This is a genomic window from Levilactobacillus cerevisiae (assembly GCF_003946245.1).
Taxonomy (GTDB): Bacteria; Bacillota; Bacilli; order Lactobacillales; family Lactobacillaceae; genus Levilactobacillus; species Levilactobacillus cerevisiae.
Genome location: NZ_RHNN01000024.1, coordinates 1 through 57671 on the forward strand (window position 1 = coordinate 1; position 57671 = coordinate 57671).

Annotated in this window: 49 protein-coding genes and 1 other RNA gene; 12 read left to right on the plus strand and 38 right to left on the minus strand. The window is 51.6% G+C overall.

Translation table 11 applies throughout. From position 1 onward, the window contains the following. Window positions 1-135: 135 nt before the first annotated feature. From EKM99_RS11300 to EKM99_RS11335, 8 genes are all read right to left on the minus strand, one after another. Entirely contained in the window at window positions 136-2709 is a 2574-nt protein-coding gene (locus tag EKM99_RS11300) for a carbamoyl phosphate synthase preATP-grasp domain-containing protein (protein ID WP_125583530.1), read from the minus strand. A 2-nt stretch (window positions 2710-2711) separates the two neighbouring features. Beyond that, window positions 2712-3791 carry a carbamoyl phosphate synthase small subunit gene (locus tag EKM99_RS11305; protein ID WP_125583531.1) on the minus strand — a complete coding sequence of 360 codons (1080 nt, stop codon included), beginning with the start codon at window positions 3789-3791 and terminating at the stop codon, window positions 2712-2714. A 24-nt stretch (window positions 3792-3815) separates the two neighbouring features. Further along, window positions 3816-4349: a bifunctional pyr operon transcriptional regulator/uracil phosphoribosyltransferase PyrR gene (pyrR, locus tag EKM99_RS11310; RefSeq protein ID WP_125583532.1), complete on the minus strand. Its 534-nt coding sequence runs from the start codon at window positions 4347-4349 to the stop codon at window positions 3816-3818. A 134-nt stretch (window positions 4350-4483) separates the two neighbouring features. Beyond that, on the minus strand, window positions 4484-5407 hold the full coding sequence (locus tag EKM99_RS11315) for an RluA family pseudouridine synthase (RefSeq protein ID WP_125583533.1): 924 nt from the start codon (window positions 5405-5407) through the stop codon (window positions 4484-4486). After that, window positions 5408-5872: a signal peptidase II gene (gene lspA, locus EKM99_RS11320; protein WP_125583534.1), complete on the minus strand. Its 465-nt coding sequence runs from the start codon at window positions 5870-5872 to the stop codon at window positions 5408-5410. It lies immediately after the preceding gene. Between the two features lie 859 nt (window positions 5873-6731). Next, a complete protein-coding gene (locus EKM99_RS11325; protein WP_125583535.1) occupies window positions 6732-8309 on the minus strand; it encodes an ATP-binding cassette domain-containing protein in 1578 nt (525 codons plus the stop codon). Between the two features lie 236 nt (window positions 8310-8545). Next, complete coding sequence (locus EKM99_RS11330; protein WP_125583536.1) at window positions 8546-10201, minus strand: formate--tetrahydrofolate ligase; 1656 nt, start codon at window positions 10199-10201, stop codon at window positions 8546-8548. Continuing rightward, entirely contained in the window at window positions 10198-10617 is a 420-nt protein-coding gene (locus EKM99_RS11335; RefSeq protein WP_125583537.1) for an EbsA family protein, read from the minus strand. The genes EKM99_RS11330 and EKM99_RS11335 overlap by 4 nt, the downstream gene beginning before the upstream one ends. Before the next feature lie 38 nt (window positions 10618-10655). Between EKM99_RS11335 and EKM99_RS11340 the strand changes: the two genes are divergently transcribed. After that, entirely contained in the window at window positions 10656-11060 is a 405-nt protein-coding gene (locus tag EKM99_RS11340; RefSeq protein ID WP_125583538.1) for a ribonuclease HI family protein, read from the plus strand. Here the strand turns inward: EKM99_RS11340 and EKM99_RS11345 are convergent. The 4 genes from EKM99_RS11345 to EKM99_RS11360 all read right to left on the minus strand — a co-directional run bounded on the left by EKM99_RS11345 (window position 11036) and on the right by EKM99_RS11360 (window position 15672). Then, window positions 11036-12160 (minus strand): NAD(P)/FAD-dependent oxidoreductase, encoded by a 1125-nt coding sequence (locus tag EKM99_RS11345; RefSeq protein WP_125583539.1) that lies wholly within the window; start codon window positions 12158-12160, stop codon window positions 11036-11038. The genes EKM99_RS11340 and EKM99_RS11345 overlap by 25 nt on opposite strands. Window positions 12161-12739: 579 nt before the next feature. After that, window positions 12740-13342: a nitroreductase family protein gene (locus EKM99_RS11350; RefSeq protein ID WP_125583540.1), complete on the minus strand. Its 603-nt coding sequence runs from the start codon at window positions 13340-13342 to the stop codon at window positions 12740-12742. 105 nt (window positions 13343-13447) lie between these two features. Then, complete coding sequence (locus tag EKM99_RS11355; protein ID WP_125583541.1) at window positions 13448-14953, minus strand: carboxypeptidase M32; 1506 nt, start codon at window positions 14951-14953, stop codon at window positions 13448-13450. Between the two features lie 194 nt (window positions 14954-15147). Then, window positions 15148-15672, minus strand: a complete 525-nt coding sequence (locus tag EKM99_RS11360; protein WP_125583542.1) for a TetR/AcrR family transcriptional regulator — start codon at window positions 15670-15672, stop codon at window positions 15148-15150. A 228-nt stretch (window positions 15673-15900) separates the two neighbouring features. Between EKM99_RS11360 and EKM99_RS11365 the strand changes: the two genes are divergently transcribed. Then, window positions 15901-16560 carry a CPBP family intramembrane glutamic endopeptidase gene (locus EKM99_RS11365; RefSeq protein WP_225419849.1) on the plus strand — a complete coding sequence of 220 codons (660 nt, stop codon included), beginning with the start codon at window positions 15901-15903 and terminating at the stop codon, window positions 16558-16560. Window positions 16561-16619: 59 nt separating this feature from the next. Here EKM99_RS11365 and EKM99_RS11370 read toward each other — a convergent pair whose 3' ends face one another. From EKM99_RS11370 to EKM99_RS11410, 9 genes are all read right to left on the minus strand, one after another. Further along, window positions 16620-16964 carry a hypothetical protein gene (locus EKM99_RS11370; protein ID WP_125583544.1) on the minus strand — a complete coding sequence of 115 codons (345 nt, stop codon included), beginning with the start codon at window positions 16962-16964 and terminating at the stop codon, window positions 16620-16622. A gap of 111 nt (window positions 16965-17075) precedes the next feature. Then, window positions 17076-17549: an 8-oxo-dGTP diphosphatase gene (locus EKM99_RS11375; protein ID WP_125583545.1), complete on the minus strand. Its 474-nt coding sequence runs from the start codon at window positions 17547-17549 to the stop codon at window positions 17076-17078. Between the two features lie 401 nt (window positions 17550-17950). Continuing rightward, on the minus strand, window positions 17951-18145 hold the full coding sequence (locus tag EKM99_RS11380) for a hypothetical protein (protein ID WP_125583546.1): 195 nt from the start codon (window positions 18143-18145) through the stop codon (window positions 17951-17953). A gap of 248 nt (window positions 18146-18393) precedes the next feature. After that, window positions 18394-19737, minus strand: a complete 1344-nt coding sequence (locus EKM99_RS11385; RefSeq protein WP_125583547.1) for an ammonium transporter — start codon at window positions 19735-19737, stop codon at window positions 18394-18396. Between the two features lie 362 nt (window positions 19738-20099). After that, complete coding sequence (locus EKM99_RS11390; RefSeq protein ID WP_125583548.1) at window positions 20100-20489, minus strand: HIT family protein; 390 nt, start codon at window positions 20487-20489, stop codon at window positions 20100-20102. A gap of 3 nt (window positions 20490-20492) precedes the next feature. After that, a complete protein-coding gene (locus tag EKM99_RS11395; RefSeq protein ID WP_125583549.1) occupies window positions 20493-21635 on the minus strand; it encodes a THUMP domain-containing class I SAM-dependent RNA methyltransferase in 1143 nt (380 codons plus the stop codon). Between the two features lie 121 nt (window positions 21636-21756). Further along, an RNA gene (gene rnpB, locus EKM99_RS11400) (RNase P RNA component class B) lies at window positions 21757-22136 on the minus strand. Window positions 22137-22155: 19 nt separating this feature from the next. Further along, complete coding sequence (gene gpsB, locus EKM99_RS11405; protein ID WP_125583550.1) at window positions 22156-22509, minus strand: cell division regulator GpsB; 354 nt, start codon at window positions 22507-22509, stop codon at window positions 22156-22158. A gap of 55 nt (window positions 22510-22564) precedes the next feature. Beyond that, a complete protein-coding gene (locus EKM99_RS11410; protein ID WP_125583551.1) occupies window positions 22565-23134 on the minus strand; it encodes a DUF1273 domain-containing protein in 570 nt (189 codons plus the stop codon). A gap of 216 nt (window positions 23135-23350) precedes the next feature. Between EKM99_RS11410 and recU the strand changes: the two genes are divergently transcribed. Further along, the gene (gene recU / locus EKM99_RS11415; RefSeq protein WP_125583552.1) at window positions 23351-23953 is read left to right on the plus strand and encodes a Holliday junction resolvase RecU; all 603 of its coding nucleotides are present in this window, start codon (window positions 23351-23353) and stop codon (window positions 23951-23953) included. Window positions 23954-23998: 45 nt separating this feature from the next. Further along, window positions 23999-26311 carry a transglycosylase domain-containing protein gene (locus EKM99_RS11420; protein ID WP_125583553.1) on the plus strand — a complete coding sequence of 771 codons (2313 nt, stop codon included), beginning with the start codon at window positions 23999-24001 and terminating at the stop codon, window positions 26309-26311. A gap of 464 nt (window positions 26312-26775) precedes the next feature. Here EKM99_RS11420 and EKM99_RS11425 read toward each other — a convergent pair whose 3' ends face one another. The 5 genes from EKM99_RS11425 to EKM99_RS11445 form a co-directional block, all read right to left on the minus strand. Then, window positions 26776-27594, minus strand: coding sequence for a YdcF family protein (locus EKM99_RS11425; RefSeq protein ID WP_125583554.1), 819 nt, complete (start codon window positions 27592-27594; stop codon window positions 26776-26778). Window positions 27595-27606: 12 nt separating this feature from the next. Then, window positions 27607-28311: a DnaD domain-containing protein gene (locus EKM99_RS11430; protein ID WP_125583555.1), complete on the minus strand. Its 705-nt coding sequence runs from the start codon at window positions 28309-28311 to the stop codon at window positions 27607-27609. 191 nt (window positions 28312-28502) lie between these two features. Further along, window positions 28503-29687, minus strand: a complete 1185-nt coding sequence (locus EKM99_RS11435; protein ID WP_125583556.1) for a pyridoxal phosphate-dependent aminotransferase — start codon at window positions 29685-29687, stop codon at window positions 28503-28505. A gap of 20 nt (window positions 29688-29707) precedes the next feature. Beyond that, window positions 29708-30211 carry a cell wall elongation regulator TseB-like domain-containing protein gene (locus tag EKM99_RS11440; protein WP_125583557.1) on the minus strand — a complete coding sequence of 168 codons (504 nt, stop codon included), beginning with the start codon at window positions 30209-30211 and terminating at the stop codon, window positions 29708-29710. Between the two features lie 49 nt (window positions 30212-30260). Then, window positions 30261-33101, minus strand: a complete 2841-nt coding sequence (locus tag EKM99_RS11445) for a helicase C-terminal domain-containing protein (protein ID WP_125583558.1) — start codon at window positions 33099-33101, stop codon at window positions 30261-30263. Window positions 33102-33406: 305 nt separating this feature from the next. Between EKM99_RS11445 and mvk the strand changes: the two genes are divergently transcribed. The 4 genes from mvk to fni all read left to right on the plus strand — a co-directional run bounded on the left by mvk (window position 33407) and on the right by fni (window position 37520). Beyond that, window positions 33407-34354: a mevalonate kinase gene (mvk, locus tag EKM99_RS11450; RefSeq protein WP_125583576.1), complete on the plus strand. Its 948-nt coding sequence runs from the start codon at window positions 33407-33409 to the stop codon at window positions 34352-34354. Next, entirely contained in the window at window positions 34351-35322 is a 972-nt protein-coding gene (gene mvaD, locus EKM99_RS11455; protein ID WP_125583559.1) for a diphosphomevalonate decarboxylase, read from the plus strand. The genes mvk and mvaD overlap by 4 nt, the downstream gene beginning before the upstream one ends. A gap of 73 nt (window positions 35323-35395) precedes the next feature. Next, window positions 35396-36469: a phosphomevalonate kinase gene (locus tag EKM99_RS11460; RefSeq protein ID WP_125583560.1), complete on the plus strand. Its 1074-nt coding sequence runs from the start codon at window positions 35396-35398 to the stop codon at window positions 36467-36469. Between the two features lie 13 nt (window positions 36470-36482). After that, window positions 36483-37520 carry a type 2 isopentenyl-diphosphate Delta-isomerase gene (gene fni / locus EKM99_RS11465; protein WP_125583561.1) on the plus strand — a complete coding sequence of 346 codons (1038 nt, stop codon included), beginning with the start codon at window positions 36483-36485 and terminating at the stop codon, window positions 37518-37520. A gap of 113 nt (window positions 37521-37633) precedes the next feature. Here fni and EKM99_RS11470 read toward each other — a convergent pair whose 3' ends face one another. Continuing rightward, entirely contained in the window at window positions 37634-38998 is a 1365-nt protein-coding gene (locus tag EKM99_RS11470) for an RsmF rRNA methyltransferase first C-terminal domain-containing protein (protein ID WP_125583562.1), read from the minus strand. Between the two features lie 220 nt (window positions 38999-39218). Here EKM99_RS11470 and EKM99_RS11475 point away from each other — a divergent pair, with 220 nt between their 5' ends. Then, the gene (locus EKM99_RS11475; protein ID WP_125583563.1) at window positions 39219-40031 is read left to right on the plus strand and encodes a Cof-type HAD-IIB family hydrolase; all 813 of its coding nucleotides are present in this window, start codon (window positions 39219-39221) and stop codon (window positions 40029-40031) included. Between the two features lie 591 nt (window positions 40032-40622). Here EKM99_RS11475 and EKM99_RS11480 read toward each other — a convergent pair. The 4 genes from EKM99_RS11480 to EKM99_RS11495 all read right to left on the minus strand — a co-directional run bounded on the left by EKM99_RS11480 (window position 40623) and on the right by EKM99_RS11495 (window position 44789). Then, window positions 40623-41774, minus strand: a complete 1152-nt coding sequence (locus tag EKM99_RS11480) for an ArgE/DapE family deacylase (RefSeq protein WP_125583564.1) — start codon at window positions 41772-41774, stop codon at window positions 40623-40625. Window positions 41775-41884: 110 nt separating this feature from the next. After that, a complete protein-coding gene (glpK, locus tag EKM99_RS11485; protein ID WP_125583565.1) occupies window positions 41885-43387 on the minus strand; it encodes a glycerol kinase GlpK in 1503 nt (500 codons plus the stop codon). A gap of 176 nt (window positions 43388-43563) precedes the next feature. Next, complete coding sequence (locus EKM99_RS11490) at window positions 43564-43752, minus strand: 2-hydroxymuconate tautomerase (protein ID WP_011667624.1); 189 nt, start codon at window positions 43750-43752, stop codon at window positions 43564-43566. Between the two features lie 140 nt (window positions 43753-43892). Next, the gene (locus EKM99_RS11495) at window positions 43893-44789 is read right to left on the minus strand and encodes a YitT family protein (protein WP_125583566.1); all 897 of its coding nucleotides are present in this window, start codon (window positions 44787-44789) and stop codon (window positions 43893-43895) included. Window positions 44790-45047: 258 nt separating this feature from the next. Here EKM99_RS11495 and EKM99_RS11500 point away from each other — a divergent pair, with 258 nt between their 5' ends. From EKM99_RS11500 to EKM99_RS11510, 3 genes are all read left to right on the plus strand, one after another. Beyond that, the gene (locus EKM99_RS11500; RefSeq protein ID WP_125583567.1) at window positions 45048-46463 is read left to right on the plus strand and encodes a C69 family dipeptidase; all 1416 of its coding nucleotides are present in this window, start codon (window positions 45048-45050) and stop codon (window positions 46461-46463) included. A 57-nt stretch (window positions 46464-46520) separates the two neighbouring features. Further along, a complete protein-coding gene (yjeM, locus tag EKM99_RS11505; RefSeq protein WP_125583568.1) occupies window positions 46521-48032 on the plus strand; it encodes a glutamate/gamma-aminobutyrate family transporter YjeM in 1512 nt (503 codons plus the stop codon). Window positions 48033-48184: 152 nt separating this feature from the next. Beyond that, a complete protein-coding gene (locus tag EKM99_RS11510) occupies window positions 48185-49135 on the plus strand; it encodes an alpha/beta hydrolase (RefSeq protein ID WP_125583569.1) in 951 nt (316 codons plus the stop codon). Between the two features lie 218 nt (window positions 49136-49353). Here the strand turns inward: EKM99_RS11510 and EKM99_RS11515 are convergent, their stop codons facing one another. From EKM99_RS11515 to cas3, 7 genes are all read right to left on the minus strand, one after another. Beyond that, on the minus strand, window positions 49354-49563 hold the full coding sequence (locus EKM99_RS11515; RefSeq protein ID WP_125583570.1) for a hypothetical protein: 210 nt from the start codon (window positions 49561-49563) through the stop codon (window positions 49354-49356). A gap of 165 nt (window positions 49564-49728) precedes the next feature. Next, window positions 49729-50400, minus strand: coding sequence for a type I-E CRISPR-associated protein Cas6/Cse3/CasE (cas6e, locus tag EKM99_RS11520; RefSeq protein ID WP_125583571.1), 672 nt, complete (start codon window positions 50398-50400; stop codon window positions 49729-49731). A 2-nt stretch (window positions 50401-50402) separates the two neighbouring features. After that, entirely contained in the window at window positions 50403-51113 is a 711-nt protein-coding gene (gene cas5e, locus EKM99_RS11525; RefSeq protein WP_125583572.1) for a type I-E CRISPR-associated protein Cas5/CasD, read from the minus strand. After that, the gene (cas7e, locus tag EKM99_RS11530) at window positions 51094-52167 is read right to left on the minus strand and encodes a type I-E CRISPR-associated protein Cas7/Cse4/CasC (protein ID WP_125583573.1); all 1074 of its coding nucleotides are present in this window, start codon (window positions 52165-52167) and stop codon (window positions 51094-51096) included. The genes cas5e and cas7e overlap by 20 nt, the downstream gene beginning before the upstream one ends. After that, a complete protein-coding gene (gene casB / locus EKM99_RS11535; RefSeq protein ID WP_125583574.1) occupies window positions 52167-52778 on the minus strand; it encodes a type I-E CRISPR-associated protein Cse2/CasB in 612 nt (203 codons plus the stop codon). The genes cas7e and casB overlap by 1 nt, the downstream gene beginning before the upstream one ends. A 9-nt stretch (window positions 52779-52787) precedes the next feature. Beyond that, entirely contained in the window at window positions 52788-54500 is a 1713-nt protein-coding gene (locus tag EKM99_RS11540; protein ID WP_225419850.1) for a type I-E CRISPR-associated protein Cse1/CasA, read from the minus strand. Beyond that, complete coding sequence (cas3, locus tag EKM99_RS11545) at window positions 54487-57261, minus strand: CRISPR-associated helicase Cas3' (protein ID WP_125583575.1); 2775 nt, start codon at window positions 57259-57261, stop codon at window positions 54487-54489. Before cas3 ends, EKM99_RS11540 begins: the two co-directional genes overlap by 14 nt. Window positions 57262-57671 lie beyond the last annotated feature (410 nt).

Here is a 57671-nt window from a genome sequence, read left to right on the forward strand (position 1 = left end):
ATACCGGAATCATGCCGTTCAGAAGATTGCATAGCAATTTTAATTATTTGACTGTCTACTTGACAAGGAGCCCCGCCCATACCCAATCACAGGTATGACGCCTTTTTGCTAGCTACAACTAGTCAAATCACACAACTAAATGGTTCGATTGATAATTTGATCCAATTCGGACGTGTCACTCAGGTTGGTTAGCGTTAAGGCCTCACTCGACCCAAACGCAATCGTCGCGCCCACTTCCTGATCGGTCGTTCCCGGCCGATTTAACACGTGGAGTTGCCGGAACGGAAAGGCTGCGTTCATGAGAGCGACCCGTTTACTATTGAGGTCGATCTTTATTTTGGCCAGTTCCGTGTCGTCCAGTGTCCCGATGTGTTGCCGGGTTAACATCCGCACCCAGTTCACGCCGGTCACTTTACTTAAGAACGCCATCTCCGTTAACCGGGTTGGCCGGACACCTACGACCGTCAATTGAGATGAGTCGGTCCCCTTGGGGGCAAACAAAACCTGCACCATCCCCGTCACTTGCCGGGCACTCACCGACTCTTTAGCCTGTTCCACCAAGTTCAACCGTTTGGCCTTAGGCAGTTCCGCTGGCATCCGAAAGGCCGTGACCTGTGCCAGCGACTTGTTCATCCCCGGCGCAATCATGTCCATCACGCCAATGGCGACTTTCTGCTGGTGGTGAACAAACAGGCTCACACCAATGGTAGCCTGTTTCGGCGCAGGTTCAGCCGTTTCTTGGTCGGGTGGCAGCACGTGGAGGTTCACCGACAACTTGCTCAGCTCACGGGTCAGGTAATGCCGGTTGCCAGGCACAATCACAATGTCCGGGTGCTCCACCTGAATCACGTTCAACACGTCCCCGAGCTGAATGGGATCGACGTACTGCTTGTCAGAAAATTCTGGCGCCACGCCCACCGCGTTGGGATTGGTGTTCATGATAATGGTGTGGTAGCCAGCCCGCTTGAGTTGTTTCAACATTTCCGTGGTAAAGTATTCTGCCGCAGAGTTGGGGCCCAGCTGGTTGCCGCCCCGTCCCAGAACCAAAGCTGTTCGGTCGCCCAAGGGCTCACTTTCATTTTCATACTCAAACGTGCTGTAGTAGGCGCTCAAGTTCTCCGCAAACTCCCCGGCGGTCGGCTCGATCATCTTGTAGGTTGGCGTAATCTTTGCCTGGGCAGATAGGTGGCGAATCGTAGCCGTATCCGTGTCCCAGATGCGGGCAATCATCCCATCCCCAAAGCCAAAGTACCGCGCACGCTGCAAGGTATCCACGTCCAATGGGTGTTCTTGGATTTGTTTTTCAATGGTTAAGAGGTGCCGTAGCTTTACAAAGTAATAGTTGTCAATTTTAGTTAATTCGCTGAGCTCATCCGGGTCATACCCGCGCCGTAGCGCTTCAATCAGGACTAAAATCCGGTTGGCCAGCGGATGAATCAGTTGGCGAATCATTTCACCATCTGTCAGATTGCTGACGGAGGGCAGGACGTCCCGCGGCGAAAATTGTGAGCTCCGCACGGCCTTCAACATGGCTTCCTCAACCGAGCGGCCCACCCCCACGGTCGATCCCACGGCCTTCATCACCGTATCCAAGTGTTGATCGGCATCAGGGACCTCTTGGAAGGGCCAAATCGGAATGCGCACGCTCACGTGATCAATGGTCGGTTCCATAATCGCCGTTTGCTTGACGTACTGGCTTGGTAACTTGATATCAACCAGGCGTTGTCCCAACAGCAGCGCGCCATTTACCAGCGCGATGGGATAGCCCGTCGTCCGGGCGGCCAAGGCTACTCCCCGAGAGAAGTACGGCGCAATCTTCGTCACGTAGAAATGTTGGTTGGCGGGATTGAGGGCAAAGTGAAGATGTAAGACCCCGACAATGTTCAGTTCCGTTGCAATGCGAAAGGTTGCGTCCCGCAAGTCTTGATACTCACGGTCATTCAACGTTTGTGGTGGCGTCACCAGGATAGAATCACCGGAGTGAATCCCAATCGGGTCCACGTTTTCTAAGCCGGCAATCAACACCTCGGTGTCCGCCACATCACGGACGGCCACCATTTCGATTTCCTTGTACCCAATGACACTTCGCTCCAGGGTACACTGGTCAAAGCGCGACTGTTGGAACCCTTGCGTCAAGGCATTAAACATGTCATCGATGTTTTCACAGACGGTCCGGTTGGTATCTAACCGCGGTGCCACTGGTTTCACAATCAGGGGGAAACCAATGCTCTCCACCAATCCCCGCGCCTCATCAAGGGAACCGACGACTTGGGCCTCAATCACGGGCTCGTGAATTTCCTTCAACGTCGCGTTCAACGCCGCCGGATTGTTGATCTGGCGCAGAGTCGTGGCTGGCATCCCCAGAATTCGGACATCAAAGTTGGCAATATCGCCATTTTCCACGAGTTCCTGGGTAATCCGAATGCCCAACAAGCCGCCCAGCGTCGGTAAGATGGCGTCCGGCCGGTCCTTTTCAATAATGTGGCGGACGTTGGCCGTGGTGACGGCTTGAACGTACATGTTGGTGGGTTGAATCTCTTCTAGTGCCACCGAAAAGGGGTTATTGTCGATAACCAGTGTCCGGACACCCTGCTTTTTAAAACTAGTAATGACTTGGACCGTGGCACTGTCCAGCTCGGTTTCATGACCGATCTCGGTGGGCCCGCCGCCAATAATCAAAACTTTTTGAATGTCATTCAAGTTTGGCAAGCTTATCCCTCCCGCCGTGCTGTCATTGCTTCCATAAATTCATCAAATAAATCCCGACTCTCATGGGGGCCCGGTGCGCCGTCCGCAAAGAATTGCACGGAAAAAGCCGGGAAGTCCCGGTGCCGCAATCCTTGAACGGTACCGTTGATCAGATCCACGTAGGTGGTGATCAATCGGTCGCGGTCAATGGATTTGGCGACCACCGCGTATCCCTGCCCCTGGGTCGCATAAATAATGTCGTTGGTAATGATCCGTCGAATGGGATGGGCACTGCCGTGATATTCCACCGGTAGCATCGTCAACTCCGCGCCATTTGCCAGGGCGAAGAGCTCGTGGCCCAGTCCAATCGCAAATAACGGGATCTCAGCCTGAACCGCGCGGATCATGTCCAGGACACCCGCCCCTAAATCAAGCGGTGACCCGGGTCCGGTAGACAGTAACACGCCATCGGGATCCAGGTTCAAGACATCTTGGGCACTCGCCGTCCAGGGCAAGACCGTGACGTTACACCGGCGCTCGGACAGTTGGCGCAGAATCCCATGCTTAAGCCCGAAGTCAATCACCACGACGTTCTTCCCGGTGTCCGGGTTCGGATACGGCTTGGGCGTGGCCACCTGGTCAACTTGCCGGTTGGTCAGCACCGTAGCATTCAATTGGTCAAACGCATGAGCGTCCGCCACATCCACGATACTGCCCTTCATGGGTCCGTCCTCTTGCCGCAGCTTACGAATCAAGTGCCGCGTATCGATACCACTGATACCCGGGATGTTGTGCTGCTGGAGAAATTCATCCAGGGACAGCCGGGATAACCGGTTAGTCGAGATGTTGGTCACGTCTCTGACTACCATCCCCTTGGCCGTCGGTAAAATAGACTCGTAGCTGTCATGGTTGATGCCCACGTTGCCAATGGATGGTTGGGCGAAGATAATAATTTGGTTGTGATAGATTTGATCGGTAATCGTTTCTTGATAGCCTAACAGATTCAAGTTGGAAATGACTTCTCCACTCGTGGTAGCACCGGCACCGAAGCCTTCACCGGCGTAAGCCGAGCCGTCTTCTAAAATCAAATAGCGTTTTGCCATGAAAAATCGGCCCCCTTACCAGTTCTAAGCTTGTTGAATCTCCACGGCGTCGCGGTCGTCGATTTCACTGACAGAAACGCTGATCCGTTCACGTTGCGAACTCGGAATGTTTTTGCCCACAAAATCCGCCCGAATGGGGAGTTCCCGGTGACCCCGGTCGACTAAGACGGCCAGGTTGATACTCTTGGGCCGACCTAAATCCATGACAGCACTCATCGCTGCTCGAATGGTGCGTCCCGTATACAAGACATCGTCGACTAAAATAACCTTCTTGCCGGCGACTGAGAAATCGATATTGCTCGCGGTCACTTTTGGTTCTCCCTGAGCGTCGTGGTCAATATCATCGCGATACGGCGTAACGTCCAAGTCACCCACTGGGACCGTGACATTTTCCAGCTGTTGCAAGCGACTAGCAATCCGTCGCGCGAGGTAGACGCCCCGCGTCTTGATGCCTAAAATGACGAGATCATCGACCCCTTTATTGCGTTCGATAATTTCGTAAGTAATCCGGGTCAGGGCCCGTTGCATTGCCATTGCGTCCACAACTACCTTTGCCATCTGTATTTCCTCCTTAAAAGTTCACGGCGTTAGCGTAAGTGCAGGAAACGGGCGCGTTTCTTCGGCAAAATGGTGAAGAAACCCGCCCGCCTGATTCGGCAAACCCGTTTATCTTAGTGCTAAGCATAAAAAAACTAAATTGCTTTGTCAACCGGTAACCCTGCCTGCAGGCGCAAGTGGCGCACGGCTTTGGCAAAATTTTCCGGAACTGGTGCAGTAAAGTCTAATTCTTCCCCGGTCGTTGGCTGCTTAAAGCCCAGCTCACGGGCGTGTAAGAACTGACCGGCGCCCTTTAACGTGCGCTTCGGACCGTATAGCGGGTCGCCCGCCACCGGGTGATTAATGTAGGCCATGTGCACCCGAATTTGATGGGTCCGACCGGTCTCCAAGCGACAAGCCACGAGGGTGTAGTTACCGTAGCGTTCCAACACCCGGAAATGGGTGATTGCTGGCCGGCCATCCGCCACCACTGCCTGTTTCTTACGGTCCTTCGGGGAACGGCCCAGTGGTGCGTTGATGGTGCCGTCCTCTTCCTTAAAGTTACCGTGGACGATCGCCACGTATTCACGCAGATTGGTCTTGGCTTGAAGCTGTGCCGACAGGCTCTGATGGGCATGGTCGTTCTTGGCCACCATCAAGAGTCCGGAGGTATCCTTGTCGATCCGGTGCACGATGCCTGGCCGCAGCGTCCCGTTGATGCTGGACAGCGGACTGTGGTACAACAAGGCATTCACCAACGTGTGGTTGGGGTGCCCTGGTGCCGGATGGACGACCATCCCCTGGGGCTTGTTGACTACAATCACATCGTCGTCCTCATACACCACGTCTAAGGGGATGTTTTCCGGTTCCAAATCCAGCGGTTCAGGATCTGGCAGCGCAATGTTCACCGTTGCCCCTTCCTTAGGCTTATCCTTGGGCTTTGCCGGTTGACCGTCAACCGTAATTTGGCCCGCTTCGATAGCATTTTTAGCCTGGGAACGGGAAATGGTTGCCACGTTATCCGCCACTAATTTATCCAGCCGTTCTGAAGCTGTCACTTGAAATTCTGTCGTTTGCATTTACCGTGCCTCCCGGCGATCGGCTAAGAACACGCCAATCGCAATTAAAATCACGCCCACCGTCAAACAACTATCCGCGAAGTTGAAGATGGGAAAATTAATAAAATCAAGTTGGAACATGTCGACCACGTAACCTTGTGACAGGCGATCGATAAAATTGCCGATGGTCCCCGCCATCATTAAGGCCAAGCCGAGTTCTTCCACCCAGTGTTCCCTTTGATTGCGGTACTGCCAGAAAAAGTAGCCCATGATGCCCAACGCCACGATGGCGATGACCGTGAAGAACCACATCTGGCCCTGTAAAATGCTCCAGGCCGCCCCGTCGTTACGCAAGTGCGTCAGGGACAGGAAGCCGGGAATCAGTTGGTGCTCGCCACCAAGGGCGATGTTGACCACCACCGCGTGCTTGATCAACTGGTCAATGACGACCAGTAGCACGATTAAGATTGTATCTGCAATCAGCATAAAGTCCGGAACACCTTTCCTATAAGTCGTTACCGAAAAGTATACCAGAAAATGGGGGTTCGCGGCCATTTCCCGGTTAGAAAATTACGAGATTATCGGCAACATTGCTGGTAACTACCGGCTTACCGTTCGCCAAATTTAGGTCGGAACGCTGTGGGCAGGACGCCGGAAGCCTAAGGAGCGGTCTTCCAGCTCGCTTTGAACCGCCAGAACCGCGTTTCAAAGTCGCCATTTTCCAAGCAAACCCACTTGGAAAATCCCACGGCTGAACCTAAATTTGGCTCACTCACGCCTACGTTGATCAAGTCAATGACTAACCGTTAAGTGCAGTCACTACCGTGGTTGACACTAACATGATGGTTTCATGTATTCTTAGCTGCACAAAATCAAAGATAACTGTGAGAACGGTACCGTAATTCTTTCTCTGCCGTAAACTCACGAGAAAATAAAAAATCGGCTCACAATGACACGCCGATTTCTTTGAAACAAAAACTGATAGCTTCAATTTTCCCGCTTAAACTACCGCTCTGCACGGTGGCGATAAGTGACACTCCCACCACGGTCCAGAGGCCAGCAGCCAGTCGTCAAAGGCATCCACAAAAATGATCTACGCCAACGTGATAGTGAACCACAACCTTAGCCGGAGGAGGCTGGAGATGGAGGCAGCTGTGACAACGGCGTTAGCTGAGTGAATTTTCTCAGCTTACACCGTGGGACGTGTTTGGAGCCTGATGACCTTTATCAGGCTTCAAACCGAGCCGGAGGACCGCTTCTCAGGCCGCAGGCGGTCCCCATAGATGCCGGAATCTCCAGCAGCCGCAGGCGATTGGCTAGCGCCCATATTATCAATGGCAGGCAATCACGCTTGTTGTGCAACGAGCTGGCCGTTTTGTAGCGTGTAGACGCGATCGAACAGCGGCAAGACTTCCGGTGGAATGTGGTGGTCGACCTCCACGATGGTCTTGGGTAACCGTAAAATCGTTTGGTGAATCGCAATCGACGTTTGTTCGTCCAAGGAAGCCGTGCCTTCATCAATTAGAATGAGCTCCCGATCAAACAGAATTGCCCGCGCAATTTCTAAACGCTTCACCTGACCACCCGATAAATTTTCGCCTTCATCCCCGATTTGGTAGTCCAAGCCGTCCTGCGTCAATAATTCCGTCAGGCCGGCTTCCTGGCAAGCGTGGGTCACTGCCGCGTCCGTGAACGTCATCCCCAGTGTCAAATTGAACCGGAGCGTGTCATTGAAGATAACCGGCGTCTGATTGACCGTACTCATCCCACCGTACTGGGCCGCCGGCTGGCCGTTGATGGTGACCTGGCCGCTCGTCGGTGCCAGTGCCCCGTCAATCATCCGCAACAGGGTCGTCTTTCCACTGCCGGACTCGCCTTGAATCAAGACATTTTCGCCAGCGTTAACCGCCAACGTTAGGTCTTTGAAAATCGGCGTGGCCTTGCGCGCAAAGGTAAGGTCCTGAAGCGCTAACGTCTCAAAGGCCGTCTCCGTCAGCTTGACCGCTTTGATCGGTTGAATGGCAGTCTTGATTCGCCGCCGGATGTCCCCCGTACTGTTCAGCGTGTTGAAGCTATTGATAAACTGGGTGGCACTCCCCACAATCATGTTAGAGGAATACTGAACTGCCACGAATTGTGACAGGCTCAGCTGGCCCTTCACCGTCACGTAAATGCCGATTCCAATGGGTATCATCATACACAAGTAAAACAGCGCACCAGCAACCGCGTTTGACAAGGCAATCGTGTTTTTGACCCGGGCATTGGCCTGCTCGACGCCGTGAATCGCGGTCGTTGTTTTGCCCGTGATGCCTGAGAACGCACGGTACTGCTGCAACATCAGCGCACCCTTCAACACATCTTTCAGCACGCTTGACCACTGCCCATTTTGCTGGGACCACGTTCTCGTACGGGCGTTGATTCGCTTACTAAACCGGCTGGGCACCACCGCGGGAATGACGGTAAAGGCCAGGAAGACCAGTGTTAGCCAGACATTGTTGACCATGGAATAGCCAAAGGTCACCACGCAGGTGATTCCGAGACTAATCAAGGTAAACAGCTGGCGAATGTAATTGTCTTCCAATAATTTCAAATCGTTTAGAAAAAAGGATAAATTGGTCGTCACAAAGTCTTTGGCCGCCACCGTTCGTCGTTCCAACACGCCCCGTAGCAGGTGCGCCTTCAACCGCTGATTGATGGTCACCACATTTTTATTGATCACCACCGTGTTGGCGTACTCTGCCAGGGAAAAACCAAAGTAAGCTAGGATCACCAGTACGATGAAGGGTAAAATCACTTGGACATTCTTCGTATCAATGATCTGAAAAATATATGCGTACATCCACGCGTTAAACGGTGTATCCAAGCCGGCCAAGATTGCGGTTACGATTGCCAGTCCCGCTAATTTCTTATTCACAAATTTCATTTCAGCACCCCTTTTTTCTCCCCGGCATCCCCGGTAACATCGTTATATCCTCACTTATTTATCATATTCTAATCCTTTTGCAATTTTTTTCCAGAGGCACCTCTCAGATTCCCTTAATTATTACTGATTTCACAGATTTATCCGCAAAAAAAGCGTTAATTACCAATCGTTGAGAAAGGTAACTAACGCTTTATAGGTTGCTGCAAAAAAATTTGAAGTGTCTAATCGTTAAAAGACTAGAACAGCCCCGTGATCTTGCCATCGGCGTCAATGTCCATGTCCAGCGCCGCGGGATGCTTGGGTAGCCCGGGCATTGTCAACACGTTACCGGTCAAGGCGACCACGAAACCAGCACCTAACCGTGGCGCGAACTCGCGCACGTGAATGGCGAAGTCCGTCGGGGCCCCCAGTTGGTGAGCGTCGTCCGTCAAGGAGTACTGAGTCTTAGCCATACAGACGGGTAAGGTGTCCCAACCGTACTTGGCAAACGTCTTCAGCTGACGAGCCGCCTTCGCGGACAGCTCAACCTTGGCGCCACCATAAATTTTCTGGGTGATGGCCGTCATTTGTGTCATCAGATCTGAGCCAGCCGGCGTTAACCGTTTGAAATGCTTGGGCGCTTGCGTGGCCGTGACGACCTTTTCGGCCAAATCAGTGGCACCTGCCCCACCATCGGCCCAAACGGTCGTGGTGGCCACGGGAACGTCCAATGCCGCTACTTCAGCGGTCAGGGCGGCCACCTCAGCGTCGGTATCACTCGTAAAGCGGTTGATGGCCACGACGACTGGCACGCCGTACTGCTGCATGCTGGCAATGTGGCGCTTCAAGTTGGCACTCCCCGTTTGCAGGGCAGCGACGTTTTCTTCGGTCAAATCGGCCCGCTTGACGCCACCGTTGTATTTCAACGCCCGAATCGTGGCCACGATGACCACGGCGTCCGGCGTTTGCCCCAGAACGGGCGTCTTGATGTCCATGAATTTTTCGCCACCCAGGTCGGAACCAAAACCGGCCTCGGTCACAGCAAAATCGCCCAGCTGAAGCGCTGTCTGTGTGGCCAAGACTGAGTTACAGCCGTGCGCAATGTTGGCAAATGGTCCACCGTGAATGATGGCCGGATTGTGCGCCAACGTTTGGACCAGGTTCGGTTTGATGGCGTCCTTCAACAGTAAGGTGATGGCGCCACCCACCTTCAAGTCGCCGACCGTCACGGGTTCCTTGTCATAATTATAGCCAATCAAGATGCGGTTGACTCGGCGCTTCAAGTCCGTTAAGTCTTCGCTCAAGCACAACACCGCCATGAGCTCGCTGGCAACGGTAATGTCAAAGCCGTCTTGCCGCGGCACACCGGACGTTCGACCACCGAGGCCAATCACCGTCTGGCGTAGTTCCCGGTCGTTGATGTCTAAGACCCGTTTCCACACGATTTGGCGGGGATCCAGGTTCAAGGCGTTTCCCTGTTGGATGTGGTTATCGATCAGGGCCGCTAATGTATCGTGGGCCTCGGTCAGGGCGTGCATGTCGCCCGTAAAATGCAGGTTGATGTCTTCCATCGGCACGACTTGGGCGTAACCACCACCCGTGGCGCCACCCTTCATCCCCATAACGGGCCCCATCGACGGCTCACGCAGAGCTAAGACAGTTTGATGGCCCAACAGGTTCAGGGCATCCCCCAACCCAACGACCACCGTCGATTTACCTTCACCGGCCGGCGTGGGATTGATCGACGTGACCAGCACTAATTTGCCAGACTTCTGGTGGCCGGGTAAGGGCAGATTGATCTTGGCCTTGGTGTGACCATACGGTTCAATTTGGTCGGCAGATAAGCCAACCTTCGCCGCAATCTGTTCAATCGGTTCTAACTTTGTTGCTTGTGAAATTTCAATATCGCTCACAGAGAGTCCTCCTTCACGCCGTTGGCCGCCATGGCTTCGCGTAACAGACCCGCCAGCTCAATCGCTGAGTTGCGGGGCAGTAGAAACTGATAAATTTTTCCTTGGGCGACGATGCCCAAGCGGTACCGTGACAGCTGGACACTGCGAACCTGCTTCAACGGAATGACCAAGTGCCGGTGATTCAAGACGGTGCTGACCGTCAAGACGCCGTTGGCCATGGTAATATTTCTAAAATGAATTTCCAGCCAGCACAGAAAGGCAAACGCCACGAAAAAGGCTAACGTATACCAGTTAAACGTGGTGACTTCCAGCCAGAAGATGGCACCCATGAAGAGAACCATGAGCGTCCAGCTCCAGTTAATAATGCTGCTGAGTGGATTCGGTTGATACAAAAATCGCCGTTCCTGGGTTATCATTAGTTTAAACACCTCACGAAAGAATTGGAGTGATCCCCATGTTTTCTCTGTATACCGATGCCGCGACACAGCCGCAAAATGGGCTCAGTGCCGGGGGCATCCTGATTATTCACGACCATCACCAGACGCAACTCAGTACGCCACTGACGGCCACGACCAATCACACCGCCGAGTTTGAAATTGCCCGGTTAGGCTTTGAAAAATTACTGACTCTAGCTTCTGACCCGGCTGCGACGACCGTCTTATTTTATACGGACAGTCAAATCGTCAATGACAGTGTGGCTAAACGTTATGCCAAACATTATCAGCAGTTGGTTGATGAGTTGCTAGCTGCACAAGCACCCTTTCAACTCGTTTTGACGCAGTGGGTGCCGGAGAAACAAAACCGTGGCGCCCACACCCTGGCCAATCAGGCCCTTCACTCTGTCGAAGACGTTAAGTAAGTGGTCAATGGCAACTCGTATTCGCTCCAGTCAGGCGTGCCACCGTACAGGGCGGATCCCGCTAATAACCGGCCGATTTGGGGACCAGTCGTTAAGCCCGATGACCCCAAACCAGAGGCAACCAGGATCTGTTCTTGATCCGGAATCGGCCCGAAGAACGGGGCAAAGTCAGGGGTGTAGGCCCGGGTCCCCACGCGCACGCCACTGATACTGTCGGTGGTCACGTCAGCCATCAACCGCTGCGCGCTCCCCAACAGGTCCGCCGTGACGGCAGGATCGACCGCCAAGTTGAACTGGCCATCGTCCTCGTGCGTCGCGCCAACAATTAATTTGCCATGACCAAACGGGACGAAATCACGTTCACCTTCCGGCATGACGACCGGCATATTTTCATTTAACGGGTAATCCTTGACGGCCAGTTCAATTAACTGGCCTTTTTGTGGTCGCACCGCCGCCGTGATACCCAGCGGGGCCACCAGCTCCTTGAGCCAGGCGCCGGCCGCAATAATCACCCGATCAAACTGCCGCGCGCCGAGTGACGTGATTACTTGGCCCTGTGGATCCAGGCTAACCCGTTCGTGGCGGACGGTGAGGTTCTTCGCGGTCGCTTGTTGCAGCAAACCAGCCACCAATGCCGCCCCGTCAACGCGCGCACCCCCGGTAATGAAGACACCGGGTTGCGGCTTGGACAGTAGTGGGACCTTGGCCTGAACTTCAGCGGCCGTTAAGGTGCTAACAGTACCCATGGTTGCGGCATCCTGCCGGCGTTCTTGGGCCAAGGCATACAGAGTTTCCAAATCAGTGGGAATCTCCCGGGTCACAATCGTCCCAGTCTGCTGATAAACATCGGTTCCTAGCCGGGCATTGTGCATCAATTCGGGGAACAGATCGGCGCCAGCCTTGGCTAAACGGTACCAGCGTTTGTTCCGCCGTTTGGACAACCAGGGCGATATAATTCCCGCAGCCGCCGTAGTTGCTTGACCAATGCCATCATCAAACAACGTGACTTTGGTCTGCTCGCTACCTGGCAAGGTGCTTAAATAGTAGGCAGCGGTCGCACCCACGATGCCGCCGCCAATAATTGCAATCCGTTTTTCCATAACGATATTGACCCCCTAAAATGTTAGCAAGCACTTGATCCCGGGCCTTATCCCGGGTGATTGCGCCTCCGGGCTGGTGAAAAATGGACTGGAACGCTGTGGACGGTCGTCGAAAGCCAAAGAACGGTCTTTCGACTTACTTTGAGCCTCACAGACCGCGTCTCAAAGATACCAATTCCCTAAGCAACCAAGACCGTTGCTAAGGGAATTTCCACGGCTGAGCCATTTTCACCAACCCTGCGGCTCACACACGCTTAACCCGGAATCACGTACTTTCTCTATTTTATGACTTCACTCCTGTAGGTAGTGGTTCTGGAACTCTGATACTACTCGCAGGATGACACTTCATTTATGCGATTCACCTAAATAGTCAATCGGCTCAAACCTAAACAGTCATTTGCCAAACAATGACTGACGCTTAAAGTTCAGGCAGCCCCTGAATTCGCAAGTCTTTGCTACGCTTTCATTTTAGCATAACTCGCCGGGTGAAAACGGCTGGAAAGATTGGGTTGGGCAAAAAAATCCCCCGAAACACATCTAGATGACGTGGCTCGGGGGTTCCTTTTTATTTCGTTAAGCTTACTTGAAGACCATGAAACGTTCTGCGTCGTCCATGTAGCCCTTGTCATCTGCTGGACTTTCAATGGATCCGAAGACCATTTGTGCCCGTAATTGCCAACTAGCTGGGACGTTGAAGGCTGCGCGCACCTCATCGTCAATCAGTGGGTTGTAGTGTTGCAGGTTGGCGCCAATGCCGTTTTCCGCGAGGGACGTCCACACTGAGAATTGGGCGTTCCCTTGGGACTGTTCAGACCAGTCGCGGAAGTTGGCGGCGTACAATGGGAAGTCGTTTTCAAACTTCTCGACCGTCTTGGTTTCGGTGAAGTAAAGAATCGTGCCGAAGGCTGCCTTGAAGCCGTTAACTTTCGCAGCCGTTTTAGCGAAGGCCTCTTCGTTTGGCACCTCTTGCTTGAGACGGTCGATCACGATGTCCCACAGCTTGTCGTGGGAGGCGCCATACAGGATGATGGCGCGGGTGGTTTGGTTGTTAAAGGACGACGGCCCGTTCTTGATGTTGTCTTCAATCAGCGCGGTAATGTCGTCGGGTGACTGCTTGACGTTGCGACCTAAGTTGTAGATTGTTCGGCGTTGCTTGGCTAGTTCAGTGAATTTCGTTTCCATGGGTAAATGACCTCACTTTAATTCAATATTTTCCCGTTAATGGGCGAGTACTTTCTGTTTAAAACTAAAGCTTAGTGTAACACTTACTTTTAAGAAGTAAAGTATTTAATCAGCCACTTGGTAAGCGAATTCATAGGTCCGCGTCATCCAATCTAACCAGTACTGCGGATTCAGTGGTTCTCCGGTCACCTGTTTAACTAATTCCTGTGGCGTCAGACTAGCACCCAAGCGGAAAATATGTTGCTTCCGCCAAGCCGTCAGCTGGCTGTAATCGCCACTAGCCAATAGGTCCGTGACCGGCAACGTCTGGCTCATCGTGTGGAGGAACTGGGCCGCATAGATTTGACCCAGCAAATACGTTGGGAAGTACCCAAAGTCTCCGCCTGGCCAGTGAATATCTTGTAAAATACCCTCGGTGTCATTGGCCGGCACGATGCCCAAATAATCCTGATACTTTTGCCGCCAGAGCGCCGGCAGTTCCGCCACCGTGGTGTCGCCGTTAAACAGTGCCTTCTCCAGTTCGTAACGTACGATGATGTGTAACGGATAGGTTAACGGATCCGCTTCCGTTCGAATCAACGTGGCCTTGGTCTCCATGAACCCACGGTAAAAGGTCGGTTCATCAATGTCCGTGAAGATATCGCCAGTCGCTTGTTGGAACCGGCCGTATTCCCCCTGCCAAAACGCCGGGTTGCGGCCGATAAAAATTTCATTGAGCAGTGATTGCGACTCGTGAAGCCCCATCGACGGGGCATTTGACAGCGGCGTGTAGTCAAAGTCCGGATTGAAGTTTTGCATGTACAGGCCGTGGCCAGCCTCGTGCACACCACCCAGTAAGGACATCTGAAAATCGTGTTCGCCATAACGGTTGGTAATCCGCGCATCGTTACGGTTCAGTGGCACCGTGAAAGGGTGAATGCTGCGGGAAAGATCACCCTTATGAAAGTCGTAGCCCAGCCGTTGGACGATGTCGCGGACGAGGTGTTCCTGTACGTCCTCGGGCACCGCTCGCTGCATAAAATCGCTTCGTGGCTGTGTCCCCCGCGTGGTAATAGTGTGCTGAATCCGCTTGATTCCCGCCTTCAACGTTTCCATGATGGGATCCAGTTGGGCCACCGTCATCCCCGGCTCGTATTGATCCAGTAAGACGTCGTAGTCGGTTGCCTGGCCGTTACGCCAGTAAGGAATAAATTGCTTTTTGAAGGCAACGATCTTTTCAATCTCTGGTTGGAGGACCGCAAAATCCTGCGCCTCACGAGCCGTTTCCCAGACTTGTTGCGCATCGGAGACGGTTCGCTGATACGCCGCGTAGTCAGCCGCAGGAATGTCATGATTCAAGTCGTAATCCCGTTTGACCAAACGTAAAACTTGCTGACCCTTTTCGTCCAGCTCCTGAGGATGCGCTGAGAAATAAGCGATGAAGTCCCCCATCTCCTGACCGGTTGTCAAGGCCAATTCCTGTTCACCGATGTAACCGGTCAATTCACCCCGAAAGGGACCGCCATCCTTTGGCAGATACGTGCGCGCATCCCACTCGAGTAATGCCAGGTTCATGTCTAACAGACTGATTCGTTTCACCAAAGCTAGAAAATCTGCTGCCGTTTTTGCCATGCGACTCGCCTCCAAAATTAAGTCATTGCTGATAGTGTAGCATGGCTCTCTCTAAAAGTCTCGTAAGTTTTCTCATTATAATTTAATCGTTAATTTGCTAGTAAATGCTGGTACTGCAGGGTTCTAGCGTAATTGTGATTTATTCACGTATTTCTGCTCCTGATTGTGAAACTGATAACATTCAGGCTACATTATCAATGAACCAATTTCTCTATCTGTGTCACGGTCCAGTCCACGGCTAATTCCGCCCCAGGCCCTTGCACCAGGATGCCGAGCAGTAACGTCCACACCGTCCTGCCCATTTCAGGTGTGACGGCCATGCCCCGTTGTGCCCCATAGAGGGTTAGCACCGTCGTCAGACTGACGGGCACCGTTGCCGTTGCTGTGCCGGTCAGGTAAAAGGCCACTGCCCGCGGAAAGTGTTCCGCATAGGTCATTAAATTGGTGACCATCTGCCGCAACATGGTCGTCGCATCTGCGGAGTCCAAAATATTTGCCCGTAAAGTGGCCGTTAGTTCATCCACAACTTCAGTGTACAACGCTGCCAACAAGCTAGCCTTGTCTGGAAAATGGCGATAAACGGCCGCCGGCGTCACAGCCAAGAAGCGGGCAATTTGTCGCAAAGATAGTTGTTCTGCACCCACTTGATCCAACTGTTTTCTTGCCTGTTGTTGAATGGCCGCGGCCAAATTTTCACGATGGTAAGGTAATTCTGTCATCGACGCTCATTCCTTTCATACTTACGATTAGCCTTATGTTAGCACTGATTACATTTGAAGTAAACGCCGATTACATTTTAAGTAAACACGGATTACACTGTTTGTTAATGGCGGCTACTTCAGTCTTAACCAATCCTTACAACTTTAAGTGGCCACTCCCCGCCACAATTGTCTTACAATAAACTTAAACCTTATTTTGAGAGAAGCGTGTCTTCTATGTCCGAACCCGTGTCAAATCGTCGTCTTACTATTCAATTTATTTGTTTCTGGCTCATCTGGTTAGTGGTTCAGGTAGGCTTAAATGCCCCAATCGAAAAGCATCTGTCCGGCTGGCCACAGGAACTCCTGCTGGACGCTATCAAGCTCGTTGTGTGGCTCGGCGCGGCCTGGTGGTTTATCCGCCAAGCTGATCACCACCACCTCCGCTTGAGCCTCAGCAACGCCGAGCAGTGGCGCCCTAACTGGCGATTTGCTGCCGGTTACGTCGTCTGGGGAATCATCGTCATTTATCTACTAGGTGAATTCTGGTTGGTCCACCACGGCCTAATCGTCAACCACAGCTTCATCCCCCAGTTCTGGGGACGCTACTTCCTCGTCGTTGGGGTTACCGAAGAATTTCTGTTCCGGGGATACTTCTTCAACGCCCTTTTACAAAAATTCTCATTGACCACTGCCAACGTGATTCAAGCCTTGGCTTTTGCTAGCCTGCACATCCCCCGTTACCTGACCACGGTACCCGCCATGAGCCCCATGTTGTGGCTCAGCAACCTGGTCTCCGTTTTCCTTTTAGGGTTACTGTTCGGCTGGTTGTACGCACGAAGCCACTCACTCTGGCCCGGTATCGCTACGCACATGACCTGGGACATCCTGGTCACGTTATTTGGTTAAACAAAAAGTTTGGTCAGCGGATAAAACCGCCAGCCAAACTTTTTTTGTCGGGATCAGAATCAAGCCTGGACCCGTCGTTTCAAGAAGCCTAGTAAAACACTCAGAAATGCAAACGGTAAAGCAAAGCTAAACAGGGCCGTCACGAGCTCTGGTGCCACCGTCAAGGTTAAGACGACGTCTACCACCCCGACAACTAGGCTAACTCCCAGCAGGATGCGCCACCAACTCCGTGCAATCCGGGGTTGGTAGGTTAACCCGTAAACTAAGAGCGTTAACGCCGTCGTTAACAAGAGTGCCCGATCAATCAGTGGTAGTGCCAGCAAGCCGGTCATTCCCAGGGCCACCACACTCAGCCCGATAAAGAAGTAACCGTACCAGCGTTGTGTCTGAACAGTTGATTTCACGCTTATCGCTCCCTTTATCACAAACTTTACACTCTTAGTTTACCCGTTTTTGGAACCGCTTACAATAGATAAACACCCCTAGCGATAAAACGGCGTTCAACCGTCACATCCCTAGGCATCGTCCCTCAGTGGTCCGTTCCAACTATCACTCACCACAGCGGGGACTTCGCCATCGAAGACCCGCAAGAGCGCCGCCATACTCTCGGCACTCTTTTCGGGGGTCATCTCACTGCGCGGCAACCAGCTGATTTGGCCTTCGTCACTGGCCCGCAGCTCCCCGGTGAAATCGTTGCCGCGGTACAGCAGGCCCAATTTCCGTTTTTGCCGAGAGTCATCGAACCATTCACAGGTGCCACAAAATTCGACTGTCTTGAGTTGGAGGCCCGTTTCCTCAAAGACTTCCCGGATTGCGGCCTGCGCACAACTTTCCCCAACTTCCACGTGGCCACCCGGGAAACTGTGCCCCGCTTTCCAAGGAACGTTCACCTTGTCCTCAACCAAGACCCGGTTAGTGGTCGGATCCGTCACCATAATCATTGTCACTAATTCGACCGGTTGTGTGCGGTCTCGTTGTTCTGCTGTCATTGCTTAGTCGCCCCTTTCACCTGGGACAAAAGCCCCAGACGATTTGTTGTATGTTCAAGTCTATCTTGTTGAAACGTGGGGCAACAAGTTGATGCCATTTAAAACTGATAGCCACCTCTTATCCCACTCACGTCTCTTATTTTAGCAAGTTCCGCCGATCCCTGCAAAGGGCAACAAAAAGTCTGGGACAAACCACTAGATTCGCGTTGTATCTCCAAAGCTATATTGTCGAAACGCGTGACCAAAGGCAGCCGGCTCCGCTTAAACTGATAGCCAAATAATCCAAGCCCGGGATTATCCGGCTATCAGCCTTAATGCTCACCAGCTAACCGCCTTTTGTCCCGCTCTCAACAAAAAAGACGGCTCACTGGCCGTCCTTATTTTCCGATTCAATTTAAGATTTAAGCTTCGCGATTGTTTTTCTTCGTCCAGCGCGTCATCAAATCTTCGATGCCGTAGCAAGCCACCCCTAAAGCGGCAAATGCTACCGGAAAACCGAAGGCCCACATTGGTGACTTCATCAGCAAGAGCACCAGGCTCAAGCCACAAACCGCTAACACGACGAGGGTAATTACTGCCCATTGATCTTTATTCATGTCAATTCCTCCCCAAAGGTAAAATAAACTTGTGTGTCCCCTACACACCCCTTAGTCTAGCAAGCCTTGCTCGAAACGGCAATCATCTGGCTTAAGCTTAAGAAAGACCTTAATCTTTTGTCATCTTAGGTGGCCGCCATAACTTGACTAACCGTCTAATATTCGCTTAGTATCAGCGTTTGGAGCGCCCACCACAATTTCGTTGTCGGCCCTAGTCGCGAGAGAAAGTCTAACGAACGAAGCAACCCTTAGTTCCCAGAAAAATGGTTACTCGACGGATTAGGATGCTGCAGTCTTTGGAGTTGTCCCTTAAATTCCGGTGCATAGCGTTCTTGATCCGGTTGAAAGTCAGTTAATTTTTCACTTAAAGCCACCGTGTAATCAGCGCGTTCACCGTGCTCGCCCTGGTCCAAGCCCAGGGCTTCTTCGGCCGCATCGACCCGCATCGGCGTTACCCGGCGGAGCACCAGAATCAAGACGCTCCCCATCACGGCGACCAGCGCAATCGTAAAGGCCGTCGCCAGAATTTGAATCCCCAGCAGATGCCAACCACCACCGTAAGCCAAGCCGTTTTCAGCGATTGTCGGGTTCACCATCTTGGTAGCGAAGACCCCCGTTAAAACACTACCGACGATTCCGCTGACACCGTGACAGCCAAACGCGTCCAGGGCATCATCCACGCCAATCTTTGGTTTTAAAACGGTGATGAAACCGTAACTCGCTAGCGTTGCCAGCACACCGATTGCCACGGCGCCCATCACCGTTACGTAACCAGCCGCCGGGGTAATGGCCACTAACCCGCACAATGTCCCGGTACAAACGCCGACCAGTGTGGGCTTACCCTTAGTCCAAACATCCAAGAACATCCAGACGACCATAGATGTTGCCGTGGCAACCGTACTGGTGAGTGCAGCTTGAACGGCTATTCCGTTGACTGCTAGCGCACTGCCAGCATTGAAGCCGTACCAGCCGACCCATAAAATGGCGGTTCCCAGTAGGACCCATGGCAAGTTGTAGTGGTCACCAGGATGGTCTTTCGCCAGCCGCGGTCCCAACCAAGCGGACAGAACCAAGGCCGTGACGCCGGCATTGATATGTACAACGGTACCACCTGCAAAGTCCAGTACGCCCAACTTAGCTAACCAGCCGCCCGCACTCCACACCAAATGAACCATGGGATAGTAAATGCAGATGGACCAGACGACCAGAAACAGCAGGAGAAATTTAAACCGAATCCGTCCCACCACGGCACCGACGAACAGAGCCGGGGTGATAATGGCAAACATCATTTGAAACAACGAGTAGGCCCCGACTGGAATGTGACTGGCTGTCAAACTGGCAAGGTTCACGCCCGCCATAAACACGTGCTTTAGATTGCCGACAATCCCCAGCACATCGCCAGAAAAGGCCAGTGAGTAACCCACGAAGACCCACAGTAAGATGGCGACTCCCGTCATAATAAACACCGACAGCATGGTGTTGACCACGTTTTTCTCGGAGACCAACCCACCGTAGAAAAACGCTAGGCCCGGTGTCATGAATAGCACCAGAATACTAGCAATCAACACAAATGCTGTATTTGCAAGATTCATCAGCGACGCCCTCTTTACTTTTGATGTAAGAAATCCTAACACTGTTTTTCTGAAAAGTCACGATTTTGTTTTCATAACGGTCGAATTAATGACGGTACTTAACGAACTAAATCCCGCTAGGCCGGTGATTTCATAAATTTATTAAGATTTGAAAATGGTGTCATGTTTTCTAACATTGCTGTTAAAAAAACACCGTGAAAACGACTATGGGTTCGGGTATACAGGTAGCACTGTTACTTTTCAAAATGATAAACCTAAAAAGGCGTCTGAGATAGCACATCCCAGACACCTTCCATATATTGCTGAAACGTGGGCCGACAGGCAGCTAACCACCTTTTGTCCACTCCCGTTCCCGCAAGTTTCTATTTTCGTTTCAACCGACTCAGCCCAGCGGCACGCGGAATCATCTTGCGGATACCGCCACGGGGATCCTTGACATCCCCCTCGTAACGGGGAATCAGGTGGATGTGGGCGTGCATCACCGTTTGACCGGCGGCCGGTGCCACGTTGATGCCGATGTTATACCCGGCCGGTTGGAATTTTTCATCCAGCAGCGCCTTGGCGTCAAACGTTAAGGCATCCATCGCTGCCCGCGTGTCAGCCGGCACATCAAAATAGGTCGCATAATGTTGCTTGGGCACAATCAACAGGTGGCCGCGGCGCACGGGATGGTTATCCCAAAACGCCTTGGCGAGGTCATTTTCTAAGACGATGTTGCTCTTTTGACAAAACACACAATCCGCCTTAATCATCGGTTAGACCTTATGCCGTGGCTTGCGCTTGCCCCAGAACTGGAAGTAGTCGGTCCGTAGTGCCCCGTTGTATAGCTTCCGTGTCTTGGTTGCCTTTTGACCGTAGAAATGTTCAAATTCCAAGTCAGCCGTTAAAATATACTTCGACCAATCGGTTAACGGCTTGAACGCATGACCCATTTGTTTGTAAAGCTCACGAACGGACGCCTGGTCACTCAGCCGCTCTCCGTATGGTGGGTTGGCGACGATGACCCCGTCTTCCAGGTCCGTCTTAAAGTCTTGCACGGCTAATTGGCTGAACGTGATGTCCTGTGACAAACCCGCCTCTTGCGCGTTGCGTTTGGCAATTGCGACCATGTTCTCGTCGATATCGGAACCGAAGATCTGTAGCGGCGTGTCGTAGTCGGCCTTGGCATCGGCCTCATCGCGTAATTGGTCACTGAGTTCTTGGGGCACCCAATCCCAGCTTTCGCAGGTGAAATCACGATTGAAGCCTGGCGCCAGGTTGCGGCCAATCATCGCAGCTTCAATTGGAATGGTCCCAGACCCACAGACGGGATCCCAGAAGGGCATATTTTTGTGCCAACTGGTTAAGGCAATCAGAGCAGCCGCCATGTTTTCCTTCAAGGGCGCGCCACCTTTACCGACCCGGTAGCCCCGTTTAAACAGGCTCGACCCGGTCGTATCCAGTGTCAGCATGACGTGATCCTTGTCGATCATGACTTCCAGCGGGTAAGTCGCGCCAGTTTCAGGCATCCGCGTCCGTCGGTGATAGACGGCAGCTAATTTCGTTGCCACGGCCTTTTTTACAATGGCCTGTGCATCCGGCACACTGTGGAGTTGGGACTTCTTGGAACGGCCCTCCACGGGGAAGGCAGCGTCCATTGGCAACAGTTCATCCCAGGCAACCGCTTTAGTGGCTTCGAACAGTTCGTCGAAGGTTACGGCGTCAAATTCGGCCACGATGATCCGGATTCGGTCCGCCGTCCGCAGCCAGAGGTTGGCCCGTAAGACATCTTCAATCGTGCCGTCAAACCGGACACGGCCGTTTTCTACCTGGGTCTCATACCCGAGGTCTCGTAACTCGCGACCGGCAATGGCTTCAATACCACTGGCAGTGGCCGCATATAAATGAAATTTCTTCATAACGTCCTCCTTGCTTCATTCTGATCTTTTAAAATACGTGCATAATTCGTGGGCAATTAACCCAATTATAGCCAATAAAAAAGGCGGGAGCAAGCTCCCACCAACCTGACATGGTGTAAATCCCTGTAAGCCATGTTTTGTACCACCCAACCGTTTCAGGCAAACGATTGACTGGCAGTAATCATCTATCTCGAGAGTTTCCTCTCCCCCCACATTTCGTTCATTTCCATATGTGAAGCGCCCCTACCAAAAGTTTGGGTTGCCCGCTCGAGGGGTTTACCGCGTTCCACCGTCTAAGTTTCCTTAGGCGTATCGTCACTGTGGCACTTTTCAGGGATACTAGGGCATAGCCGAAGCCGTAGCCGTGTTTTCCCGCCGTTACGTTATTGCTAACGTCCCCCGGCTTATTTTTTCACCGAGCACGAACACTACAGACATCTCAGTCTGTGCGAGCATGGACTTTCCTCAGCCGACAAAAGCCGACCGCGATTACTCAGGATTTACACCAGTCTTTATAATTCTACAAACGATGTGACTCGTTTGGATCATTATCTAATTGTGAACCGAAAACGTGCCGTTCCAAATTGGAGAGCCGCTTCAAAATGTCCATGTTCGTGACACTTGAAGTGGATTGGCTGGTTGTCGCTGCTGCTGGTTGACTACCCCCGACTTGGACCTGACGGGTGAGTTCGTCGACCTTAGCCAACAACCGTTCGTTTTCTTCTTGAAGCCGTTGATTCTCTTTTACAAAAGTATCATAGTCCTTGATGACGTTGTCTAAGAAACTGTCAACATCGTCGGGGTCATAGCCGCGCATCTTTTGGCGGAATTGCTTTTGTAAAATCTCCTTAGGAGTAAAATTAACGTTTTCCATTGATCGTTACACCTCGTTATCGTAATCAAACCGGCGATATCTATCATACCAGTTTTTATTCAAATTGGGAACCATTATTTAAATTTTCTTGATATTCGTTGGCACTTTCTTGTAGCCAATCCATATCGATCAGCGTTAGGGGGTAAGCATGTTGCTCGGCAAATTGCTTGATTGCCCGGTAATCATACTTAGGCTTCCCTTCAACCTCTAAATCATAAACCATTGCAGCCTCATCTGTATGGGTCAACATAAATTCTTGATAGTTTCTTAACTGTTGGGGCCCATGATAGGGTTGCTCACTAACAGACTGATGAAAGTCTACCCGACTGGCAAGCTGGGCATACTGTCCCCGATTGTTCTCGTTCCAATTACTCCCAAACTCGGCAAACGGGGTCATGACGGCGATTTTTAACTCAGGGTAATCCGGTTTCAACGTGAGACCCACTTCCGCTGCCCACTGTTCAACACCCAATTGTCCCCCGGTAATCAGCCAATCCATGCCATTTTCAATCTTGCCAATCAACATTTTTTTCAGGGTATCCTTAATGACCAGGAGCTTGGGATCTTCATTCCCAAAAACACCCAATTCATAACTGCGGTAGCCCGTCACCCATAATCGACTCATGCGGCCGCCCCCTTCAGTCTTACCCTACTAGTGTAGCGAAAAAATTGGCTTGACGCAATTAAATTCCACTTAAATTCACCGATTTCGACCAATTATAGACCAGTTAGAGTTTTTATTTCTGAGTCACCTTGGTATAATGTCAATAACTGGGCCACAGTCCCAAGGTTCAAACAAACTGTGAATGGGTGTTTTCAAGGCAAGGAGTGTGAGGAGTCAATGACTATTCGGTATCCCAATGGGAATGCCTATCAAGCACCAACAGCAGACAAGGGGCCCCGCTTTCCCAGTACCTACACAAATTACGGCAAACGGGGAATGACGCTCGAAGAAGAGCTCAACGAATCAAATACCTACTACGCAACTAACGGCGTCGCAGTGGTTCATAAAAAACCGACCCCAATTAAGATTGTCAAGGTCGATTATCCCAAACGGAGCGCCGCAGTCATCAAGGAGGCCTACTTCAGTACGGCGTCCACGACCGACTACAATGGCGTTTATCACGGCCGTTACTTGGACTTCGACGCCAAGGAAACTCGCAACAAGTCCTCGTTTCCGCTCAAGAACTTTCACCAACATCAGATTGATCACATGCGGGCCTGCACCGCGCAAGGCGGCATCTGTTTTGCCATTATTAAATTCGTCGCCCGCCAAGAGGTTTACCTCTATCGTGGGACCGACCTGTATGAATTCTGGGACGCCCAGTTGACGGGTGGTCGTAAGTCAATTCCGTACGCGGAAATTGCAGCCAACGGCATTTTGATTCCCGCCGAGCTCCAACTGCCCGTTCCCTATCTCAAAGCCGTGGATCATCTTCTATAGAAAGCACCTTTGAAGAGACCACGTTTAAATGCAAAGGAGATTACCATGTCTAGTAACAATACCCCGCGACCGACTCGCATGAGTCGCAACGCCGAGCATCAATCCAGTGGCCCCAAGAAGCCCCGGACCGGCTGGCGGACTTTCCGTCGAATTCTTTTCGTTCTGGTGGCCATTGGCGTTTTCGCCATCTTAGCCGGTGCCGGCCTGTTCTTCTTCTACGCCCAGAGCGCGCCGAAGATTTCTCAGAGTGCGCTGTCGAGCGACACGTCTACCCGCGTTTACGACGCCAACGGCAACGTCATTTCCCGCTTAGGCGCCCAGAACCGAAATTACGTGAAATCAAAGAATATTCCGTCGACGCTTCGTCAAGCCGTTGTTTCCACCGAAGATCGTCGTTTCTACAAGAACAACGGGGTTGACCCCATTCGAATCATCGGGGCGGCCTTCGCCAACATCTCCGGTTCTTCTCTGGGGATGCAAGGTGGGAGTACCTTAACGCAACAATTGGTCAAGTTGTCCGTCTTCTCAACGGCGGCTTCTGACCGAACGTTAAAGCGTAAGGCCCAAGAAGCCTGGCTGGCCTTGAAGGTCGACCATGACTACTCCAAGAACCAAATTTTGGAATACTACATCAACAAAGTTTACATGGGCAACGGGGTCTACGGTATGCAGACCGCCGCGCAATACTACTACGGCAAGACGCTGAAACACTTGGACCTCGCACAATTGGCCCTGTTAGCCGGCATGCCCCAATCACCGACAAACTATGACCCAACGACCTATCCCGCTTTAGCTAAGAAGCGTCGTGACTTGGTCCTGGAAGCCATGGCCGAGAACAATGCCATCACTTCCGCGCAAGCCAAACAGGCCGAAGCTACCAGTATCACCACTGGCTTGGTCAAGAGTCACAAATCAACCAGTACCAGTGCCAAGACTACCAAGGTGATCGACGCTTACCTCAAGCAGGTCTACGCCGAGCTGAAATCCAAGGGGTACAACACGACAACTGGCGGCCTCAAAGTTTACACCAACCTCGATATGGGGGCGCAAAAGCGGCTGTACAACATTGTTAATGGGAACAGTTACGTTAGCTTCCCTTCCAGCAAGTTCCAAGTCGGCTCGACCATCGTTAACCCGAATAACGGGAAAGTGGTTGCCATGATTGGGGGCCGGAAGACCGGTAACGTCACGTTCGGTCTGAACCGTGCTGTACAAACCGACCGTTCCAGCGCCTCAACCGCTAAGCCATTAATGGATTACGGCCCCGCGATTGAGTACCTCTACTACCCAACTTACGAGCCGGTTAAGGATACGGCATTCACCTATCCCGGGACGACCAAGAGCCTTTACGATTGGGATAGACAGTATCAAGGCACCATCACCATGCGTAAGGCCCTCTACGAATCCCGGAACATTCCCGCTATCCGGACGTTGCAAAACGTTGGGATCAGCAAGGCCACAACGTTCTTAAAGGGACTGGGGATGACGTTTGACAAGACGCTGACCCTCCAAAATGGGATTGGATTGTACATTTCGACCGAGCAAGAAGCCGCCGCCTATGCAGCCTTTGCTAACGGTGGAAATTACTACAAGCCATACTTGGTTTCGAAGGTCGTCACGCAAGATGGGAAGGCCCATAAGTACAGCTCCACGGCCAAACGGGCCATGTCCGCTGCCACCGCCTTCATGCTGACGGATATGATGAAGGACGTCATGACCAACGAAAATGGGTCCGGGCGTTCAGCGGCCATTTCCGGGCTGTATCAAGCCGGGAAGACCGGGACGGACTCCTACCCTGACGATTACGCGGACAAGGTGCCTAGCGGCGCAACCATGGACTCCTGGTTCACGGGTTACACCAAGAACTACTCAGTCTCCGTTTGGACCGGTTATGACAAGCAATTCCAGACCGGCCACTACGTTAGCGAAACGCAGACTACGATTGCCCAAGAAATTTACAAGTACGAAATGTCCTACCTGGCAAGTAAGTCGACTAATTCCGACTGGACGCAGCCAAGTACGGTGACCAAGACCTCGCAAAACAACAACACCGAGTACTACGTCACCGGCCATTCCGGAACCGTTACAGATACCACGTCAACCAGTCAGTACGGCTCGACCAACACGACGAGTTCATCGGCCTACAGTAGCAACAGTCAGGTCACGACCAACTCGAACACCACGCAGGCTAGCTCCTCCACGACGGAATCCAGTACCAGTAAGGAATCCTCGAGCACGGAGCAAACGCCTAGTGGCAGCGGCACGGGCAACGGCGGCACGGATTCCACAACAACCGAATCTTCTTCCGCAACCACGACCGAAAGCAGCACGACGACTACGAAGGACTCAAACAGTTAATCATTTAGAACGCAAAGAAGCCACCCCAATTTTCTGGGATGGCTTCTTTTTTGGCATTACATGCGATTTATGAAAATGACAACATTGTGTAGACATGCCGGCCTACCGTTCGCCAAATTTAGGCCGGAACGCTATGAGTAGGACGGCTGAGCCTAAATTTGGCTCACTCACGCCTACGTTGAGTAGCTCAGTGACTTCGCGGTAGCCCTACCATAACTGTATTTACAACACTATGGTGGCGACAGTACCAGTCTTAACCGGAGGAGGCCAGAGATGTAGGCAGCTGTGTCGACGGTGTTAGCTGGGAACCAGCTTACACCGTGGGACGCGTTTGGAGACTGTCGGTCTTGGACAGGCTTCAAACCGAGCCGGAGGACCGTTTCTCAGGCCGCAGGCGGTCCCCACAGCAGCCGGAATTTCTGGCAGCCGCAGGTGGCAATGATCATCTAAGTGTTCTTAACCTGTTAATCTTCAGATATTGTTTTAAATTCAGCGTTGGCCACCCGGGTGGTGACGCCTAACTGCTCTTGCAACAGCCGGTGAGCGGCCAACACATCTGCCGGCACTGCCACGTGGGCAATGTACCCGGCACCGGCTGGTCCATAACCAGCCGACGTATCATGCAGTCGTGGAATCTCACCCATCACCAAGTTCACGTAATCGCTGAGTGACCACATGCCCACCTCATCGTGTGCAAAAGCCAACTGGCCGTCACGAACGACTACAGAAATCTGATAGGCCGCAAAGTTTACCAGTGGCACGGTCGGCACCTCTTTACTAAATCCAGCTGCTAACCGGCGTTGCAGGCTCCCATCTTGGATCAGGCCAATGTTTGCGGGAACAATATCGTGCCGCCGGAGCACGGCCAGGCTATTCGTCACGTTGTTCCCACTATTGGTCGACTGCGTTTCCAGCAAGGGAATCTCCTGGCCGTAACTGACTTGGGCAACACGCTGAAACATCTCCGCTTCACTGGGAACCTGGCTCAGGTCTAAACCACTAAACTGGCTAAGTTGGGCCCGTAACTTGGGTGTTGTGTGGCCATGGCCGCCGACAATCAGGTAATGTTGTGCAACCCCTGCTCGCATCGCTTTGACAAAGTGCTCAAGCCCTGCAATCGGACTGCCGCCAAACAGAATCAAGGTATCCAGCGGTTGTCCCAGTTGCGTGTGAATTTCGGCCGGTGTCAATGTGGGCACATCACGCATGGCTAAGAAGGCCGTTAACGTATTGATGGCCGTTGCCACTTGGGGAAGCTGTTTAGCTGGTAACTTGGTAAACATATATTCGCCCTCCTAGTTGTCCGTTAACTTAAAGATGGGAATGTCTGGAATCTGATTATCAGCTGAACCGTTGGCCACTGGCTTCGCCGTTTGACGTGGTTCCTGCCGTTCCTTTTCGCGTTGCACCTGGGCCGCCGTCTTCAAATTTTTCCGTTCCCAGCTGAGGAGAATCCGGTCCATATACTTCAGGCTATAGGCTTGGCTCAGAACGGCTTCCTTGAGGGCCAATTGAATCAATTCCGGCCGGTAGTGATCTTGATCTAACCACTGGGTGATGCTTTCCATCTCCATTGGTGAAAGTGGCCGCCCGAATTCCGTTTCAATCTGATTGAACACGGTGGATCGGTCGTTACTAACGGCAGCTTTAGCCACTTTTTTAGTTGTCTGCTCGGCTAATTGGCTAAGCTTTTCCGTTAATAACCGAAAATCATAGGCGTCTTGCTTCTGGCCCTGTGCATCCGTAATTGTCGTAATCGTCATGAGTTTGTGGGAAATCATTTCGTGCAATAATTGATAAACCCGTTGTTTGTCCCAGCCTAGATGGGCCGCCATCTCGTCGGCATCTGGAAGTTTGTCGCCCTGGTCCATGTAACGGCGCAACTGAAAGAAGACCAGCAATTGGTCGGTCGTCATCCCCACTTCCCGAAAATGATCAAGCAGGTAGTTTGCAACACTCGTTTGTCCGGCCTGAACGTAACGCTGGATAAAATCATCCATGTGAAAACCTCCTGATTTTGAATGAAAACAAGCGTGAGCCAAAGGGCGGTTAGCTGGCGAGCATTAATGGTGTTAAGCGGAACCAGCTGCCCCTTGTCGCACGTTTCAGCAATATATATTTGGAGATACAAACGAGTCTGGATTTTATCATCCCAGACTCGTCATTTTAAATCAAATTAAGTCGATTGTGACTACGCGTTAGGTGCCATAAACGCTTTTAACCGAGCCATTGCCGTTTCCAGCGACTGCAAATCCGCCGCATAGCTCAACCGAACGTGATCGGGCAAGCCAAATGCCTTACCCGTAACCAACGCCACGTGGGCCTGGTCTAAAATAGCTGCCACCAGCTCGTCCGTCGAGTGCAAGCCCTTCAGCTTCACCGCTGCACTCACGTCAGGGAACATGTAAAAGGCCCCCTGTGGCTTGTGCGTCAGTTTGAAGCCTGGAATCGCCGTCAGCAACGGATAAATCGTATCTAACCGCTCCTGAAAAGCCGCACGCATGGTCGCTACCGGTGCTTGATCATCCGTTAGCGCCGCCAGTGCCGCTGCTTGACTCACAGCGGCCGCGTTGCCCGTCATGTGCGACAACACCGTCTTCAGTGCGTTAACAATTAGCAACGGTCCAACCGCATAGCCAATCCGCCAACCGGTCATGGCGTAGGTTTTGGAAACCCCATTGATCAAGACCGTATGGCTAGCCACCGCCGCGCCCAACGTCAGCATTGACGGGGACGGATTCGGTCCAGCGTAAATCAAATCGCCATAAATCTCGTCCGCAACGATCACCAAATCATGGGCAACCGCCCAGTCCCCAATCGCCTGGAGCTCGGCCTTCGTATAGACTAGGCCACTGGGATTTTGGGGTGAGTTCAGGACAATCGCCTTGGTTTTCGGCGTGACCGCCTGCTCTAATTGGGCCGGCGTGACCTTTAAGGTAGCCGTCGGTGCCACTTCAATCGGCAGGCCGCCCGCCAGCTTCACCTGTTCGCTATAGCTGACCCAGTAAGGTGCGGGGAGTAACACTTCATCCCCAAGGTTCAGTAGCACTTGGAAGAGCGCATACAGGGCCATCTTGGCCCCCGTGGTGATCACCACTTGATCCGCTGACACCGTCACCTTTTGGGTGGCCAACAAATGGTCGGCCACCGCTTGGCGCAGGGGCAGAACTCCCGCCGTGGCCGTGTAGCCATCGACTTGATTCGCCCGAATTGCCGTCACCGCTGCTTCTTTGACGGCTACCGGCGTTGAAAAATCAGGTTGACCGACACTGAGGTTGATCACATCAACCCCCGCATCACGCAGTTCCTGTGCCCGTTGCCCCGATTTCAAAGTTGCGGACGGTTGAACCGCCTGTGCCCGTTTCGCTAACTGCATGGGATCCCTCCTAGCCACTTTTAAATGTTAGAAATCTGTTGTAACACTTTGCCATTTGAATACTGGAAGGTGATGTAACATAACTTGCCATCCTTATTCAAATAACTAACCTGCCACGCAGGCTTGCCGTTGAAAATGCACATCGCGGCGGATAAGACCTTCTTGGGGTTCTTCTTCCACACTTGTTGGAGCACCGTATTCCGCGACAAACCAGCGCTTTGCTTGAGGACCGTGACATTATTTCCCGTCTTAGGCACAATCGCGTAAACGCTCTGCTTGGCTTTATTCTTCCCGGCAACCGTGTAATACGTGGTGTCGAGGTTCGTCCAGTAGAAATTACTGGTACTGGTCAAATGACCGGATTTTTTGGCGACGGATTCGGCTCGTGCTTGGTCCTGGGTAATTGGCTTAGTCGCTTTATTTACGACCACGGCAACACTAATCAGAATGACCAGAATCACAAGTAGAATGCTCAGCAGCACCCAATGGTGGGGTCGCTGGCGTCGTTGATACTGTTGTCTCATCAATTTTCCATCGGTCTCCCTTGTCAAATTTCAATCTTGTCCAAGTATATCAGATTTCGGGTGGTGTCTGGGGGTCGGCTGGCTTCTTTTCAAAAAAATTAACTAAACCTTGTGCAATCGCCGTGGCATCCCCCGTGGTTGGTTCCAGATCAGCTGGTAGCGCACGCAAAATGCTCTGCCCGTAGTGTTTCTCCAGTAACCGCTGATCCAAGATTACAATGGCCCCGCGGTCATGCGGCGTCCGAATCAGCCGGCCAATCCCTTGGCGAAGCTTTAAGGTCGCCGCTGGCAGCGCGGCACTGTAAAAGGGGTTCTTACCGGCCGCTTCCAAACGGGCGTAGTTGGCCTTCACAAAGACGCGGTCGGGCGAATCGAATGGCAACCGGGTGACAATCAAGAGTTCCAGCTGTTCAGCGGGCAGATCAATGCCCTCCCAGAAACTAGCTGCACCTAACAAGATGGCGCCATGACTGGTTGAAAAGCGTTTAGCAATTCGTTCTCGACTGCCACTAATGCCCTGTGCAAAAATTTCGCGTTGGGCAAATTCCGGCTGTTCACACAGCTGTTGGTAGACCTGTTCGATCACGGTCAGTGAATTGAACAGGACCAGGGTCTGCTTGTCGACCGCCCCCGCCAACTGACTAATGGTTGCCGTCAAATAGGTCACGTAGTCCGCCGGTGCAATTCGACTCAGGTTCGGCCCAGCGTCCGTGATAAACAGCTCTGCTTGGGTTGCGTAATCAAAGCTAGAGCGCATCCGGTGCGTGGCCGTTTGTTCGCGGTCCAGGTCAAACTGATCCAAGACATATTGCGAGCGCCCGGAAGAAAACAGTGTGCCCCCAGTCAGCAGCACGGGTTGGAAGCCCGCGTACAGATGGTTACGTAAGAAGCCCTCGGTCGCCAACAACCCACTTGCCAGCTGCAGGCTATTCCGGTCCCCAACGTGGTTGATGGTTAACCAGAACAGACTCGCTGGCGCTTGGTCAACGACCTGTTGCAGAATCGTTAAGAGGCGGCTCATTTGATTGTCAAAGAGGTGAATCCGGGTATCGACTTGTTCAAACAAGTACCGTTCAGACGCGGCGAACCGGTCACTCTGTTGGTCAAACCGGTGTCGCAGTGCATTCAGTTCCGCCAACAGATCATCCGTGGCGGCGGTCGCAACGCTCACGGCATCGCCTTTGCTCAATTCGGCAGCCAAATTTTTTGCTGGAATTAATTCTTCAATAATCTGATTATGATTGTTCGGCCGTTTTGCCGCTAAGAACCGCAAGAACAACTGATTGACCAAGGCGTCCAGTTGCGTTTCGATGGTCTGACTGGCTTGTAAAATCCGTTGTAGGACCGTCACCGCCGCCTGATCATCGGCAAAGAGCGATAGCAGGCTCGGTCCGGTCTCGCGGCCAATATCCCGTTCGACATGGTGTAGTTCGTTAATCAACTGGGCAAATTTCACCTGCGTCCGGCGCTGCTTCAGCGTGCTGTCCGGTAAGTGTTGTGCCTCATCGATCACCAGGTATGGCTTTTGCAAGCGTGCCCCCAGATCTAGCGCGTGTTCACTCAGGTAAGCGTGATTGACAATGACAAACTGTGCCTGGGCCATCCGCTGATCGCGCCGGCGTAAAAAGTCATCCGAATAAAATGGATTGTCGGCCGTCACGGAGCCTTCATGAACGATTTCCTGAAAATAAGGTGCCCGGTAAGTCGCCAAGTGGAGCTCATCCAAGTCACCTGTTGTGGTCATGGTCAACCACACCAGTAGACGGAGCTTCAACAGTTGCGTCTGCTTGGATGTCTCCGCCACCTTGAGTGTCGTGGCAAAGCGCTGCAGGTCTAAATAGTGCCGACTGCCTTTGACCAACACCGCGTGAACCGGGAATGGCACGATGGAATTTAACAGGGGTAACGTCTGATCCAGCAGCTGTTCTTGCAGCAATGTCGTGGCTGTACTGACGACGACCGGCTTTCCCTGTTGGCCCAGATAGGCCATCGGCAACATGTAGCCAAGACTCTTCCCAATTCCCGTGGGCGCTTCGACAATCATTTGTTTCACGGTGTGCCGCTCTGATTCGGCGTAGTTGTTGTAAATGTAGTTCATCATTTTAGCCTGTTCCGGTCGCCATTCCAGGTTATCCGGCATCAGCTTTTGTTTTTGCTTCTTGGTCTTCGGGTATTTGCTGGGCGCTGCCAACGTGGTCGCCGGACTCTCACCCGGTTTCCGCAACGCCAACCCATTTTTCACGTACAGGTAATCCGGTAATTTCCGGGGATTACGGGTATTTAACTGCCGGGCCACGTCAAAAAGAGCCGCCGTTTGAAGCGGTAGATCCGGATGCAGGTCGATCATGCGTTCCAGCGTAACCTGCGGCAAGGCCCGCAACCGCCGGAACAGGAAGATGAATAGTTCGGCCGTGGCACTGGCATCGCTGTCCGCGGAATGTGGATTATCATGCTCAATGTTAAATAAACCACTCAAATCCCGTAGCCGAAAGCTAGCGGCTGTCGGCAAAAGAATCTGGCTCAAAGAGACCGTGTCCAGCGCCTCAATTGTCAGCTCGGGATAACCCACCCGGTCGAATTCAGCGTTGATGAAGGGTAAATCAAAATTGACGTTGTGGGCCACAAAGACCGTATTCGTCAACAGACTGTAGAGTGTCCCCGCCACGTCATCAAACAGCGGTGCGTGCCGGACACGACGATTCGTGATTCCCGTTAACCGGGTAATCGCCTGGGGAATCTCTCTGAGCGGATTCACGTCCGTCTCAAAGTGATTAATAATTTGATTATGCTGGACGAAGACGCACCCAATCTGGATAATGCGGTCGCCATCTGTCACACTGGTTCCGGTCGTCTCAATATCAACCACCGCGTAAACCGTGTCTTTATCCATAATATGCTCACCAATTTCTGCACAATTTGCGATAATAACTGGCACTATAATACACCACTTACGCCGTCAACGCCACGACTGACTGTGTCACCGGCCAAAATACTTGCAGCAGAACCGGTGATTGTTACCTGCCCTCAGCCCACCCAAATCAGTTCAGTCCCCGGATTAGCAGGCAAACTTTCTATAGAAAGGGTTAATTTTTCGTCGAATTGGTGATTTTGGCGGTCAAAGCTAGCGCTAGGCCAATCAGTAGAGTATGATATTTGCTGGAAGTAAAAATCGACGCAGAAAGTGAGCGAGATAACTTGGGTAGAACGGCAATCGGTAAAAGTAATGCCAAAATTATTCTCATTGGGGATCACAGTGTGGTGTACGGCCAACCGGCCATCGCGCTCCCCTTACCCTCAGTAACAACACAAGTGGTCATGACTTCGGCGCCAAACGGTCAAACCATTACAAGTCGTTACTTTGATGGGCCCATCGCTCAAATGAATCAGAACATGGCGGGCGTGGCAGCGCTGATTGCGACCCTCTTGGATCGCTTCGACGCCCAGTCAACACCTTTTACCATGGCCGTTACTAGTGACCTCCCCGCAGAACGCGGGATGGGGTCGTCTGCGGCCGTGGCCGTGGCAATTACCCGCGCCATGTACCAATTTTTTCAACGACCGCTCAACCGTGAACGCTTACTGACCACGGTCGCCATCGCTGAAAAGATTACCCATGGCAACCCCAGCGGTATTGATGCCGCTACGGTGAGCTCGGACGTACCCATTTGGTTCGTTCCCCACCAGGAGACCTTGCAGATTCCCTTTACCTTGCGGGGCTACTTGGTAATTGCCGATAGCGGCATCAAGGGCCAAACGGGTCAGGCGGTCGCCGCCGTTGCCCGGCGGAAGATGGCCTTCCCGCAAGAAACAAACGCGGAAATTGCGCAGCTGGGCACTCTCAGCCACCAAGCACGGACTGCCTTAGCAACCCCCAATTTGACACAGTTAGGTCATATCATGTCCGCCGCTCAACAGCAGTTGCGGGGCCTCGGTGTCAGTTCACAGGAACTGAACCAACTGACCCACGTGGCTTGTCAAAACGGCGCCTTAGGGGCAAAATTAACAGGTGGCGGGATGGGCGGTTGCTTAATTGCACTTTGCCCAGACCTGACCACGACCCACCGCGTTGAGGCGAGTCTATTGGCGGCTGGTGCGACAAAAACCTGGATTGAAACGTTTAACCTTGAGGAGGAACCCCAATGACAGCGGTCACCGCAAGAGCGCACACCAACATTGCCTTGGTCAAATACTGGGGCAAGGCGGACACTGAGCTGATGCTCCCCCAGACGAGTAGCCTCTCGTTGACGTTAGATCAATTTTATACTGACACAACCGTCAGCTTTGACGACTCACTGACGAGTGACGACGTGGCCATCAACGACCAACGTCTTGCCCCTGCTGCGAGTGTCAAGGTCCGTCACGTCTTAGACTTGGTCCGGCAACAAAGTGGCGAAACCCGCTTTGCGCACGTAGCCTCTATGAATCACGTCCCCACGTCGGCTGGCCTCGCCTCCTCGGCATCGGCCTTTGCGGCGCTGGCCGGCGCGGCTAGTCGCGCAGCGGGCCTAAACCAGTCTCGCACCGAGCTGTCTCGACTGGCTCGCCGTGGCTCTGGTTCCGCTACCCGCTCTATTTTTGGTGGCTTTGTCAAATGGCAGGCCGGTACGGATGATGCCTCCTCCGTGGCCGTCCCAATTCAAGAAGACGTGACCTGGCCAATCGCCATGGTGGCGTTAGTCCTGGATCCCCATCACAAAAAGATCAGTTCGACGCAGGGGATGCAAAGCAGCGTGACCACCTCACCTTACTACCCGGCTTGGAAACAGGTGGTGGCAGAGGATTTAGCCGCCATCACCCCCGCTATCCTGGCCCAGGATTTCACCACGACCGGTGAGATTTTAGAAGCCAATGCGATGCGGATGCACGCCCTCACCTTGAGCGCCAATCCACCCTATAGCTACTTTAATGGGGAGACCCTGGCCGCCATCGCAACCGTTCAGGCACTGCGAGCCAGTGGCATTGCCTGCTACTACACGCTGGATGCCGGCCCAAATTTGAAAGTCTTTTGTCAGGAGAAAGACCTCGGTGCCGTCACGACCCGTTTGGCCAGCCAATTCAGTGCCGACCAAGTGATTGTGGCGCACCCCGGTCCCGGCATTACTTTCCTATAATTTTTTCGTTCATAACATTTACACCTAAAAACTTAATCATTAAACCATTTGTTACAGAAGGGACCTGATTTTTTTGATTTCCGCGCAAGCACCCGGAAAACTTTATATTGCTGGCGAGTACGCCGTTGTGGAACCTGGTTATCCGGCCATTATTGTTGCCCTTAATCAGTTCGTCACCGTCACCATCACCCCCAGCCAAGACTACGGGCGGATCGCGTCCAAGCAGTACCAGGAAAACTCCCTGTACTGGCAGCGTCAGGGGGCCGAGCTGGTCTTTGACAACCGGGACAATCCTTTCCATTACATCCTCTCGGCGATTCGGTTGACCGAGCAGTACGCTCAAGCACTGGGCAAGCCCTTAGCCATGTACCACTTAAACGTCAATAGCGAGTTGGACAGCGCCGACGGTAAGAAGTACGGCCTCGGCTCGTCCGCCGCCGTCACCGTCGCAACCGTCAATGCCCTCTGTCAATTCTACGATATTCAAATGAGCAAGGACCGCCTCTTCAAACTGGCAGCCATTGCCCATTTAGACGTGCAGGGTAACGGTTCCTTGGGTGACATTGCCGCTTCCGTTTATGGGGGCTGGATCGCCTACCAAGCTTTTGACCGCGACTGGTTAGCCTCCGCACGTCGGGAACTGTCCTTAGAACAACTTTTAGACACCGACTGGCCCGGCTTGCAAATTGAACTGCTAACCCCACCAGAATCGTTGCGCTTAATGATTGGCTGGACCGGGACGCCCGCATCGACTTCGCATTTGGTCGACAAGATTGCCCTGTTTAAGGCCACTCGCCGCAAAGACTATCACGCCTTCCTCCGGGAAAGCCGCGAGTGCCTGCAGCGGATGATTGCCGGGTTCCACGACCAAAACTTAGACGCCATTCAACATGAGATTGCCGTGAACCGGGACTTGTTGAATCGCTTAGCCTGCCTGAGTCACGTGACGATTGAAACGAGCTTGCTGAAAACCATGTGTGACATTGCCGTCCACATTGGTGGTGCGGCGAAATCGTCCGGCGCTGGTGGCGGTGATTGCGGGATCGTGATTATTAATGCGGCCAAAGATCTCGCCCACCTGTTAACCGAATGGGAAGAGCGCGGCATTGAGCCACTAAAACTCAACGTCCACCACGTTATTGAATAAGGAGCACGCACTTATGGATCTCTCACGTCACGCCCACCGTAAAGATGAACACCTCTCGTTGGCAGAAAAATTTTATCAGCCCATCGCCGCTAGTCAGTTCGACCAGCTTCGTTTTGTTCACCAGAGTTTACCAGAAATGGCGCGGGCCGACGTGGACCTGCAGACACAGCTAGGTTCCCTAACGCTCCCGGTACCGCTCATGATTGAAGCCATGACTGGCGGCAGTCCGCGCACCGGTCAGGTCAACGCCCAATTGGGTCGCCTGGCAGCGGCAACGGGGATGGCCGTGGCGAGCGGATCCCAGAGCATTGCCCTGCAAGATTCAAGTACGGTCAAAACGTTCACCCCATTGCGGGAAAACAATCCGGATGGCCTCGTTTTTGCCAACATCGGCGCCGGTCATACGGTTGCCCAGGCGCAAGCGGCCGTCAGCATGTTAGCCGCGGACGCCCTGGAGATCCACGTAAACTCGGCGCAAGAAATCGTCATGCCCGAGGGTGACCGCACCTTTCAGTGGCTCGCGGGCATTGGAGAAACGGTCGCCGCACTTGACGTCCCCGTCATCGTCAAGGAAGTTGGCTTCGGCATGGCCCACGAAACGTTGACGCAATTGGCTGAAGCCGGTGTGCAAATCGTCGATCTCGGCGGTCGTGGCGGTACGAATTTCGTGCAAATTGAGAACTTCCGCCGTCCTGCCAAAGAACTGAGCTACCTGGATGGCTGGGGGCAGAGCACGGTTGAGTCCCTCTTTGAGGCCCAACAGGTTCCCCAGCTTCAGGTGATTGCGACTGGTGGCGTCCGGCAACCGTTGGACGCGGCCAAGGCCTTGGCCCTCGGTGCCCAAGTCGTCGGAAGTGCTGGTCAAATTCTCCACAGCCTGATTAAAACGGATGAAGCCACCACGCAAGCAATGCTCCTGAGCTGGCAAGAAGGCCTCCGGGACATTATGACGTTACTTGGTTGTACCAATTTGGCGGCACTCCGGGAAAAGCACCTGTTACTTTCAGCGGAATTGCTAGCTTATTGCCAGCAACGTGGCTTAACCTACTAGATATGAGACATTTTTAATAGTCCTAATCTTAGGCTTATTGTTACTAACAAATAAAAAGTTCCAGTAGATGATGGTGTTGCCGCGAAGCAACGCCTTGATCTACTGGAACTTTTTTATTTTTCGTTATCGTATACGGTGAAGCGGAGTCCTTTGGGGAAGAAATTTTTGACCGTTGTCCCCACGACCTTACCAAAGCCCACCGGCTGACTGGCACACGTTAACAGGTACCAGCCCTTCGCTGGGGCCTCAGCCAAGGTAAACGTTTCGCCATGAACCCAGGCACGCCACTGGACGTCTGTAATGGCCAGCGTCTGTGGAACTGCCCGTGGATCACTGGCTAAGGCCAAGGCGTACGCCGGTTCGAAGCGGTTCTTCTTAAACGTACCCAAGTGTAATCCGGGACGGAAAACGTGACACTTTTTCAGGTTCGGCAAGCCAGCTGGAACGGCGAATAATTGGTCCTTAACTGTCACCAAATCTGAATATGGGCTCTGCCCCAAGACTTGCTTAGCGAAATCTTGCCACAGTTTGCGCTGGTCGGTAGTCAGTGGATTCCCCACTTTAGCTGCACCGTGAATCGGCGTTGCTTCCCCGGCATCCCGCACTAATTTAGCCACAAAATGGCCTTCACCCTGCATCAAGTGTGGGAACAAGCGAGCCGCCTTCTGCAATTCGGGATTGCCGTCAGCCCAGTCAGGACGGGCATCCACGACGCCACCCACTTTGGTGATTGGTGCTAAGTGAAATTCAGGATAAGTCGCCAAGACCCAGGCCATCATCTGTTCGTCTTCCTCGGGCGCAAACGTGCAGGTAGAATAGATCAACTGTCCGCCAGGCTTCACCATCTTCAACGCTTCCATCATAATTTCCCTTTGGCGGGTGGCACACTCCTGAACATAATCTAAAGACCAGTAGTCCATGGCCGCGGGATCCTTGCGGAACATGCCCTCACCAGAACACGGCGCATCAACCAGTACCTTGTCAAAGTAATCGGGAAACACGGGGCTCAGGCGATCCGGTGACTCATTTAAAATGAGTGCGGACTGAACGCCAAACCGTTCGACATTTTCCGCAAGAATCTTGACGCGCTTACGGTTGATCTCATTGGTCACTAAGAGCCCGGTTCCCTGGAGATAGCTGGCCAGGTGCGTCGTTTTGCCACCGGGGGCGGCACAGAGATCTAGCACCTTATCACCCGGTTGAGGCGCAGCGGTGGCGCCAACAAACATTGCACTCGGTTCCTGACTGTAGACGGCCCCACTTTGATGCATCAGGGTTCGTCCACCCACCGTGCCAAAATGGCCCAACGGCTCGTAGGGAACCTGTGGTGCTTCGGTGAGGGTCGTCGGCAAATCATGATGGGCCGGGTTCGTCCGGTACCCACTCAGGCTAGGCGTGTCAAAACTCGCAAAAAATGCGGCGGCATCCGCGCCTAAAAGCTGCTGGTACTTCGTGATAAAATCATCAGGTAAGTTCACCGTTATTCCTCCATTTTGTTAGTTACAACTAATTGATTGCTATATACATTGATATCTATTTCAAGTCGATTTCTTTTTTATTATACCTGTTTCTCCGCTTCAGGACTACCCACCTGAAAGTGAATTGGTCGCTATTTTCAGAAATTTGTGTTAGATTGAAACAGCTAGTTTATTTTGAAATCGAATCCAATCAACCAACGAAATTGCGAGGTGTTTCTCTTTGGAAAGAAAATTAATTGCCATTGATTTGGATGGCACCACACTGAATGCAGATGCACAAATCTCTGTGAAAACCAAACGGGTCCTGACACAGGCCCGTGAAGCTGGCCACATCGTGAGCATCGTGACGGGTCGCCCCAACCGGATCTCTGCCAACTTTTATGACGAGTTACACCTGGATGGCCCCATGATCAATTTTAACGGCAGTCTGGGTCACATCCCCCACCAACAGTGGCATGATGAATATCAATATACCTTTAACAAGGAAGTTGCCTTTGACCTATTGGCTCACCGTGAAGAACTGGGAATCAACATGATTGCTGCCGAGGGTAAGAATCTCTTCCTGGCGGTTCGTGACCAACCGGTAGAGGTCGGCTTCTTCCCTTCTGTGTTGCAATCAAATCAAATTTTGAATCAGAAGACCCTGACGGAAAACCCGACGAGCCTAACCGTGGCGGTTGACCGTAGCCACCAAGAACACCTGCTGAGCTACCTGCAACATAACTTTAGCAACGAAGTGGATGCAGCCCCTTGGGGTGGTCCCAACGCCGTCGTTGAACTCGGCGTTAAGGGCGTTCAAAAGGCAACCGGGGTAGACTTTTTGGCCCACCAATACCACGTGGAACGCAAAAACATCATTGCATTTGGCGATGAACACAACGATTCGGCCATGATTGATTATGCCGGTTGGGGTGTCGCGATGCAAAACGCCACGCCAACCATCAAAGGTTTGGCCCAAGATGTCACTACCTTGGACAACGACCATGATGGCCTGGCCACTTACTTGCAAGACTACTTACAGCTCGCTGAATAAATGATTAAAGGCATCACCCCGATTGTGGGATGATGCCTTTTTTGTTAACAATTTTAAGGCAACATTGTCTAAACCTGCCGGCTTACCGTTCGCCAAATTTAGGCCGGAACGCTGTGGGCAGGACGCGGGTAGCCTGAGAAGCGGTCTACCTGCTCGCTTTGAACCGCCGAGCCCGCGTTTCAAAGTCGCCATTTTCCAAGAAGAGCACATGGAAAATCCCACGGCTGAGCCTAAATTTGGCTCACTCGCGCCTACATAGACAGTATCCAATAACCGTGGACAAACGCTGTCAATCGAGCGTTGTTCACATCAATGTCATATTGAAAAAACAATCATAACCGGAGGAGGACAGAGGTGGAGGCAGCTGTGTCGACGACGTTAGCTGAACGGTCTGCTCAGGTTACGTCGTGGGACGCGTTTGGAGACTGTCGTTTTTGGACAGGCTTTAAACCGAGCCGGAGGACCGCTCCACAGGCCGCAGGCGGTCCCCATAGCAGGCGGAATCTCTGGCAGCCGCAGGTGGCAATTTACCACCAGTTTTATGAATTTACTCCCTGGGCCATTTTAGTTTTTTGGAACTTCCATCCTTAGCTATTTAACATCAAAATACGCTGGTAGTAACTGTTGATACAGCGTCGTAAAGTCCAGGAACATTTGACGATCGACGTACTCGTCCACCTGATGGGCCGTGTTGCTGCCGGGACCGAAGACGATGAACGGGAACTGGTTGCCCTTGTCCTTCAGTAGATTCGACGCATCGGTAACGGCGGGTAACGGCAGTTTTGGAATCGGTTCACCAGCGAATGGCTCCCCTAATTTTGCCGCGAGATTACTCAGGGGGTTGTCCTGGGGTTCCTCAACCGGGAATTGGTCCATGTAGATGTCCATGCCCACCTGGGCACCGTGCGCGTTTTGCTGGTCAATCAGATGTTGCAGCGTCGTCCGCACCTCGGCATTGTTGAATTCTGGAATCGTCCGCACGTTCATTTCGGCCGTCGCCGCCTCTGGAATGGAATTGACCTGGTTACCACCATTAAAAATCGTGGTGTTGAAGGCCAGTTTACCCAATAAGGCATTTTCTCGATCAGCCCCGCGGAAGGTCCGGTTAGCCTGCGTCAACACCTGTAACAGCGGATCAATGGCGTTCGCGCCCAGTTCTGGCATGGAACTGTGCGCAGCTAAGCCTTTGGACATCAGCCGAATGTCCATTGAGCCCTTGTGAGACGAGAATAAATTATAGCCGGTGGGTTCGCCAATTAGCAAGGCATCCACGTCATCCATGGCGCCCTGCTCATAAAACGCCTGCGATCCATATTCACCGACCTCTTCGCCCACCGTGGCCATCAGCCGAATCCGCCCCTGCTTGGGTTGCCCGTTCGCGTGGAGTTCAATCAGGGCAATCACCAGGGCGGCCAAGCCAGATTTCATATCAGCCGCGCCACGCCCGTACAGCCGACCGTCACGTTCGGTTAAGGTAAATGGGTCACTTTGCCATTGACTGAGGTCACCGGGTGAGACAACGTCCATGTGACCGGACACACCCAGGACGGGTGAACCGCTCCCAATTTCAGCAACCAAGTTTGTCCGCTGATCACTCAGGGGCACGAGCTTCGCCTGAATGTCGTGCTCACGCAAGACCTGTTGCAGGTACGTGGCCACAGCGACCTCGTGATCATTGACCGTGTGAATCGCTACCAAATCACTGAGAATCTGAACCTTCTGCGCATCCGTGAAAACTGCCATCACTGATTCCTCCTTTAACGTTAAACCTGACACCTTAGCGACAAATTCGCTGCCATTTCGCCAAAAACGGCCCACCCATCTACAGGTGAGCCGTTTGCTAATAATTTGTTCTACTCTTGATGGAAGGCCTGGGTTGCATTAATTGCAGCCTGCCAACCATTATAACAGTGGATCCGTTTTTCCTCAGCCATCTGCGGCACGAATTCGTCACGCGACTTGTGCATCGCCCGAATCGTATCCATGTCTGGCCAGAAACCAACGGCCAAACCAGCCAGGTAAGCCGCACCCAGAGCAGTCGTTTCGTTGATAGCTGCCCGTTTGATTGGCGTATCTAAAATGTCGGCCTGGAACTGCATCAAGAAGTTGTTGTTGGCCGCACCACCATCGACGCTCAAGGATTGCAAGTGAAGCCCGGTTTCCTTGGTCATGGTGTCCACGACGTCGCGAGTCTGGTAAGCAATGGCCTCAACCGTTGCCCGCACAAATTGTTCCCGGGTAGTCCCCCGGGTCAGCCCAAACACAGCTCCTCGCGTTTCCTGGTTCCAGTAAGGCGCACCCAAACCAGTGAAGGCCGGTACCACGTAAACATCCCCAGTGGTCTGCGCATCAACCGCCATCTTCTCAGATTCACTGGCGTTGTCAAAGAAACGCATCCCATCACGGAGCCACTGAATGGCGGAACCGGCAACGAAGATTGAGCCTTCCAGCGCGTAAGTCACCTTGCCGTTGAGCCCGTAAGCAATCGTGGTCAACAACCCATTGTGGGATAACGTAGGTTCCTCACCGGTGTTCATGACGATGAAGGCCCCAGTCCCGTACGTGTTCTTGATCATCCCTTTGTCAAAGGCCGTCTGACCAAATAAAGCGGCCTGTTGGTCCCCGGCGATTCCGGCAATTGGTACTTGAACCCCGCTAAAGGTGTACCCGGCGGTGTAACCGTAGATTTCAGAAGATGACCGAACCTCTGGCAAGAGAGATTCGGGAATGTTCAACCAGCTGAGGATTTCTTTATCCCAGGCAAGGTCATGAATGTTGTACAGCATGGTCCGGCTAGCGTTGGTGTAATCAGTCGCGTGTACGCGGCCGCCAGTCAGCTTCCACAGAATCCAGGTGTCAATGGTCCCAAAGAGCAATTCACCGCGTTCAGCGCGTTGTTGAGCCCCTTCAACGTGGTCTAAAATCCAACGAATCTTGGTTGCAGAGAAGTAGGAGTCAATCACCAGACCCGTTTTTTCATGAATGGCCTCGGAATAACCGTCATCTTTCAATTGATCGGCAATTTCGCTGGTTTGTTTCGATTGCCAAACGACGGCATGGTAAATCGGTTCGCCGGTCTTCTTGTCCCAGATAATCGCGGTTTCCCGTTGATTGGTAATCCCGATGCCTCGAACCTTGTATGGTTGGACATCTGAATCAATTAAGGCGTCAGAAATAACGGATTGGACCGCATTCCAAATTTCGTTGGCGTCATGTTCGACCCAACCTGGTTGCGGGAAGTACTGGTGAAATTCACGCTGTGCCTGTCCCGCAATTTGGCCGTCTCGGTCGAATAAAATAGCCCGGGTACTCGTCGTCCCTTCGTCAATTGCCATCATGTATTGTTGATCACTCATCGTTCAACTCTCCATTCATTCGTTCGTTAGCGACGGCCTAATTTTTGCCGTGATGTCGCACTTGTTACTAGTATACCGAAAAGGAACGGTTTAGCCAAACGTTTTTATAAATGAAACCGCCACCAATACCGGTATATCCGAGTTGGTGGCGGTTTATAAGTTTTCACAAATATTGACTACTTTTCGTCACTCTTTAAAACGCCAGCCACACCGTAACGGTTAGGTTGCATTTCGCGTAAAATGACGTGGACGTGTTCTGCTGGTGCACCGGTGTTCTTGGTGACAGCAGTGGTCACGTCTTGCACTAGGGCCTTCAATTGATCCTGTGAACGGCCAGCGATTAAATCGATGTTAACAATTGGCATTAATCTCGTTCCCTTCTGTTAGTAGATATAGACATTATACCGGTTCGTCCTCTACAGGGCAATGCTCTCAGTTTTTTACCTGTCAAAATTTGGTTCGGAAGTTCACCCAATTAATTGGTGGGTTTTGCCAGTCGGTTACCTCATTTTGTTTGTGAATCTTGCTTTAACTTCAACTGCTCCGTCTCATTATAGAAATTCCCTTCGATATCGACAGTGTTGACCAGGTTAACGAAGGCGTTGGGATCGACATCCTTAACGGCGTGCTCCAATGCATAAAGTTCATACCGCGAAATAACTGTCATCAACACGGCACCATCTTTGCGGGTGTACGCGCCAAAGGACGGAATCACCGTAATCCCCCGAATCAAGGTCTTGTTTAGCTCGTCGATCACCACGTCCTGTTGCGTCGTCACAATAAAGGCTGTCAGTTTTTGGTGTCGCGTGTGGATACTGTCCACGACCCGTGACATGGCATAGATGGAAATAATGGTGTAGAGCGCACTCTCCCAGCCAAACAGGAAGCCTGCCAGAATCACGATACTGAAGTTGATCATCATCATCAACGTCCCAATCGTCCGGCCAGTCGTCTTTTCTAGCACCACGGCGATGATATCCATCCCACCGGTGGAAAAGCCGTTCTTCAAGGGGTATGCCACGCCGACTCCGGTCAAGATACCCCCAAACAAGGCCGCCAGTAGCGAGTTGTTGGAGATGTTATTCACGGGGACCACGATGGCCAGTAGCGACGTCAGGACGGCCACGGCGATTGAATAAATGGTAAAGCTTCGGCCGACCTTAAACCAGCCCAGTAGCCCAATGGGGATGTTGAACAGTAAGATGAACCACCCAGTGCTCACCTGGATGCCCCCCATTTCTAAGAGCGTCGAGATAATCTGAGAAATCCCGTTGATTCCGGCACTAAAGATTTTCCCTGGTACCAGAAACTCGTTCAGGGCAATCGCGGTAATGATTGCGGACCCGATTAAAATCAACAGGTGTTTCCCCAATTCACGCCTATTTTCTAATGTATTTCTCATTTTTAACTCCTCTCACGGGAATGTCGTTTTCATTATTTAACCACATCCACGGGCTGTTGACCAGCGAGAATATGGGCTTTAACGAGTGAACGAACGGTCAAAGGCCCAAATGACTGGCAAACTTTCTGCATAAATAATTATTTTTATGAGAGTTATAAATAAAATAATTAAAAACACCCCGAAATTAATCGTACCAAAAATAAACATGCTAAAATGAAGACTGTACCTGCAACCTAAATTTGGAAAGGAGACTCCCCATTGAATTATTCCGCTTGTACCAGTATTTTGATTGGTCCGCAGGCCACTGTGGATGGGTCGGTGATGATTGGTCGTAACGAAGATGCCAAGGCGGCGTGGCCCAAGCATTTTGTCGTGCACCAGGCAAAAACGGCGTCAACGCCCCAACAATTTACCAGCACGGATAACGGCTTTACCATGCCTTTACCCCAAACGGCAGCGAAGTACACGGCCACGCCTGAATGGACGGATAAGTTTGGCCTGTTTGAAGAGGATGGCATTAACGCGTACGGTGTTGCGATGAGCGCTACGGAAAGTACCTATTCCAACGAACGGGTGCTCGGCGCTGATCCGTTGGTCAAGGACGGTATTGGTGAAGAAGCCATGGTGACTGTGGTCCTGCCCTACGTCAAAACGGCGCGTGAAGGTGTCCAGCGCCTAGGCCAATTGGTTGAAACGTACGGAACCAGTGAGTCCAACGGGATTTTGTTTGCTGACCAACATGAAGCTTGGTACCTGGAAACGGGCGCCGGCCATTACTGGGTCGCGCAACGAATTCCGGCCAACGGTTACGCCGTGGTGGCCAACCAAATGGCCATTCAAGCCATTGATTTTCACGATAGCGCCAATTTCTTGTTTGCTCGTAATCTGCAAGCATTCGTGACGGAAAATCATTTGAATCCGCACAGTGACCGTTTCATCTGGCGCGACATCTTTGGTACCCAGGATCAATCGGATTTGTACTACAACACCCCGCGGGTCTGGTACGGTCAACACCGTTTCACCCCGCAGGTGCATCAGGAACCGCAATCATTTGATTTACCTTTTATTCAGTACGCCGATCACCTGCTGGCCATTGATGATGCCCAGGGCTACCTCAGTAGTCATTACGAAGGCACACCGTACGATCCGGTCGGTGCTGGGACGAACGACCAGAAGACCTTGTTCCGGCCAATCAGTTTAGCCAAGACGCAGGAATCACACGTTTTACAGTTGCGTCCCGCCATGGAACCAGCCCTTGCTGGCATTCAGTGGTTGGCCATGGGCGTTGCCGCGCAAAGCGTCTACGTCCCATTCTACGCGGGGATTGACGACACGCCTGCTGCCTACCATTTGGGCGCAGAGACCTACGACGGTGAATCCGCCTATTGGGTTTACAAATTGGTCAGTGTCCTGCTAGACGCGCACTACCACGACGCCTGGCCAACGGTGAGCGCCGTGCAAAAGGAGTTGCGGATTGCCTTTAAACAATCCGTCCAAGCAACAGATGCAACGGGCCAACGCCTGTCTGGCATCGAACTGAGTCATTACTTAACGCAACAGGCAAACAGTAACGCCGCATTGGGAATTCGACGTTACCGGGAGCTCGCAGCGGCCTTGATTACCAAGGCAACCGACTTGGGGCCCCTGAATTACCACCAGGACCTCAATTTATAATTACGGTAATGCTAGTGTGGGGCTAGTCCTTACCACATAATATGGGAGATATTAAAAATGGATAAGCAAAAGAAGATTGGGCTCTCGAGCCTCATCTTAATGATCTTTACGGCCATCTATGGTTTTGCCAATACGACGGTCGCTTATGATCAAATGGGTTATGCAAGTATCATCTGGTACATTTTGGCAGCGCTATTATTCTTTCTACCTAGCGCTTTGATGCTCGCAGAATACGGTTCCTCCTTCAAGGAAGCCAAGGGTGGAATTTACTCCTGGTTGGCCGGTTCAATCGGTGAAAAATGGGCCTTCATTGGAACCTTCATCTGGTTGTCATCCTGGATCATCTGGATGCTGTCGACCTCAACCAAGGTTTGGATTCCCCTTTCCACGCTGATCTCTGGCTCTGACCAAACACAAACCTGGTCATTCTTAGGCTTGAGCTCAACGCAAACGATTGGGTTACTGGGGATCTTCTGGATTCTCGCCGTCACCTTCTTCGCCAGTCGTGGGGTCAGTTCCATCGCCAAGATTTCCTCCTTAGGTGGGATCTTCGTGATGATCTTGACCGGGGTGTTCTTCGTTGCCAGCATTGTGATTGTCATTTTAAATCACGGTCAGTTGGCCGAACCCATCCACGGTATTCATAGTTTCGTGGCTTCACCCAATCCACAGTTCTCGTCACCAATGGCGCTGCTCTCCTTCGTGACGTACGCGGTCTTCGCCTACGCCGGGATGGAATCCATGGGGGGTATCACCGATAGTATGGACAAGCCAGAAAAGACCTTCCCGAAAGGCCTGATCATTTCGACGATTGCCATTACGATCATGTATTCCCTGTCGATTTTCCTCTGGGGGATCAGCACTAACTGGACGGATGTCCTGGGTAAGAGTCAAGTTAACTTGGGAAATATTACTTACGTATTGATGAATAATTTGGGGTTAGTCTTGGGTAAGGCAATGGGCCTCACCGCCGCTGCCTCAGTCACGATGGGCCACGTGTTAGCGCGGCTGACCGGGTTAAGCATGTTCATGGCCTACCTGGGTTCCTTCTTCGTTCTGGTCTACTCGCCATTGAAGTCCTTCATCGTCGGGTCTTCACCAAAACTGTGGCCAGCCAAGATGACCAAATTGAACAAGGCCGGTATGCCCGGTTACGCGATGTGGGTACAAGCCATTGTCGTTGCCGTGTTCATCTTCCTGGTTGCCTTTGGGGGCAACGCAGCCAACGAATTTTACCTGATTTTGACGGATATGGGGAACGTTTCCACGTCATTCCCTTACCTGTTCTTAATTGGGGCCTTCCCATTCTTCAAACGCCGGACTGATTTGGAACGGCCATTTGAAATTTTCAAGAGTCGGCTGTGGACCAATGTAATTGTCACCGTCGTCTTAGTTATCCTGGTCGGTGGGATTGGCTTCACGTGTCTCCAACCAATTCTGGAACACGACTACATGACCGCCTTCTGGACGATCATCGGACCAATCTTCTTCGGTGCCGTTGCCTGGATTTTCTACCTCAATGCCCAAAAGCGTGCAAACAAGGATGAAGACGCAACTAGCGAAGACTAACTATCTGCTTCAACGAAAGGAAACCTGTTTCTTAAGGTTTCCTTTTTTCGTGCCACAACGGTTTGCACGGTAACCCATTTATCTGATACGCTTGGTTGGTTCCCGCAAAGAACGTCGTGTACCATAAGCAGTATCAGGAGGGGGAGATCGTTATGCGGAAACTCTTGAAATGGGGTTGGGGAACCCTACTAGCATTAAGTATTGTCTTGGCTGGGTCTGCCGTGGTGGATAGTCAAAAATCCAGTGCGCAAACCCGCGTCAAAACACAAAAGGTAACCGAATTGGATCAGAGTAAGGTCAGCTCGGCTACGAAGAAAGCAGTTAAGAAGACCAAGCAGACAGCAAAGAAGCGCGTCACCGGTTACGCCACACCTACCCTGTTCATGCACGGGTTCACTGGCAATGCCGGGTCGACCAACAACCTAATTGACAGTGCCCAGGCAGATGGTTACGCCACGCGCACGCTGCTGGCGACGGTTGGCTGGGATGGTCACGTCAGCTTTAGCGGTACCTGGAACAAGAGCGACCGTCATCCGGAAGTTCAGATTGTCTTCAAGAACAACCGCAACCGGAACTACCAGCAGGATGCACGTTGGCTCAAACACGTCATTAAGAAGCTCCAGCGCCGATATGGCATCACGAAATTTAATTACGTTGGCCACTCGATGGGCAACACGGATATCATGGCTTACGAAACGACTTTCGGCCAGCGGAAACAATTGCCGCAGCTGCAGAAGTATGTGGCAATTGCGCCGGCAATGTTGGGTAACATCGTCATGTTCCCGTGGACGGTGACCACAACTAATGCCACCAATGGCCGTCCCAGTGAGTTCACGCCGGAATATCAAAAGTTAGTAAATAATCGCAAGACGATTCCGCTGAACCAGATTCGGGTTCTCAGTCTCTACGGAAACCTCGACAACGGAACGGATACCGACGGGACCATCTCAGTGTCCTCAGCCAAGTCACTACGGTACCTCTTCTGGGGCCGGTCGAAGTCATTCAAGGAAGTTGAATTGACCGGAGATCTGGCATCGCACAACGCCCTGCCGCGGCGAAATCCGGAAGTTGTTCGGGATATGGAACATTTTTTGTGGGGTTAAGCGTAGGTTCACATTTATTTTGTTAGACAAAAGGTCCGCCTCGGATTTTTGAGGCGGACCTTTTGTGCATTGCATTTTTCCCGGCACTCGATTATAGAAAAAGAATCACCCCCACACCTGTGGGGAATACGAACGCGGAACTATCTGCATACCCGCGGCCATGGGATCACCCCCACACCTATGGGGAATACACTAAAGTAATGCTGTCACACCGGATTCTAGTTTTCCAAAAATACCGTTTCCTTTAACTCGCTCGTCAGTTCAAATGTAGCTTCAGCATTCGATAACGCATTATGTGGATGAAAAATTTCCACGTCGTAGTCATTCAAGACAGTTTTCAGTTTGTGGTTATCCAGAAATTTATACTCATCCAACGGCTGACCAGTCTGTTCATTTGACTGATTTGTCGTTGGATGAGTATGATGCATCTGCTACACACCTCGTTCACCAACCTAGACAACGCCAAGCCCGGAAACACCAATCAGCTCCATCACCTGGTGGGTCTCATCCACACCGGGCCTTAACATGAGAACGCACAGCACGTCTGCAGGTATACAGACAGTCCCACATTCATTCTTGCTTTTTTACCATTGTTACGCCTCCGGAATCACCGTCATCAAGCCCATGCCAAAGGCCTTTTCACGGCCAATTCCTTGCGTTAAGGTCTGTTTAAATACCGCCACATCACTGATTCGTAGCAGGCCTTCAAAGGTGACCCGACTCAGCCGCACGCCTCGTCCAGCTTTGCGATGTAGCACTGGCCACTCGCGACCAACGATATCAAATGCCCAGGTTGCCTCATCGTTCGGCGTTTCAACAGCCGTCTGTTGGATCAGTTGGAAACCAGACTTCTCTGCCCGGTCAACCAGCCACTGCCGTTGCCGTTCAATCGTAATATGGGGCATGACGCGACCTTGCCGCGCACCCGGTTTAGTAATCGTGTGCGTAGGATTAGCCGTCAAACGAAAGCGCACCACTTGGCCTTCGCGAAGAGTGTCCAAGAGGCCATCATACGACTTGGTCATGACGGTTCCCGCTACACCGTACGTCGCCAGTTTCTCCCCAACGGGCTGTTCCTCGCTCAAAACGAGCAGGTACCGCTTACCACCCAATTGATCAATACGCCATAGATGACGGTCACGTTTTCCCGCTTCAATTTCTGCAGGAAAACTTTGTTCAACCCAGTTATGGTAGGCACCAAGGTGCGTCAAATCTTTGGTCTTGGCACGGTTATTCGTATCAATTTCTACTCTTGATAAGTACATACTTACTCCTTTCCGAGGGCCGCCATGATGTCATGGAACGTATCTAAATCGGCACTCTCTGTTTTAAGATTAGCGACTGCCACCTGAGTTTTTGAAATCGCCCGGAAACTGTACCGCCGATCCCGTTGATCAAAGGATTCTACGCGATCCTTGACTAACGCCTCCTGCTGATCAGCAATCAACTCAGCATCGGCAATGATTGCCAACTTTGTCGGATGCTGTTTATGCTGGTACCAAGGTGCCGCCTGCCAGCTCAAATGTTGGAGTACCGCAACGGGGGTCTCCTCTGTAAAAATTTGCGTCTGCAGGGGACCCGCGGGGACATTAGCACGTCTGCCTAAAAACAGCTGGAATTTAGGGTGCCTGAGCGCAAAGCTAATGTCGTCAATCAAAGACTCGTCCGTACTGCTCAACGCGACAACAAAAATGGCATCCTGAATATAGTCCCGGTACGTAATCTTACGCGTTCCTTGCTTCCACTCAACAGTCTGGAAATCCGTTAAAGAACGGCCCACTTGATCAATCCGGACAGCAAACTTGAGTGCGTTCAGGTCTCGAATACGCGTGTCAGTTCGCCGATAGCCCAAAGCAGCCGCTACCATACCGATGACAGCACTTTTGGTTGGATAATTATTAGTCGTCCGCCGGGCAAATGAAGCCTCGTTCCCATAAGACTGGAGCGGTGCGGTTAATTTAATCGTTAGTGTTTTCATCCTGAACCGCCTTTGCTAACGCCTCCGTGACCTTTGTCAGGAGTTCTGACAAATTAGCCACGTTCTCACCAATCGTCGAATCTGCCTTACCCAACACAAGATTAATCACGGGTTGATCGACATATTCCTGTGTCCGCGCATATTCGGTCTCAAGTCGATCAATGGATGGTTCAACGTACCCATTCTTTGAGGTGACGGGATTTTCAAAAGCCGAAACCAAGTTAACCGGCGTGTCTGTCCGAATCGTGACCATCACATAGCTAGGCAACGTCTTATTGGCAAACGTATTTTGCTTACCAGTAGGCATTGAGAGTAAGAAATCCTTGATGAAATCAGTTGCACCCTTAACGGCATCCGTTGCGTTTAAGTTATGCGCCAGTTCATTCATATTTACATTGGCGTAACGGTAAAGCGTGGCGGAGTTAAAGTCGATAGTCCCCAACATTGCTGCCCCGGTAGTCTCATTTCCTTGTTCGTCGTCCAGAGCGGTAAAGTAGTCGTACTCTGGTACAACTTCGTGGGTTGACACAGCGTGAGCCACCTGAGCCGAGGCGTCCACATTTAATTCAGGATTATCCGCAACCATCCGGCCAAACAGTGCCAAATCAAGGGATTGGTCCCCCTTCAAAACTTTCTTAACTTCTTTTTTATCCAGTTCTTCATTGTCGAGCGCATACTGAGCTAACTTAGCAATTTGTCCCCGGCTGACCAGAAGCAATGCGCCAGTTTCATGGTCTTTATTTAGCTTGACCCCCGCAGATGTAAAAACTTCAGTTGCTTTGGCCATGGCTGCGTCGTCATCTAAAGAAGAATCGCGCGCCTGCAATTCCTTAGCCAACAAGGTTGCGGCCGTTTTCGTTCGTGTTCCCGCTGCTGAAACATTGTCCTGTTTGAACACGTCCCGAACAGCTTTTTTCCAACTCTGAGAAGAAACTCGGGCGCGGGAGACCCCACCGTAAAGGGCGGTCTTGGGAGCGCCAGTATCGTCACGGTTAATGTTTGAGGATGGAACCGTCTGTAACACACTTAAGTCAACGTATAAGTTTTCAGTCATTAGTTTTTCTCTCCTTCTGTTTGCGTATCTGCTTGCTTCACTGAGAAATATTGTTGGCCCCAGCGTAACCGGATGCGGCTTGCTTGCTCATAACTACCCTGTAACCAATACAAATCCTGGGCTAAAGCAGCAAAATCAATTTTCTGCAACCCACTGTTTGCTTTCAAAATGCTAACTAAATGGGTGAGCCCATTGATTACGCCGGCCACGTTAGTCGTCGCTAAGAGCGGTTGCACTCTGCGGTCCGTGGCAATCCGAAGGTCTTCGTTTCCCCGAAGATTTCCTAGAGCACCAAACAAAGTCACGCCTTTAGCCCCTTTATCCCAAGCCGAGGCATAGACTTGCGCCCCATCACTTCCCTGTTGATAAATAGCATAAAAGCGGATTGCCGTGTATACAGCAACTTCTTCTGGCGATGGCGTGCCATCCTCACTATGAGAAAGTTGACGTTCGTCTAAATTTCCCATGATCAGAGGCCAAACTGTTTGGGCACGCTGACTGGTAATCGTTGGCGCATTTCTTAGACCCGCGAGCATGGCCTTATCTGGATGGCCATCGCGGTAAAGTGCCAGAATAATCCGACTGGTAGCGGTTCTTAGTTCATTTGACATAGGCCCTCATCACTCCTTTTTCAGTTCAAGATGTTTTCTAACGTTATACATCAGATGGTTCTTCGCTGTGAAAATATTCAGTGGCCCGTGCTTTTCTGTTGCAATTCCCTTGACGTCTCGTGGTGAACTCGCCGCCATCACGTCGTCCACGGCCGCCACAACAATCTTTTCTAGTTTGGATTTCCACAGAATAATCTTTTGATCACGATCTTCAGTTGGCTTCAAGTCCGCTAACCATGCTTTGAAGGGCTCATTCAGTTGCTCGTAGAACTGGGCACTCATGCCACTAGCAAAGGGTCTGACGTCCAAATTACGAATCGTCCCGAGATCACTCGCAAAGTGATAAAAGTCAGTTCCAATGGTCTGCGTAACCGCAATTGCATCTTCAATCCGTTCTGGCCAGCGCTCTGCAAGATCCTCATCAAATAACACATCCGCCTGTAGTTGCATGTCATCCCCGACCTCTACCGCTGGTGACTGTGATGTCGCATTGCCATCACTAATCAAGGCAATCGAATTCAAAAGTAACGGGGCGTCTTGCGAAATCAATTCCCGTTCTTTCAATGCCCGTAACCAAATGACGATACCCGGTTCATGCATCTCATCATCCTTATGAACCTTGACGTACTGCCCAAAATTGCGCCACATAGCGATACCCAGTGAACGCAGTCCTTTGACCGCTGGCCGATACTTACTGGTTTTTTTATCGAATCGCCAGGTCGTCATTGGCTCAAGAAACGCATTTTCATAGTCAAACATGGGAATCCCCGCACTGAAAATCTGAGGATGGCCATCCTGCCATTCTATGTGTAAGATGCGAGACCAAGCTGTGTACAATTCTGCTAAATTATCTGGAAGGAGCTGGGCCGTCCGTTCGTTCACGTAAGCCCGAACCGATTTGGCCTCCCAAACTGGCTTCTGAAGCGTGCACTCGGTCTCATCTTTACGCGTATCAACCAGCACCAAATTCAGCATCAACGTGTCAAAGAGCGTGGTTCCTTCTACAAACACGGGACTAATTCGATAGATCCAGCCAGCTGAGTTAGAAAATTTTTCCTCAGTCACGACTTTCGTTTTATCCGTCACACCAGTAAAGTTTTGGTAGGTGATTACCCAACGAATTAATTCCGTCAGAGCAACCTCATTCTTAGCTTCACCCGCCTTGGGAGCGAAAATAGCTGGCGAGTTGCCACTCTCTGACACGCGCCGGTTCATCTGCTTAACCAAGACCTGACCTTTGCCAGCCGCCACCCGCTTATTCTGTGGGACCAGCGCATCGTAGTCTTCAGCCGTCGCTTGATAGAAGGGCCGTTCACCAAAGAACGCAAAGTCTTGTGCATGTTCTGCCAAATAATCGGTCACTGTTTGTGAAAATCCTTTGGCTTGATATAACTGGTCCCAGGTTTCAAACAGGGTGTCCTGACCATCCTCGGCATAGATATCCTGATCAACCTTTATCGGCTCTGCAGAATCGGCATTGGGTTCCAGCCATGGATACGACTTCCCCGTTGCGTCCACCCGTGAATAAACCGTCGTCAAGATTGCCAACAATAATCGCAGTATTGCCATGTCCTGACTACGCATATCTCCAGCCAATTGCCGATAATGTGGTGCATTTTTAAATAAGTCGATCAAAGAAACTGTTTCTTCCTGATTCTTCTCAATCGAAAACACTTTAATCCAAGGATCAGTCGTCAAATTAAACTTCTTATCGTCCACCATTATCACCCTCCTTTACATATTTAAGCCCTAGCTTTGCATCATACGTGAGCTGCCAACCAGCGAAATTCACGGCATCATTTTCATCTAGTGGCAATGCTAATGCCCCCTTCAACCAAACACTATTTTGCCAGTCCAAGAAGTAGCGACCGGTCAAAGTCTCCAGCTTTTTAATGACTTGGTCAATTTCATATGGTGGGGTCACCGCTGCCGGAATGCGAATGATCTGCTGAGCAATTTCCTTTGGTTTCACCTTACTCAGGGGCCGGCCGTCCAAGAGAAAGTTGCCGTCACCAGTGTGTTGAACCAAAATAACTTCCACCGTTTCCTGAATATCACGCACGGCCGCACCCGCCTTCTGCTCATTCTGGTCAACGTTACCCAGATCACGGCCGAGCCAGTCGTGAATTGTCTTCCCGGGTCTTAACTTCGGATCAGCGATTTGAAAAACGCCTGCCTTCTCTACTTCAAGATCCAGATCTTTGTTAAATTTGGCCTTAGCCGCCGCAATATCAGGAATGTCTTCATCCGTCTTTGAATCATAGACTTCTTGCACTAAGGGCGAAATATCAGTCGGCAAGGTAATTTTGTCTGGCAAGAAGTGGTCCGTCTTCATTAAGAGGTACTTCCCATAAACTTTTTCGGAGCCCGACTCGTAAGTACTAAGACCTTCAATCCCCATAACAAAAACGTGAGCTACTTGCAACGTTTTGGGTCGGTCAATCTGGTGGCGATGTAATCGTCCGGCTCGTTGTAGGATTAAGTCCATTGGGGCAACGTCTGTATACAGCACATCAAAATCAATATCCAGCGACTGCTCCAACACCTGCGTCCCAATCACAATCAATTTGTGCGGTCGTTTGCCATGCTTGCCAATAGCCGCTTGGAGCTTTGTTTCTTGGGCTATCCGATCCGTTGCGAGAAAGGCTGAATGCAAAATCATTAAATCAATATCTGCAGGAACTAACGCGGCTAAAGCCTGAGCGCGTTTCACCGTGTTGACAATGATTCCAGCAACACCACCATTCGCCAACTTGTGAAGCACATGCGTGATCAGCGCGTCATTCTCGACATCCAGTCGTTTTATGTGTAACACAGTTGGTTGCTGGTCACTTTGACCAGGGAATGAGGTGACTTGCTTAATTTTCGTGCCATCAAGCAGACTGAGTAGCGGATAGGTCTCCGTGTTCTTCCAATCTTTGGGCGCGTCAAGCTGGCGCCGATAAGTCATCCCATATTTTCCTTTCAAGTAGGCCAGCAGTAACTGTTGCCGTCTGTCCTTGGGCAGCGTCGCGGATAAGATAATGATGGGCACATGGTAGGCGCCCAACCACTCAATGGCTTTGTCTAAATACTGGTTCATGTATGCGTCGTAGGCGTGAACCTCATCAATCACCACGACTTTTCCGCTAAATCCGAGGTGCCGGAGGAAGAGATGCTTTTGTTTCAAGCCCATGAGCAGGAGGTTATCAATCGTCCCCACGGTGAATTTCGTCAGGATCGATTTCTTTCCGGAGAACCAGCTATTAACCACCACCTCACCGGATTTATCCTCATCATATATGTTCGCTGCATTCGGGAGCGCTTGATATTTCTGATTAAACTGAGACTTCCCGTGCATCAACCGGATTTGAAAATTCTCACCCTGGGACTTTGCTAGAAAGGTCAACCATTTGTCCACACGATCAAACATAGCATTCGTCGTTGCCTGTGTCGGGAGTCCCATAAATAACCCATCTCGACCAGTAATAAAGGCCAATTGTTCAGCGGCTAGCAGCGCAATTTCAGTCTTCCCCACCCCCATCGGTGCCTCGACAATCACTATTCCCGGGTCTGTCGTCGCACCAATGGCCTTAGTCATGGCCTGCTGAACGGGACGCGGCTGGAAATCCCAACGTTTTCTGTAGGGCTCTCGTTTAGGATCTGTCAAATCTATCCGTTGTGGCTCCCACTCACCGTCAGTGTCCCAGGCAAGCATAGCCTGCTGATATCGATGTACTGGCCTGATATCTTCCCAGGATTGATCTAAGGGAATCAACGGAAATAGTGGCGTCGGTATCGACTGATCCTGGTCTAAATATTCACTGGAAGCCAGCCAATCAGCCATGATTAACAAGCCCTCCAAAACAACGGCTTGTGGCTGCGTGACGTCAGGAATCTCTGTCACCGACTGATACCCGGAAGAAGCCAGACCATAATCAAATAGTTCTTTCTGTACCTGCTTCCACGGCGCTTGAATTTCGGGCAAGTTATCGCTTTGGTAGAAATTGGCTGTATAAACTTTTATTTGATTAGCTGGCTTTTTACTAGCTGGCTTGCCATGGTGACCCCCGATGATGGCACCGATTGAAGCGGGCACACCAAATTTCTCAAGGATGGCTTCCCCAGCTAGAGCATGGGGCGACTCTTTGGCTGATGCCAACTGCAAGCTTTCAAAATCAATGAATCCCGAATGCGCTAGCCTTGCACTTAAGTACTCATCCAAGCTGGCATCCCCATTGTAGGACTCCTTGGCTTGAAACGCCGCAGTTGCTTTGCCGCCATCGTGAATGAATCCGATGAATTTGACCAAGCGCTGCGTCTCTTCCTCGGTTAAGGTTCCCTGTAGCAGTTCTCGCTGACCTGGGCTTAACCAGTGATAGAAAAGATAATTGATAACATTCTGGGTATCTACCAGATGGGCAATTAGTGGCAACCACTCCTGTTGCCCATCTTCTGAACGCTTCTTGGCCCATAAAGCCGCTGCTTGCCTAGAAATTTTCATTTTGTCATCTCCCTTTTCGTTTCAAGAATAGTTTCTTGAGTCTAACAGTCATTGTTGCTTTAATCTTTCTGCAAGCGTATTCATTTATCGTCTGAACCATTATTGCTTGAATTTTTTTAAGTCAGTTTTTCTTTATTAATACCTTTTTCAGGATTGCCCCCACACCTGTGGGGAATACTTCAAGCCAGCATATCAATGCGGATAAGATCAGGAATCACCCCCACAGGCGTGGGGAACACTGGCCGAGTCCAAACTATCCTTCACTAATCACTGGATCACCCTCACTGCATACATCTCTGTGAGGAACATCTTAATAATACATCAATGTGATTAGTGATGTCCACCTATTTTGAAATTAATTTGAAATAGTTTTAACGTCAAACAAATTCTTCGTCAGATAAATATGACCC

Bases quoted from the DNA above. Each gene is read 5' to 3' on its own strand.
- EKM99_RS11305 (WP_125583531.1), bottom strand. From the start codon at position 3,791: ATGGCAAAACGCTATTTGATTTTAGAAGACGGCTCGGCTTACGCCGGT.
- pyrR (WP_125583532.1), bottom strand. From the start codon at position 4,349: ATGGCAAAGGTAGTTGTGGACGCAATGGCAATGCAACGGGCCCTGACC.
- EKM99_RS11315 (WP_125583533.1), bottom strand. From the start codon at position 5,407: ATGCAAACGACAGAATTTCAAGTGACAGCTTCAGAACGGCTGGATAAA.
- lspA (WP_125583534.1), bottom strand. From the start codon at position 5,872: ATGCTGATTGCAGATACAATCTTAATCGTGCTACTGGTCGTCATTGAC.
- EKM99_RS11325 (WP_125583535.1), bottom strand. From the start codon at position 8,309: ATGAAATTTGTGAATAAGAAATTAGCGGGACTGGCAATCGTAACCGCA.
- EKM99_RS11335 (WP_125583537.1), bottom strand. From the start codon at position 10,617: ATGATAACCCAGGAACGGCGATTTTTGTATCAACCGAATCCACTCAGC.
- EKM99_RS11340 (WP_125583538.1), top strand. From the start codon at position 10,656: ATGTTTTCTCTGTATACCGATGCCGCGACACAGCCGCAAAATGGGCTC.
- EKM99_RS11345 (WP_125583539.1), bottom strand. From the start codon at position 12,160: ATGGAAAAACGGATTGCAATTATTGGCGGCGGCATCGTGGGTGCGACC.
- EKM99_RS11350 (WP_125583540.1), bottom strand. From the start codon at position 13,342: ATGGAAACGAAATTCACTGAACTAGCCAAGCAACGCCGAACAATCTAC.
- EKM99_RS11355 (WP_125583541.1), bottom strand. From the start codon at position 14,953: ATGGCAAAAACGGCAGCAGATTTTCTAGCTTTGGTGAAACGAATCAGT.
- EKM99_RS11360 (WP_125583542.1), bottom strand. From the start codon at position 15,672: ATGACAGAATTACCTTACCATCGTGAAAATTTGGCCGCGGCCATTCAA.
- EKM99_RS11375 (WP_125583545.1), bottom strand. From the start codon at position 17,549: ATGACAGCAGAACAACGAGACCGCACACAACCGGTCGAATTAGTGACA.
- EKM99_RS11380 (WP_125583546.1), bottom strand. From the start codon at position 18,145: ATGAATAAAGATCAATGGGCAGTAATTACCCTCGTCGTGTTAGCGGTT.
- EKM99_RS11385 (WP_125583547.1), bottom strand. From the start codon at position 19,737: ATGAATCTTGCAAATACAGCATTTGTGTTGATTGCTAGTATTCTGGTG.
- EKM99_RS11390 (WP_125583548.1), bottom strand. From the start codon at position 20,489: ATGATTAAGGCGGATTGTGTGTTTTGTCAAAAGAGCAACATCGTCTTA.
- EKM99_RS11395 (WP_125583549.1), bottom strand. From the start codon at position 21,635: ATGAAGAAATTTCATTTATATGCGGCCACTGCCAGTGGTATTGAAGCC.
- gpsB (WP_125583550.1), bottom strand. From the start codon at position 22,509: ATGGAAAACGTTAATTTTACTCCTAAGGAGATTTTACAAAAGCAATTC.
- EKM99_RS11410 (WP_125583551.1), bottom strand. From the start codon at position 23,134: ATGAGTCGATTATGGGTGACGGGCTACCGCAGTTATGAATTGGGTGTT.
- recU (WP_125583552.1), top strand. From the start codon at position 23,351: ATGACTATTCGGTATCCCAATGGGAATGCCTATCAAGCACCAACAGCA.
- EKM99_RS11420 (WP_125583553.1), top strand. From the start codon at position 23,999: ATGTCTAGTAACAATACCCCGCGACCGACTCGCATGAGTCGCAACGCC.
- EKM99_RS11425 (WP_125583554.1), bottom strand. From the start codon at position 27,594: ATGTTTACCAAGTTACCAGCTAAACAGCTTCCCCAAGTGGCAACGGCC.
- EKM99_RS11430 (WP_125583555.1), bottom strand. From the start codon at position 28,311: ATGGATGATTTTATCCAGCGTTACGTTCAGGCCGGACAAACGAGTGTT.
- EKM99_RS11435 (WP_125583556.1), bottom strand. From the start codon at position 29,687: ATGCAGTTAGCGAAACGGGCACAGGCGGTTCAACCGTCCGCAACTTTG.
- EKM99_RS11440 (WP_125583557.1), bottom strand. From the start codon at position 30,211: ATGAGACAACAGTATCAACGACGCCAGCGACCCCACCATTGGGTGCTG.
- EKM99_RS11445 (WP_125583558.1), bottom strand. From the start codon at position 33,101: ATGGATAAAGACACGGTTTACGCGGTGGTTGATATTGAGACGACCGGA.
- mvaD (WP_125583559.1), top strand. From the start codon at position 34,351: ATGACAGCGGTCACCGCAAGAGCGCACACCAACATTGCCTTGGTCAAA.
- fni (WP_125583561.1), top strand. From the start codon at position 36,483: ATGGATCTCTCACGTCACGCCCACCGTAAAGATGAACACCTCTCGTTG.
- EKM99_RS11480 (WP_125583564.1), bottom strand. From the start codon at position 41,774: ATGGCAGTTTTCACGGATGCGCAGAAGGTTCAGATTCTCAGTGATTTG.
- glpK (WP_125583565.1), bottom strand. From the start codon at position 43,387: ATGAGTGATCAACAATACATGATGGCAATTGACGAAGGGACGACGAGT.
- EKM99_RS11490 (WP_011667624.1), bottom strand. From the start codon at position 43,752: ATGCCAATTGTTAACATCGATTTAATCGCTGGCCGTTCACAGGATCAA.
- EKM99_RS11495 (WP_125583566.1), bottom strand. From the start codon at position 44,789: ATGAGAAATACATTAGAAAATAGGCGTGAATTGGGGAAACACCTGTTG.
- yjeM (WP_125583568.1), top strand. From the start codon at position 46,521: ATGGATAAGCAAAAGAAGATTGGGCTCTCGAGCCTCATCTTAATGATC.
- EKM99_RS11510 (WP_125583569.1), top strand. From the start codon at position 48,185: ATGCGGAAACTCTTGAAATGGGGTTGGGGAACCCTACTAGCATTAAGT.
- EKM99_RS11515 (WP_125583570.1), bottom strand. From the start codon at position 49,563: ATGCATCATACTCATCCAACGACAAATCAGTCAAATGAACAGACTGGT.
- cas6e (WP_125583571.1), bottom strand. From the start codon at position 50,400: ATGTACTTATCAAGAGTAGAAATTGATACGAATAACCGTGCCAAGACC.
- cas5e (WP_125583572.1), bottom strand. From the start codon at position 51,113: ATGAAAACACTAACGATTAAATTAACCGCACCGCTCCAGTCTTATGGG.
- cas7e (WP_125583573.1), bottom strand. From the start codon at position 52,167: ATGACTGAAAACTTATACGTTGACTTAAGTGTGTTACAGACGGTTCCA.
- casB (WP_125583574.1), bottom strand. From the start codon at position 52,778: ATGTCAAATGAACTAAGAACCGCTACCAGTCGGATTATTCTGGCACTT.
- EKM99_RS11540 (WP_225419850.1), bottom strand. From the start codon at position 54,500: ATGGTGGACGATAAGAAGTTTAATTTGACGACTGATCCTTGGATTAAA.
- cas3 (WP_125583575.1), bottom strand. From the start codon at position 57,261: ATGAAAATTTCTAGGCAAGCAGCGGCTTTATGGGCCAAGAAGCGTTCA.